General features: G+C 60.7%; 32 protein-coding genes (2 of these 32 cut by a window edge). 7 read left to right on the top strand and 25 right to left on the bottom strand.

Going from position 1 to position 57,671, the window contains the following annotated elements:
* From IEX75_RS17580 to glgA, 21 genes are all read right to left on the bottom strand, one after another.
* Nucleotides 1-1,162 carry the 5' portion of a right-handed parallel beta-helix repeat-containing protein gene (locus IEX75_RS17580; protein ID WP_188796157.1) on the bottom strand. The gene continues 56 nt to the left of window position 1, outside the view, so the window shows 1,162 of its 1,218 coding nt (coding positions 1-1,162); its start codon is at nucleotides 1,160-1,162; the stop codon falls past the left edge of the window.
* 1,077 nt (nucleotides 1,163-2,239) lie between these two features.
* Nucleotides 2,240-3,511 (bottom strand): right-handed parallel beta-helix repeat-containing protein, encoded by a 1,272-nt coding sequence (locus IEX75_RS17575; protein WP_188796155.1) that lies wholly within the window; start codon nucleotides 3,509-3,511, stop codon nucleotides 2,240-2,242.
* Nucleotides 3,462-5,030 carry an asparagine synthase-related protein gene (locus IEX75_RS17570; RefSeq protein ID WP_188796153.1) on the bottom strand — a complete coding sequence of 523 codons (1,569 nt, stop codon included), beginning with the start codon at nucleotides 5,028-5,030 and terminating at the stop codon, nucleotides 3,462-3,464. Before IEX75_RS17570 ends, IEX75_RS17575 begins: the two co-directional genes overlap by 50 nt.
* A gap of 298 nt (nucleotides 5,031-5,328) precedes the next feature.
* A complete protein-coding gene (locus IEX75_RS17565; protein ID WP_188796152.1) occupies nucleotides 5,329-6,501 on the bottom strand; it encodes a glycosyltransferase family 4 protein in 1,173 nt (390 codons plus the stop codon).
* A 63-nt stretch (nucleotides 6,502-6,564) separates the two neighbouring features.
* Complete coding sequence (gene galE, locus IEX75_RS17560; RefSeq protein WP_188796150.1) at nucleotides 6,565-7,539, bottom strand: UDP-glucose 4-epimerase GalE; 975 nt, start codon at nucleotides 7,537-7,539, stop codon at nucleotides 6,565-6,567.
* A gap of 518 nt (nucleotides 7,540-8,057) precedes the next feature.
* Nucleotides 8,058-9,227 carry a glycosyltransferase family 4 protein gene (locus IEX75_RS17555; protein ID WP_188796148.1) on the bottom strand — a complete coding sequence of 390 codons (1,170 nt, stop codon included), beginning with the start codon at nucleotides 9,225-9,227 and terminating at the stop codon, nucleotides 8,058-8,060.
* A 151-nt stretch (nucleotides 9,228-9,378) separates the two neighbouring features.
* Nucleotides 9,379-10,305: a glycosyltransferase family 2 protein gene (locus tag IEX75_RS17550; RefSeq protein ID WP_188796146.1), complete on the bottom strand. Its 927-nt coding sequence runs from the start codon at nucleotides 10,303-10,305 to the stop codon at nucleotides 9,379-9,381.
* 241 nt (nucleotides 10,306-10,546) lie between these two features.
* Nucleotides 10,547-11,686 (bottom strand): right-handed parallel beta-helix repeat-containing protein, encoded by a 1,140-nt coding sequence (locus tag IEX75_RS17545; protein ID WP_188796144.1) that lies wholly within the window; start codon nucleotides 11,684-11,686, stop codon nucleotides 10,547-10,549.
* Nucleotides 11,683-13,182, bottom strand: a complete 1,500-nt coding sequence (locus IEX75_RS17540; RefSeq protein ID WP_188796143.1) for an asparagine synthase-related protein — start codon at nucleotides 13,180-13,182, stop codon at nucleotides 11,683-11,685. The genes IEX75_RS17545 and IEX75_RS17540 overlap by 4 nt, the downstream gene beginning before the upstream one ends.
* 94 nt (nucleotides 13,183-13,276) lie before the next feature.
* On the bottom strand, nucleotides 13,277-14,770 hold the full coding sequence (locus IEX75_RS17535; protein WP_188796141.1) for an asparagine synthase-related protein: 1,494 nt from the start codon (nucleotides 14,768-14,770) through the stop codon (nucleotides 13,277-13,279).
* Nucleotides 14,767-15,828, bottom strand: coding sequence for an EpsG family protein (locus IEX75_RS17530; RefSeq protein WP_188796140.1), 1,062 nt, complete (start codon nucleotides 15,826-15,828; stop codon nucleotides 14,767-14,769). The genes IEX75_RS17535 and IEX75_RS17530 overlap by 4 nt, the downstream gene beginning before the upstream one ends.
* 12 nt (nucleotides 15,829-15,840) lie before the next feature.
* Nucleotides 15,841-16,776, bottom strand: coding sequence for a glycosyltransferase family 2 protein (locus IEX75_RS17525; protein WP_188796138.1), 936 nt, complete (start codon nucleotides 16,774-16,776; stop codon nucleotides 15,841-15,843).
* 48 nt (nucleotides 16,777-16,824) lie between these two features.
* Nucleotides 16,825-18,000: an undecaprenyl/decaprenyl-phosphate alpha-N-acetylglucosaminyl 1-phosphate transferase gene (locus tag IEX75_RS17520; protein ID WP_229720931.1), complete on the bottom strand. Its 1,176-nt coding sequence runs from the start codon at nucleotides 17,998-18,000 to the stop codon at nucleotides 16,825-16,827.
* A gap of 708 nt (nucleotides 18,001-18,708) precedes the next feature.
* Nucleotides 18,709-20,628 (bottom strand): hybrid sensor histidine kinase/response regulator, encoded by a 1,920-nt coding sequence (locus IEX75_RS17515; RefSeq protein ID WP_188796136.1) that lies wholly within the window; start codon nucleotides 20,626-20,628, stop codon nucleotides 18,709-18,711.
* Nucleotides 20,629-21,172: 544 nt separating this feature from the next.
* A complete protein-coding gene (gene glgX / locus IEX75_RS17510; RefSeq protein WP_188796134.1) occupies nucleotides 21,173-23,317 on the bottom strand; it encodes a glycogen debranching protein GlgX in 2,145 nt (714 codons plus the stop codon).
* 61 nt (nucleotides 23,318-23,378) lie between these two features.
* On the bottom strand, nucleotides 23,379-23,567 hold the full coding sequence (locus IEX75_RS17505; RefSeq protein ID WP_188796132.1) for a DUF2934 domain-containing protein: 189 nt from the start codon (nucleotides 23,565-23,567) through the stop codon (nucleotides 23,379-23,381).
* Nucleotides 23,568-23,576: 9 nt separating this feature from the next.
* Entirely contained in the window at nucleotides 23,577-26,270 is a 2,694-nt protein-coding gene (gene treY / locus IEX75_RS17500) for a malto-oligosyltrehalose synthase (protein WP_188796131.1), read from the bottom strand.
* The gene (gene malQ / locus IEX75_RS17495) at nucleotides 26,267-28,273 is read right to left on the bottom strand and encodes a 4-alpha-glucanotransferase (protein ID WP_188796129.1); all 2,007 of its coding nucleotides are present in this window, start codon (nucleotides 28,271-28,273) and stop codon (nucleotides 26,267-26,269) included. The genes treY and malQ overlap by 4 nt, the downstream gene beginning before the upstream one ends.
* A complete protein-coding gene (gene treZ, locus IEX75_RS17490) occupies nucleotides 28,254-30,065 on the bottom strand; it encodes a malto-oligosyltrehalose trehalohydrolase (protein WP_188796126.1) in 1,812 nt (603 codons plus the stop codon). The genes malQ and treZ overlap by 20 nt, the downstream gene beginning before the upstream one ends.
* A 1-nt stretch (nucleotide 30,066) precedes the next feature.
* Entirely contained in the window at nucleotides 30,067-32,274 is a 2,208-nt protein-coding gene (gene glgB / locus IEX75_RS17485) for a 1,4-alpha-glucan branching protein GlgB (protein ID WP_188796581.1), read from the bottom strand.
* A 120-nt stretch (nucleotides 32,275-32,394) separates the two neighbouring features.
* A complete protein-coding gene (glgA, locus tag IEX75_RS17480) occupies nucleotides 32,395-33,996 on the bottom strand; it encodes a glycogen synthase GlgA (protein WP_188796124.1) in 1,602 nt (533 codons plus the stop codon).
* 878 nt (nucleotides 33,997-34,874) lie between these two features.
* Here glgA and IEX75_RS17475 point away from each other — a divergent pair.
* Complete coding sequence (locus IEX75_RS17475) at nucleotides 34,875-35,735, top strand: alpha/beta fold hydrolase (RefSeq protein ID WP_229720930.1); 861 nt, start codon at nucleotides 34,875-34,877, stop codon at nucleotides 35,733-35,735.
* Nucleotides 35,736-35,791: 56 nt separating this feature from the next.
* Here IEX75_RS17475 and IEX75_RS17470 read toward each other — a convergent pair whose 3' ends face one another.
* Nucleotides 35,792-37,072, bottom strand: a complete 1,281-nt coding sequence (locus tag IEX75_RS17470) for an amino acid deaminase (protein ID WP_188796122.1) — start codon at nucleotides 37,070-37,072, stop codon at nucleotides 35,792-35,794.
* A gap of 129 nt (nucleotides 37,073-37,201) precedes the next feature.
* Here IEX75_RS17470 and IEX75_RS17465 point away from each other — a divergent pair, with 129 nt between their 5' ends.
* Together IEX75_RS17465 and IEX75_RS17460 are read left to right on the top strand one after the other, a co-directional pair.
* On the top strand, nucleotides 37,202-37,603 hold the full coding sequence (locus tag IEX75_RS17465; protein ID WP_188796121.1) for a RidA family protein: 402 nt from the start codon (nucleotides 37,202-37,204) through the stop codon (nucleotides 37,601-37,603).
* A gap of 33 nt (nucleotides 37,604-37,636) precedes the next feature.
* Entirely contained in the window at nucleotides 37,637-39,013 is a 1,377-nt protein-coding gene (locus IEX75_RS17460; RefSeq protein ID WP_229720929.1) for a GntT/GntP/DsdX family permease, read from the top strand.
* 264 nt (nucleotides 39,014-39,277) lie between these two features.
* Here the strand turns inward: IEX75_RS17460 and thiE are convergent, their stop codons facing one another.
* Both thiE and thiM read right to left on the bottom strand, forming a co-directional pair.
* Nucleotides 39,278-39,922: a thiamine phosphate synthase gene (thiE, locus tag IEX75_RS17455; protein ID WP_188796119.1), complete on the bottom strand. Its 645-nt coding sequence runs from the start codon at nucleotides 39,920-39,922 to the stop codon at nucleotides 39,278-39,280.
* Nucleotides 39,919-40,764 (bottom strand): hydroxyethylthiazole kinase, encoded by an 846-nt coding sequence (gene thiM / locus IEX75_RS17450; RefSeq protein ID WP_229720928.1) that lies wholly within the window; start codon nucleotides 40,762-40,764, stop codon nucleotides 39,919-39,921. The genes thiE and thiM overlap by 4 nt, the downstream gene beginning before the upstream one ends.
* Nucleotides 40,765-40,829: 65 nt before the next feature.
* On the opposite strand from thiM, the gene IEX75_RS17445 reads away from it, so the two are divergent.
* Nucleotides 40,830-41,423: a DNA-3-methyladenine glycosylase gene (locus IEX75_RS17445; RefSeq protein WP_188796574.1), complete on the top strand. Its 594-nt coding sequence runs from the start codon at nucleotides 40,830-40,832 to the stop codon at nucleotides 41,421-41,423.
* 177 nt (nucleotides 41,424-41,600) lie between these two features.
* On the opposite strand, the gene IEX75_RS17440 is transcribed toward IEX75_RS17445, so the two are convergent.
* A complete protein-coding gene (locus IEX75_RS17440; protein ID WP_188796117.1) occupies nucleotides 41,601-42,782 on the bottom strand; it encodes a right-handed parallel beta-helix repeat-containing protein in 1,182 nt (393 codons plus the stop codon).
* Between the two features lie 789 nt (nucleotides 42,783-43,571).
* Between IEX75_RS17440 and IEX75_RS17435 the strand changes: the two genes are divergently transcribed.
* The 3 genes from IEX75_RS17435 to IEX75_RS17425 all read left to right on the top strand — a co-directional run.
* Nucleotides 43,572-44,267, top strand: a complete 696-nt coding sequence (locus IEX75_RS17435; protein ID WP_188796115.1) for a response regulator transcription factor — start codon at nucleotides 43,572-43,574, stop codon at nucleotides 44,265-44,267.
* Between the two features lie 510 nt (nucleotides 44,268-44,777).
* Nucleotides 44,778-56,465 (top strand): YDG domain-containing protein, encoded by an 11,688-nt coding sequence (locus IEX75_RS17430; protein WP_188796113.1) that lies wholly within the window; start codon nucleotides 44,778-44,780, stop codon nucleotides 56,463-56,465.
* Nucleotides 56,462-57,671, top strand: the 5' portion of a protein-coding gene (locus tag IEX75_RS17425) for a ShlB/FhaC/HecB family hemolysin secretion/activation protein (protein WP_229720927.1). Its footprint extends 560 nt past the window's final position; the window shows 1,210 of its 1,770 coding nt (coding positions 1-1,210); its start codon is at nucleotides 56,462-56,464; the stop codon falls past the right edge of the window. The genes IEX75_RS17430 and IEX75_RS17425 overlap by 4 nt, the downstream gene beginning before the upstream one ends.

Below are 57,671 nucleotides of genomic sequence, written 5' to 3'. Positions count from 1 at the left end.
TAATGGCTGATGCCCCGCTGGAGATCGTGATGTCACGCGCTGCCCAGCCGAGCGTGTACGGCGATAATCCACGTGCAATGAACCAGGCGGCGCCGTTGTAGGTGATGGTGTTGCTGTACATCTGTACGTTGTTGGTGCCCCAATCGAGATCCACGCCGAACAGATAGTTCAGATTGAGCTGGTTGTTCGTGACGGTGAAATTGGTCGGGCCGAGCGCATAGATGCCGTAGCCCTGGTTGTTATCGGCGGTGTTGTTGTTGATGACCAGGCCGTACACATTGGTGTGCACCTCCACGCCATTGCCTATGTTGTTCGACATCACCGTGTTTTCCAGGCGCAGCTGCGTGGCGGTGCCGAGTGTCTGCGGCTCGATATCGACGCCTGCCTGAGGAGCCTCACCGTTGGAGCCGGTGAAACTGCTGTTCACCACGTACACTTGATTGGCCGCCGTAATGGTCAGGCCCTGGCGGCGGCTGTTGGTGATGGTGACGCGGTTCAATGTGACGCCGGTCGGCGGCGTGAACGTTCTGTAGCCGAAGGTGGTGCCCACCAATACGCCATCACCCCAGCTATCGGCAACGGTGATGTCGTGGACATAGACCGAGTTTGATTCCTGGATGCTGATGCCATAGCCCTCGCCATTGGAGCCCAGATGCTGGTTGCGCTCACCGAGGATGTGGCCGCCGAGGATTTCGACGTTGTTGGCATTCCATACCTTCACGACCGAAGCAAAGCTGGCGTTGTTAGGAATAGCCTTGAGGTATGCCGCACCGTACAAAGACAGGCGCGTGTTCGAACGCAGGTTGATGCCCTTGGTGGCGTCAATGAGATAAGTGCCGTCCGGCACGACGATCGTGCCGCCACTGGAGGGCAGGGCATTGATGGCGGCCTGAAAGGCGGCGGTGTCGTCGATCGCACCATTACCGTTGGCGCCGAAATTGATGACGTTGACCACAGCGGGTCCAACGCTGATGCTCGGTGTCTGATTCCACCAGTTGGCGGCGGATGCGGGAAGTGCGGCTGCCAGCAGCGACAACGATGTCGCGATGCCGATGATGCGTTTGTAGCGACGTGCAGAGAGAGAAGGATGGGAAGTGAATGAACCCTTGCGCGGGATGAGTTTTTCCTGTGTGTTGTTAAGAAAGCCTCTATTTTTCAACACGAAAACAGCCTCGTCTTTGCCAAAAGTCCGCGTAAGATCGATCATTCACGTACGACATGCAAATGTGAAAAGCTGCATTCGTTCACAGTATGGGTCATGGTCTTCTGCTTGACACATACATCAACGCGCGGTGTTGACATCACGATTGCTACTGCACGAGCCGTTATGTTCGCTTTGACGCGAGCAACAGAGGTCATGGAGACGTTTCATCATGACGCGCCATGACAACGTGTGCCATGACGTCGCGTGATCATGCGAATAGAAAGTGTTTGGTGCCTAGAGTGGTATGAAATGCCAGCATTTTTTGAGCTTTTTGATGCTGATATTTCATCTCGGCCCTGTGCGGCCGTCATGCCTGTTTCCGCTGAAATGGCGGCCATGATTGTTGTGCGGCTACCGATTCGTCATCCGAGCTTCCGCTTGGGATAACGCGTATTTAGCATTTCAATAGGCGAAATCTTTGCGTGATTTCATGATGCCGAGTGTTGCGAAACATTCATGATTGTGAGTGCGAGCGGCTTGCGAGAAAAATGCATGCGTGCAGGAGTGTTTGAATAGATCACGGTCTATCCCTGAGGTATCGCCACGCTTTTTGCCGTCGTTCCGGTAGGAAAATCGAAGTTCACGACAATGCTATTTCAGAGCGGATCGTCATTCCGGTGAAGGCCCACTGCTGTCCGGGGAAATTTTGCGAAAAAAGTAACGAGCACTTGAGGGACAACACGTTTGCATGATTCGCACAGCAAGCGACTTAAAAAGCTTGCTCAACGCGATATCCACGAGTGAACCGGAAACGGCCCCCTCCCCTGCGTGCAGGGGAGGGTTGGGGTGGGGTAAGGCGAGCGAAGCTCGCTCCCGCTACGCGGGAATGAGCGTGAGACATCAGCGGAACTTCTGGCGAGGTTGCTTCACCCCACCCCAACCCTCCCCTACTACACGTAGGGGAGGGGGCGATCCGGCAAGCTAAAAGTTTCCCGGACAGTAGTGGGCCTTCGCCGGAATGACGACTCGTTTCGAAATGGAATCGAAGTAACAACGGATTTCGATGAAATGGCGGGCAAAAAACGCGGGGAAATCTCAGGGTCTATCCCACTTATCAGGCCTGTCGCCAAACTCATCATCCGGATCGCTAGTACGCGTGTACGTGTTGCCTCTCAGCCTTACGTTGGTGGTGCTTCTTACAACGACCAGGTCTGGCTCGGTCGATTTTTCAGGGTCCACATCCCAGTTCATGGTTCCCATGCCGCTCTTGGTATCGGTGACGATGTCCTGCCCCGTTATCCACTCTCTGTCCCCATCGTAATCACCGTCCTGGTAGAGGAAGCCATTGTTGACGAAAGTGTTGTTGGCAAGCAGCAGGCAATCAGTCTCGCCGGTGAAAAGGGCGCCCACCAAGCCATTGCGGCTGACGGTGTTATTGGTGAAGGAGAGGCCCGTGAGCTCTTTCTCTTCCATGTCTTCTTCTTCATGGGTGATGATGCCGTAGCCGAAGTTGTCGCTGAACAGGCAATTGTCGATCGAAACACCGATCACGTTGCCATGAATCTCCATGCCGCAGCCGCGATTGCGCATGAAGATGCAATGGCTGATGGAAACATTTCGCAATAAGCCTTGGCGCTGCGGCTCCAGATCGATGCCTGCCATCGGCCTGGTGCCCTCGGTGGCGGTGGGGCCGGTAAAGCTGAAGGTGGAATTCATGATCGTCACGTTGTCCGCGGGTCCCACGGACAGGCCCTGGCGGCGGTTGTAGCTGCAGTGCACACGGTTGATCAACACGTTGGTCGATGGCCTGACATCGTCGAGTGGGCCACCCGTGCCATCGTCCCAGCCTGCATGGGCGCCGATCCAGATGCCGTCACCCCAGAAATCAGACACGTGCATGTCGCTGACAATGACATTGTGCGCATTCAGCATTTCGATGCCGAAGCCCTGCTCGTCGCCGCCTATCGGTGTGTTGCTTTCTGTGACGTGCAGGCGCCGTTCGCCCACCAGGCGGCCGCCGACGATGCGCACGTTGGAAATGTTCCATACCTTGATCACACGATATTTCGGCACCTTGTTGGGAATCGCCGCCAGCGTCGCGGCAGGATCCATCATCAGCAGCATGTTGGAATGCAGGACGATCGACTTGGTGGCGTCGATCCGATAGTCGCCTCTTGGCACGATGACGCTGCCGCCCGTTTCCGGAACCTCATCCACGGCGGCTTGGAATGCATCGGTATCGTCCGTCCTGCCGTCGCCCTTGGCACCCATGTCACGCACGTTGACGACGGGAGCAAGGATGCCGCCTCGTACATCGCTACCGAGGTCGGAGATCGGAATAGGGTTGAGCTGAGAATGACTGATCATGACACGCGCTCCTTCCTGAAGATGTATTCGGTGTATGGCCAGCCCATGGGTCGGCATGGGCATCGGTGTGACTCAACAACCACGGCAAAACAACGGCGAGTAGATAAAATTTCGAGGCGAAGTATTTGTTCTCCATCAGCTTGCGGTGTTTGCCCAGCCATCGTGACGCACCGGGCAGCAAGGCCTTCACCTCATCGGCATAGGCGTAGACCTGATCGAACCGCTGCCTGGCCAGTCCACACAGATCGAAGCGGAAGCTGCCCTTGGCTTTCAGATACGGCAGCTGTTCGAAGCACTCGGCAATGTACTGGCGCATCAGCACTTTGCTCACCCCGCCCGGGCCGATAAGCCGATCGTCCGGCACTTGGCGGAAGACCCAATCGCGAAACTGCGGATCGGCGTAGGGATATGCCAATCGCAGCGACATCGCACGCGCCGCATACATGCCTTTGCCGAGATGGGACGATTCCCCGATCACCAGGGCGAGCCGGCGCTGCGCTTCGGGCGTCGTGGCTTCGGCGAGATCGGCATGGAACAGCTGCATGCGCTGTCGGGACGATGCGGCGATGTTGCTGCCGAACAGGGCGTCGACTTCGGCATCGCTGAAGCGTGAACCAGGGAAGTAGCGCTCGAAGCGATCCATCTGCAGCGTGGATAGGGCCACGCAAAGCGGGAAGCTGTGGCTGACCGGGGTCGATGTGAACAAACTTTGCGGCAAGCGCAGGTCGCGTGCCAGCAGCTTCATGACATGGTCCTGGCGGCGCAATGGCACGCCGAAATACTGGTCGGCGCACTGCGCGTCGATCATGCCGTCGCCATGATGACGAGCCACTTCGGTGGCTAGGTCGGCATAGGAAAGGGCAGCAAAATCCGCGGAAAGCAGCGGCATGCGAGGCAGCATCGCCAGATAGCGGTCGTAGGCGCGGCCGGGATCACACTCCAGCACTTCATGTCGAAGGCCAAGGTGCTGCGCCACGAAGCGTGCCGAGGCGACTTCGTCTTCCTCTTTGCCGCCGAGGTAGGTGAGGCAGGTCGTATCGGGGCGTGCGTCCGCCAGCGCGATCGCCATGGAGGTGGAATCCTTCCCGCCGCTTTGCAGCAGCCAGGGCGCACGCATGTTGAGCGTGGCGCGCTTGATCGCCTGGCACAGCAGGCGATGGTAGCTGTCGATCAGCGCATCATCTTCCACGTCGTCCGCAAGGGGGCGCGATTCCGCCCTCACGGTATGGAACGCATAGTGAAAATGCGGACTGCCATACATGTCCTGCTCCGGATCGAAGCCGGTCGCGGCAATCTTCACATCCGCATAAATGGTGTGGGGCGGATAGACAAAGGCATTGCGCAAAATATCGGCGACCGATACCGGGTCGATTGCGGCGATGTTTCGCTCGTGCTTAGCCAATGGACCGAAATCGACTTCTCCCAGATTCGGAGAGGTATTGAGCTGGATTTTTCTTGGTGCAACGGGACGTGCGGCAGCAGCGTGCGTACCGCGATATTCCTTGCTAGGGGTATTCATACATGATCCTGGTCGGCAGTGTAGCGATGAAGCGCCTCGACACGATTCATCCCTTGCGCAGCCGGGCAGGGTGGCGACGGATGAGCCGATACCGTGGCAATTCCTTGGCAACCGTCATGGCTGACATCCGCCGTACGGACGTCAGTACGTGCCTGCAAAAAACCTTCAACCCCAACAACCACGTGGCCAGATGGCGGACTCATGCAGCACGCGATCGTGGCCGAAACATGTTAGTAAGGGAAACGTGTTTGCAGTGCCATGGAATAGTGCAGATAGTGTAGAGATGGCAGGAAAATCATCACGGTACCAGCCGTGCTTCTTCCACAGGGCTGCCATCAGGGCGAAGCAATTCGGCATAGACATCGAGTGTCTGTTGGATCACAAAACGCTCGTCGAACTTCTTCAATGCCTGTTCGCGTGCGCGGTCGCCAAGCTCTGAAAGCCATTCACGATCGTCGTCCAGTTGTGCAATGCACGCCGCAAGATCTTCAGCGTTGCGCGGTTCGACCCATAAACCATCCACGCCATGTTGCGTCACCACTTCGCGGCAGCCAGGCCGATTGGTGGTGATCAGCGCCAAGCCGGTGGCGGCGCCTTCGATCAATGATTTGGGCACCCCTTCACGGTAATAGCTGGGCAAGGCCAGCACGTGCACGCTGCCGAGCAATGCAGGCATATCGTGGACGTGCCCCAGGCAGTTCACCAGGCCGGCCTCCGTCCACCGCCGCAGTTCGGCGCGGGAGATCGAATGCGGATTGCCAGGATCTGGCGAACCAGCCAGTAGAAATTCGATATTGCGTTCCTGCTGGCGAAGTATCGCAGCCGCCTCGATGAATTCACGCACGCCCTTTTCCTCCAGCAAGCGTGCTGCAAGCAGTACTCGCAGGCGTTCATGGCGATGGGTGGTGCGATTGGAGGGATGAAAGCGGAAGGTATTGACACCCGAGCCGAGGATGACGCGGATTTTTTCCGGTGATATCAGGCCGGCCTTTGAAAATGCCATTGCATCGTCATGGTTCTGCAGTATCAGCAATGAACGTTCACCGTTCAAAGTGAGCCGCAGAAGGCCCTTGACGAGAGGGCGCAGCATGCGCGCCTTGAGTGCATCGCTGGTGAAGACGTAACCCATGCCGGATACCGCGCTGATCACACCCGGAACACGTGCAATGCGGGCGGCGATGGAACCATAAATCGCGCATTTCAACGTGAAACCGTGCACGATGTCGGGACGCTCCCGCCGGAACACGCCGACCAGGCGGGACAGGGTGGCCACTTCGCGCAATGGATTGAGGCTGGCGCGGTCCATGTTCAAAGGGATCCAGCGGCATCCGTGTTCAACGAGGCGCTTGCCGAATTTCCCCGACGGGGAAAGCATGACGACTTCGTGCCCGTCGGCGAGCAGACGCAAGGCGGTGGCGAGCCGGAAGTTGTAGAGATACCAGGTAGTGTTCGCGAAAAAGATAAATTTCATTGGATGGCGTCTGTTATGGATATTGTTTTCACCTTCCTGGCCGTATACCGCTTTAAAACGCGGTCAATAGCGCGCTTGGCTATGCCAAAGCCAGGCGCTTCTCACAATGTCGTCGATATTCGTGATGGCTGGCCTCCAGCCCAGTTGCACTCGAGCTTTGACGTTGGATGCCACAAGCACCGGCGGATCGCCCGCGCGGCGAGATGCGCGCTCGAAGCTGATATCCATGCCCGTGACACGTCTGGCAGCTTCAATGATCTCCAGCACGGTGAACCCGCTGCTGCTCCCCAGGTTGAAGCAATGCGCACCGTCATGCTGGTCCAGGAAGCGGATGGCGCGCAGGTGGGCTTCGGCCAAATCATTCACGTGGATGTAATCGCGCACGCAAGTACCGTCTTTCGTCGGATAATCGTCACCAAAAATCTTCAGCGCCGAGCCTTTTCCCAAGGCTGAGCGCAAGATGTTGGGAATCAAATGTGTCTCCGGGTGATGCGATTCGCCGATTTCACCGGATGGATCGGCGCCGGCGGCATTGAAGTAGCGCAGCGACACCGAACGTAAGCCGTACGCGGGTGCAGCGTCAGCCAATATGCGTTCCACCATCCATTTGCTGGCTCCGTAGGGATTGATCGGGCGAGCGGCATGTTCTTCATCAATAAGCGGGGCGAGCGGGTGGCCGAAGACAGCGGCCGTGGACGAGAAAACCAGCTTGGTGACATCGGCTTCGTGCATCGCTTCCAATAGGCACAGCGTTCCGAAAACGTTGTTCTGGTAGTACTCATACGGTTTGTTCATCGATTCGCCAACCAGCGAATGCGCGCAAAGATGGATCGCCGCATCGAAGCAATGTTGGTCAAAGACCGTGCGCAGCGTTTCAGAATCGCGAATGTCGCCGACAATCAGCGGTACGTCGGCAACCGCTTCGCGGTGCCCGGTCGACAAGTTGTCGTACACGACGGGTTCGTGATGATGGGCAAGCAAGCATCGCACCATGTGCGAACCGATGTAGCCAGCCCCGCCGCAAACGAGAACCTTCATCCGTTGATTCCTAGGTTGAAGCCAGAAAAAACGCCGCCCCGGATGCCTGCAGCGACGATGTGATTAACTGATCAACAGCATGTCCAGGTGACGCGAAATTCCGCTTCGTTCCCCGTTGCGCAGGGTAGTAAGCCAGAAGACAGCATTCATTAGGCCCGCCAGCTTGTCGTGTGGACGTAAACGATGCGTGCGCAAACAGCGCTTTTTTCGTCACGTGTGTATACGAAGCGTCTTGCGATGCCTGAGAAGCGAGCGTTGCGATGAACGCGCGCTTACGTTCGCGGCCATCATTCCCGCTTGGTTGCGAGCTATGGCTACGTTCGACTTTGAGCGTGGCGTTTGCCGCGAAGCCGGATGAGTGTTGGAGTGCAAACTCCGCCCTTACACGCACGTATACACTCCCGTGCCGGGGTTTATGCCCCAACAGTCAGCGCGCCGGGGTGACAGGCCCGGCGATGGAAAACGCATAAACGACCGGGTTGGTCATGCCGGTCGTTTATGTACCGCAAATATCGACATCACGACGTGCTGCGCGACGCCGAAGCGTCCGCATACGGGGCCGTCAGTTCTCCGTACACGTCGATGGTTTTTTGAATCACCGCGCGTTCGTCGAATTCCCTCAGTACTTTCTGCCGTGCACGCACGCTGAGTTGTTCGAGCAGTCCGCGGTCGCCATCCAACCGTGCGATGCACTTGGCCAGGGACAGCGCACTCTGCGCTTCCGCGTGCAAACCATCCACGCCGTCCTTGCTCACCACTTCGCGGCAGCCCGGCCGATCGGTGGTGATCAGTGCCAGCCCGCTTGCAGCGCCTTCGAGCAACGATTTCGGTACGCCCTCGCGGTAATAGCTCGGCAGCACCATCACATGCACGGTATTGAGCAAGCCGGGCATATCGTCGACGTGGCCCAGCCAGCGGATAAGGCCTTGATCGACCCATTGGCGAACCTGCTCTTGTGGTACGGAGTGCGGATTGCCAGGATCCGGCGAGCCGGCGAGCAGGCATTCCACATCGTGCCCCCACTGGCGCAATAGCGCCGCGGCGTCGGCAAACTCCTGGATACCTTTTTCCCACAGCAAGCGGGCTGCAAGCAGCACGCGCAGGCGGCCATCGCGGTGGAGCGGGGGTACGGCGGGCTGGAAAACCATGGTGTCGACCCCGGTGCCGCGAATGAGTCGAATCCGGTCCGGCAATATCAGGTCGGCATCGGTAAACGCCATGACATCGTCCGGATTTTGCAGAATGAGAAGCGAGCGATGATCGTTCAAGGTCATGCGCATCAGCGTCTTCACCAGCGGGCGCAACATGCGAGCTTTGAGTGCATCGCTGGTAAAGACATAGCCCATGCCAGCCACGGCATTGACGACAGCCGGAACGCGCGCAATGCGTGCGGTCAACGCGCCATAGACGACGCACTTCATCGTGTAGTTGTGCAGCAGGTCCGGCTGCTCTTTCCTCAGTATGGCGACCAGTCGGCTGAGTGTCGCCGCTTCACGCAGCGGGTTGAGGCTGGCGCGGTCCATCGACAGCTGTATCCAGCGGAATCCATGCGCAGCGAAACGGTCGCCGAACGGGCCGGGCGGAGAGAGCATGACGACCTCATGTCCGTCCTTGCGCAACCGCACCGCGGTGGAAACGCAGAAGTTATAGAGATACCAGTCGGTGTTGGCGAAGAAGATGAGTTTCATGGAGTGCATCCGTGATTAGTTCATTACGTGAGATGGTCATGGATGAAATAGGGCAAGGCCAGCTGTTCGCGGCGAAGCAAGCTGCAACGTGCGGGGGATATCGAATGCTGGAATGCCTTGCTATGCATGACGTGCGGGATGGCGGCATGGATCACGACGATGCTTCGTTGCTCTGCGCAAGCATCACGTCATCGCGACGACGCCTGAGGGTGATCGCCCAGCGGCGCAAGTAGCGCAGCAGGCCCACCGCATCGGCAAGCCGCCAAAGCCACCAGTTGAGCAGCCCCTGCTGGTGCAGTTCCCTGCGTACTTCCACGACCGCCTTGTTCATGGCGATCAGACTTCTGCTGAGTCCGCCTGCGCCATACGGTGCCTTGTGGTACGAAGCCAGTACCTGATTGAGTCGTATGCAGCGATGGCCGGACAGCAGGATCTGCGCCCACAAAAGAAGATCTTCCGCGAGCCGGCGTGTTTCGTCGAAGCGGAAGGGCAGGTCGCGGCGCAAGATGATCGAGGCCGTGGGAAATTGAGTACGCAACAGAAACAGGCGATAGGCAGTTACCTGCGTCGCCGACACGGGATAATTCAGCGGTGGCGGTGGCATGGTACGCGTCTGCTCATTCATGTCATGAGCGATCAGCACGGCCTGCGTATCCTCGGCCAATGCTTCCATCTGCAGTTTGAGTTTCTGCGGATGCCAGCTGTCGTCTGCATCCAGAAAGGCTACCCACGGTTGAACGGCATGCTGCCAACCGCGATTGCGCGCTGCCGATGGCCCACTGTTGCGCGGCATGGCCATCACTTTCACCCAACCGGGCGGATAGATGCCGGCGACGCGATGCAATTCTTCCAGCGTGCCATCGCCGCTGCCATCTTCCACCAGCAGCACCTCGGCGGGACGTACCGTCTGTGCAGCGACCGACGCTACGGCGTGTCCGATGGTGTGCACACAGCGGTAACACGGTATCACCACGCTCACCGGCGCTATGTCGCCCACCTGGACGGCATGGTTTTCGCGGCGACCGTCGGCAGTGGTTGCCGATGATGCCGAGGGTTGCGCATGGCTTGTTCGATGCATTGTCAACGGTGCTCCTGATGGCGTTGTCCGCGACCGGCTCGTCGATGCTGCATGGGTGCTGCTAGTGTGTTAAGCAGGCCTTGTTGTCCAGCATCAGGACGTTGTGACTTTCAAAAGAGTCTCGCGTATCGGTTGCACGCTTGACTCCGACGGTCAGCAAGATGTGAAACAAGAGTGCGTGTTGCGATGTGCATGGATCGTGCAGGTTTCGTTGTGCCGGCGCATGCGCATCGTGACGGGTTTATTGCGAATACGTATTGCCGGAAGTGGTGATTTCGCGGGTGGTTGTATCCACCTGCATTTGCCGGCTTTGCATGAAACTGCTGGACCTGGCGAGTGCGGAATTTTGCTGCAACGGATAGCGCGTGCTGTTGTTGCCCAACGTATTGTTGGTGGCCTGAACCTGGTTGCTGCGGCCTAAGATGGCGAGCCCAACCAGGCCGTTGTCGGTCATCGTGTTGTTGACGACGGTGACTTGTGTGGCGCCGTCCACGGTCAGCAAACCATAGCCGTTGTTGCCCGTGAAACTGGAGTTCTTCACCGTGACGTGGCTGACGTAGTCATGAATCTCCATGCCGGTGCCGTGGTTGCCGGTGACGGTGCAGTGATCGATGGTGATGTTGCTTGCAGGACCTTGCTCTTGAGGTTCGATGTCGATGCCTGCTTCCGGCTTGGTGCCATGGCTGTTGCTGAAGGTGGAGTTGGTGATGGTGACGCCGTCAACAGGACCGATGGAAAGTCCCTGACGCCGATTGCCGGTGGATACGATGTTGTCGACGACCACATCGGTCGAGGGTTTGGCGTGGCCATTGGGGCCGAGAGCGCCGATCCACATGCCATCGCCCCAGCAACCGGAGAGGTGCATGTTGGAGACACGAACGTGATGGGAGGACTCGATATTGATGCCATATCCCCATTCGCCGCCTATGCCCGTATGCCCCTCCCGTTCCCCGACGATACGTCCGCCGGTGATGGTCACATTGCTGACGTTCCACACCTTGATGACGTGCGAGCGCGGTGAGCTGTTGGCGATGGCAGTGAGCGTGGCATCCGGGGCCATCTGGAACACCATGTTGGAACGCAGGTTTATCGCGCGCATCGCATCGATCACATAGTTGCCTGATGGCACGGTGACGGTGCCACCGCTGGATGGCAGGTTGTCGATGGCTGACTGGAAGGCGGCGGTATCGTCGTGGACGCCATCGCCCTTGGCGCCTTTGTCGCGAACACTGATCACGGTGCTGCCGGTGTTCTGCTGTGTCTTGGCGTAGCCGAAAGGACTCCATGCGTACAGCGCGATAAGAGGCAATGCCAGCAGCGAAATGCGTAGGGGGCCGCGGCGTAGAGTACTGGTGCGTGGGAGAGCGATGTTATGCATCATGATGTCAGCGTTGTCTCGGTAGACACTTCACGGCCCCGGTTGGGCGTGTGAAGAGGCATCCGGCTGAGCAGCCACGGCAGCGTGACGGCGAGCAGATAGAACTTGGAAGCGAAATACTTGTTGTCGAGCCGATGCCGATGGGTTTCCAGCCAGCGCGGTACGCCGGGCAAGATCGCGCGCGTCTGCTGCGCGAAGGCGTAGACCTGGTTGAAGCGTTGTCTCGCCAGTCCGCGCAGATCGAAGCGAAACGAGCCCTTGGTCCTCACGTACGGCAGTTCGTTGAAGTGCTCGGCGATGTGCCGGCGTATCAGCACCTTGTTCACGCCGCCCGCGCCAACCACCTGATCGTCGGGTACCTGATGGAGAATCCAGTCGCGCAGCGGCGCATTGCAGTACGGATAGACCACCCGCAGTGACATCGCCTTGGCTACGTACATACCCTTGCCCATGGCGGGTGATTCGAGGATGGTGAAAGCAATGATGCGTTCGACGTCGGCCGAATCGGCGGCCGCGATCTCGGCGCGAAACGTTTCCATCCGCTGCCGGGATTTGGCCGAAATATTCCAGCCGTACAAGGCATCCACCTCCGCGTCGCTGAAGCGCGAGCCGGGAAAATAGCGCTCGAACTTGTTCATCTGCAGCGTGGCAAGCGCAAAGCAGAGTTTGAAGTTGTTCTTGATCAGAGGGAGGTGGAACACGCTGGAGGGAAGCCGCAGGCTGCGCGAAAGCATCGCCAGCATGTGGTCCTTGCTGTGCAGCGGTGAGCCGAAATAGTGATCCGAGCCCAGGGCATCGACCATGCCGTCACCGCCGTGCTGCTGTACCTCGGTCGCCAGGTCGGCATACGACAGGGTGGCGAAATCGGCAGTCAGCAGGGGCATGCGCGGCAGCATGGCCAGATAGCGATCGTAGGCACGGCCGGGATCGCACATCAGCACTTCATGCCGCAAGCCCAGTTTCTTGGCGATGGAACGTGCCGATTCCACTTCGTTTTCTTCCGTGCCGCCGAGATACGTAAGGCAGGTGGTATCGGGACGCGTTTCGGCGATGGCGATGGCCATCGAGGTGGAATCCTTGCCGCCGCTTTGCAGCAGCCACGGCGCGCGCATGTCGGAGAGGGAGCGTTTCACCGCATCGCATAGCAAGCGGTGATACGTTTGCGTCAGCGATGCACTATATGCGTCATTGGATGGCGCGTGCAACTTGGTGCGTGTGGAGCCGAATGGAAAATGGAAACTCGGATGATCGTGCAGGTCTTTCGATGGATCGAATCCTGAAAAGGCGACTTTCACATTCCGGTAGATAGAGTGGGGCGGGTACACGAAGCTGTTTCGCAACAGATCGGCGATCGACACCAGATCCAGCGATGCGTTGCCGTGTTCAAGCTCGTCAAGAGGTGAGAAATCCACCGCGCTCTGATAGGGCGAGGCATTGACCTGGATTCGCGCGCGGCTCGAAGCATGCGGCCGCTTTTGCGAAGTGATGCTGGAAGTCATGAGGTCACCGGAAACGTGATGTGCAGACGGATGTTTGCCCGGAACCCGCCAGCGTCCCAAGTGGCTTTGCCCAAAGGCTTGGCATGTTGCTGCCTCATGGCGCAAAGGCCTCTGCGCCATGGGGTGTATCGACGGCGGATGCGCGCCGCGTGCGGCTCTGCAGCCACGGCAGAAGCATGGCGAGCAGATAGAACTTGGATGCGAAGAACTTGTTGTCCAGGCGATCGCGATGGGTTTCCAGCCAACGCGGCACGCCGGGCAGAAGCGCCTGCATCTGCTGTGCGACATCGTAGATCTGTTCGAAGCGTTGCTGCGCCAGGCCGCGCAGATCGAAGCGGAAACAGCCTTTGGCCTTGACGTACGGCAAGTTGTGGAAATAGCGGTCGATGTACTGGCGCATCAGCACCTTGTTCACACCGCCCGGACCGATCAGCAGTTCATCGGGAACGTCCTTGAAAACCCAGTCGCGGAACTGCGGATCGGCATACGGATAAGCGAGCCGCAGCGACTTCGCCGTGGCCGAATACATGCCCTTTGCCAGGTGGGCGGATTCGCCGATGACCAGCGAAAGACGGCGCACGGCTTCGGCGGAACCCGCGGCATCGAGATCAGGCTGGAAGACTTCCACCCGCTGGCGAGACAGTGACGCAAGCGGCTGGCCCAGCAAGGCATCGACTTCCGTATCGCTGAAGCGCGAACCAGGGAAATAGCGTTCGAACTCATTCATCTCCAACGTGGCGAGGGCGACGCAGAGTTTGAAGTTTCGGCTGACCAGGCGCGACTGGAACACTTGCTGCGGTACGTGCAGGCTGCGGGCAAGCAGGGCAAGTATGCGGTCTTGTCGATGCAGCGGGACGCCAAAGTATTGGTCCGATCCCAAAGCGTCGATCATCCCGTCTCCCTGTTGGAGACTGATTTCGGTAGCCAGGTCCACGTACGACAAGGTTGCGAAATCCGCCGTGAGCAGAGGCATGCGCGGCAGCATGGCCAGGTAGCGATCGTAGGCGCGGCCCGGATCGCATACGAGGGCTTCATGGCGCAAACCCAGCTTGCGTGCGACGAAACGCGCCGAGGCCACCTCGTTCTCCTCCTTGCCACCCAGATACGTGATGCAGGTGGTGTCCGGGCGCACATCGGCCACCGCAATCGCCATCGAGGTGGAGTCCTTGCCGCCGCTTTGCAGCAGCCACGGCGCACGCATGCCTGCCGTAGTGCGCGTGACGGCATCGCATAGCAGGCTGTGGTAAGTCTCCAGCAACTTATCGCCATGAACCGCATCGACCGGTGGGCGCGCCGCTGCCAAAACGGGTTGGAAAAGGTAGTGGAAGCGCGGATTGTCGAACATGTCGTGTGACGGATCGAAACCGGTCGCGGCGATTTTTACGTCTTTATAGATGGTGTGCGGCTCGTACACGAAGCCATTGCGGAGAATGTCGGCGATCGACACCAGATCGATCGATGCAAGATCCCGGGCGTGGCCGGCAAGTGGCGAGAAGTCCCATACGGCATCGTTGGGCGACGTGTTGATCTGGATACCGCGGCCCATCGTGGGAGGTATGTCCGGATATTTTCGCAGCGATGCATTCATACGAGTACCTGATTGGATACGTAGTAATAGAAAACGGCGCAGGACACGATCAGTCCGACGCGTAGCAGAATAGGATTGCGAAGCATCGATAGACGGCTATGAAAGAAGATGGCGGCGACCATCAGTGATATCGCCATATAGGCAGAAAGCAGAAAGCGGTTGGAGAAATTGCCCCAGCCAATCAAGAAGAAGGGGAGCAGCATGACCAGATAGACGGCCGTGCTGTCCTTGATGCGCGTGCTGAAAGGCTTGCGCACCAGGCCTGACACCACGAACGGGAGTGCGTACCAGAAGATCGAAAACGCGGCGAAATCGAGGCGTACGCCCGATTTGTATTTGGCGCCAAGGCTGTAATCCATGACGGCATCGTAGATAAAGGGAGCGGCCGCGCGCACCACGATCATGGTGAGGCCGGTGCAGTACGCAATGAAGCCAAGCACGGCTGCGATCCGCAGGTACTTGAGGTTGATAAGCAGCAACGGTGCAAAAGCCAGATAAAGCAGCGACGAATAGTGGAAGCTGGTGGCGATGGCGCCATAAATAAAGAAGGCGCGCCATTGGCGCTGATGAAAACACAACAGGGCGGCGAACACCGGCAGCGACGCCAGGCCTTGTCGGACGGCATTGATGGAGGCATTCACGAACATCGGCGACAGGAACAGGAACATCAAGCCTGCGCAGAGATAAGTCATATAGCCGTGCGAGCCGCCCAGGTAGTCGAAATAGCGGCGTGATGCCAGCACCACCATCAGCAGCAGCAGGCCGAACAGCACACATTGATATACCTGCAAGCTCACGCCGAGCGCGCTTACCAGGTACGTGACCAGTTCAAAGCCAGGCTCGAAGCGCGTAACCGCCGAAGCGCTGCTGCCCAATTCGTGGAAGACCATCGCATAAACATAGGTGTCGGTGCCGACATCAATGCCGCGGATCCCCACCAGTACATCGGCAAATAGAAACACGGGTACCAGCAGCATCAAGGTCAACATCAGCCGCGCATTGGTGGAGATGTTGGATGAGCGGGAGTATCCGACGTAGGGTGCTGTAGAGGTTGTCATGGTTTTCAATGCTCAAGCGCCATGCTGGTTGGGTAGCGCGCCTTGCTGATGGCGGGTGGAGGTGAGTACGCGCCGCCGCAGGTGGCGCACCGACGCCATCGCTTCGAGCACTTGCCATTGCCACCAGCCCAGCAAACCCTGCTCGTACAAACTGCGGCGAACGTCGTTGGCGGCCGTGTACATCGCTTCCAGATCACCACTGAGTCCGCCGACGCCAAAGGGGCGCTTATGGTAGGAAGCCAGCACCTGGTTGATCGTCGCGCAGCGATAGCCGGACAACAGAATCTGTGCCCACAGCATGAAGTCTTCTGCGCGCATGCGCGTTTCGTCAAAGCGGAAGGGCAGGTCACGGCGCAGTACGATCGATGCGGTCGGAAACGGATGGCGCAGCATCAGAAGATGGCGTGCGAGCACCCGCACCCGCACGGGATGCCGCAATGCAGGTGCTTGCGCGGAACGAGACTGCACGTTCATGGCGTGCGCAATCAGCGCGATGGCCGGGTCTTTCTCCAGCGCGTTCATCTGCAGCTTCAGCTTTTCCGGATGCCAGGTGTCGTCGGCGTCGAGAAATGCGATCCATCGTTGCCGGGCACGGTCCCAGCCGTGATTGCGTGCGGCAGACGGGCCGGCATTGCGCGACAGCGCGATCACCTTGATCCAGCCGCAAGGGTAGCTCCGCGCAATCTCCTCCAGTTGCTGCAGCGTGCCGTCGCCGCTGCCATCGTCGACCAGCAATACTTCGGCAGGGCGTGTTACCTGCGCCGCGATCGAAGCTACCGCCTGGCCAATGGTGTGTGCACAGCGATAGCAAGGAATGATCGCGCTTACCGGAGCGGCATCGGGAATGACTGAGCTGTCCCCGATGCCATCAAAGCCTGCCACCTCGACGGCTGATAGCTGCGAAGTTCTGAGTGTCGTGCCTGCTCGATCCGTGGTAACCAGTTGCATGTTTTCCCATCGATGATGGCGGTGCGGGTGGTGGTTGCGACCATGGCTTCAAGCCTGCTGCTGCTCCGACGAGTCCACGTTTTCCTGATGGGTTTCGTTTTCATGCTCCTGATAAGGCCCCACGGTGGTGGGCTGGAGCGGCGTGGCGAGCGACAGCCTTTGTGTACCGATCGTCCGCGCGGCAGCGGTGGCGACCATGGCCTTGCTGGCCTGCTGTACACGGTAGATCCTGCCCAGCAAGACAACATAGATTGCCGCGACGGAAGTAAAGGCCAGCAGATTGCTGCCTGGTGTGAGATGGCGCGTCAGCGTACCCACGTACACCAGCGCCATCGCCAATCCCACCAGCAGCACCAGCGTGGTGTGTGCACTGAAACCGGCATTCATCATGACGTGGTGGATGTGGCCGCGGTCGGGCTTGAAGGGCGATTTGCCCTCGCGCATGCGCCGGAGCATGACTTGCAAGGTGTCAAGCACCGGCAGCGCGACGCACCACAGCACGTCGACGGTCGACAGGTGCGGCTGCGGCTGCTGGCTGAGCTGGATGAGCGTCCACGCCAGGAAATAGCCGATCATCATGCTGCCGGCGTCACCCAGAAATACCTTGCGTCCGATCAGGTCAAGATTGGCGGCCAGGTCGGGCAGCAACGCCGCTGCAAGCAACAGCAACAGGATGATGCTGTGCCATTGCGAAACGCCCTGGAATACGCTGATGGCGCCAATGCTGACCAGCGTCAACATACCGGCCAAGCCATCGATGCCATCCATCATGTTGAAAGCGTTGAGCAGGCCTATCACGGCGAGCAATGTCAGCGGAATGCCGAACTCACCGAGTTCCAGGTTGTAGCCAAACAGATGGCCAAGCGTGTGTATATAGGTGTGCGTGCAATACACCATCGTGATGACGGCCGCCGCCTGCACCAGTAAGCGGCTGCGCACACTCAGGTCGAAACGGTCGTCCAGTGCACCGGTCAGCGCAAGTACAGCGCCAGTGCCAAGCAGCGCGTTGGTAAATAACAGGGACTCACCTTCGAAACACATGCCGGCGATGACGCCGAACAGTGCGGAGAGACCGCCTATAAGGGGAATGTTGCCCACGTGTTTCTTCCGGTCGCTCGGTTTGTCTACCAATCCGATCGATTCGGCGCGGTGGTAGAGGAAGATCAAGGCGACTGCAGAAGAAAGCATGGCGATGACGCATGAAATAAGCGCGCGGTAACTCATCGGTTCTCCCAACTACAGATTATTTCCAAATGTGGCGCGAAGCCCCTTGAATTCTTCGCGATGAGCCAGTTGAAGCGCGGTGACTTATGAGTTTATGGATGGATGCAACGTTGAGGTGAACTCTTCAGGGCGAATGATTTTTGCGATTTTTGCGGAGCGAGATGGCGATGAGAGCCAGTCGCTGGATAGAGCGTCATGGATTGATGGCGTTTCCCGTTTCCATAACAAAATAGGCGTGCTTGAATACATAAAAGGACGTGCTCACTTCGATTCGTCGGCGTGATTGTCGCTATGGCCACGTGTGCGTTGTGTGTGTAATGCGACATGGAATGTATTGGATTCATGCACATTCATGAATGACGATAAGCGTGATGGTCGTGTCGTCGTTCGATCTCGGTGGGTGTCAAATATCGGTCATGTTTTTTCGTGTTTTGCAGCAAAAATGCAGCGTTTTATAGCGTTATCGATTTGCTGGCATGTGCAGCGTTTTGCGCGTTCCAACTCATCCTTGCCGCAGGATGTTTTGTGAAGAACTCGGAGAAGTTCGTGAAGGAATCGGCGCCTCGACGGCGAGCGACAAGCCAGTCGCGTTACTTTAGGAGCAAGACACCTGACTCTTTCATTTACGGGAATGGCAACGCAATCGTTCCATTTTTTAAGCACCCCGATTTCACAAACCCTATGGAGGAGGGATGGCACTGGTATGGTTCAGTCCGCCGGCTGCAGCAGCGATTGCGCCTTCGTCAGAAGGTCTCCCATGTCGAACGGCTTGATCAAGGCTTCCGTTGCATCGCCCAGGGCGTTGTCTTCCAGCCATTCCGAATCTGCATAACCGGTCATCAATATCACGCGGAGCTCGGGCAACTGTTTTCGTGCCTGGCAGCACAACTCATGGCCATCGATGGCCGGCAGATCGATGTCCGACAGAAGAAGATCCCACGAGGCGCCACCGGCAAGCAGTGACAGTGCCTCATGGCCGGAGGCTGCCTCCACGACTTCGTTGCCTAGCTGGCGCAAGCGTGTCGCGATGGAGTGGCGAATGGTTTCGTTGTCTTCCGCTACCAGAATGTGAAAGCCATGCAGATCAGGGGCCGGGCTGGCGTTTTTCAGCGGCATGGTTTCCGTGCTTGCCGCGCTATCGCAAGGCAAGTAGAGCAAGACGCAGGTGCCAGCGCCGGGACTGCTTCGGATATCCACCGCGCCGTTGTATTGCGCAACGAAATCGTAAACCATCGAAAGGCCGAGACCCGTGCCATATCCTTCCGGTTTCGTGGTGAAGAAGGGCTCGAAAGCACGTTGAAGGACGTCTTCGCTCATGCCTGGACCATCGTCGGCCACGGCGATCTCGATATACGTGCTATGGGCGGGGCCAAACGCTACGCGAACGTCACTGTCGTCCTGCGTGCATGGGCGGCAGGTTATGCGCATATGCCCGTGGCCGCCCATCGCATCCCGCGAGTTGACGGCGAGATTGACCAGGGCGCTTTCCAATTGATCGCTGTCACACACCAGCAGAGGGAGCTCATCCGAATGCGAAACGTCAAGTGTGATGTCGTCACCCAGGGTGCGGCCGAGCAGCTCGCGCATCGATTGCAGCACTTTACTGACGCTGATGAGATGGCTGGGCGAGTTGTGCCGGCGTAACAACGAGAGCAGCCGCTGGGTAAGCCGGCCAGCGTGCATGGCGGTATGCAGGGACGCCATCATGTGGTGCCTGGCCTGTACGATGCCACCCTGGTCAAGGCTGAGCGATCCCAGCTCCAGCGAGCTGATGATGCCTTGCAAGGCATTGTTGAAATCGTGCGTGATACCACCGGTAAGGCGGCCGATGGCCTCTATTTTCTGGGCGTGTACGAGCTGGCTGCGGGCTTCTTGAAGACGGTGCTCCATGAGTTTCTGCTGGGTGCAGTCGTGGATGAGTACTGCGAATCCGATCAGGGAGCCATCGCCTTCATGAACCGGCTGCATCTCCACTTCCGCTGGAAAACGCAAGCCGCTTGCATGCATCAGTTCGCACTCGGCCTTGATGTGACTGCCGGAAGCTGCCGATCGCAGTAATTGCGTGGAAAGCGCTGCTTCCGGGAAGAAGGCCGAGAACGGGTGACCCACGATACCCTCAGCCGAAAAACCCGTGATGCGCCGCATGCCTAGATTCCAGTCGATCACGCTGCCATGCGGATCCAGCATGCAGATCGCGTGCTCGGGCGCGCCCTGCATGAACAGGCGAAGGCGGCGCTCGGATTCGCGCAGGCGATCGTGGGTGAGCCGATTCAAGTGCATGTCGCGCAAAATCATGGCGTAGCCATGTGCATGCTCATCATGCTTCTTCAGTACATGCACGGATATTTCCAGACGAATGCGGCGGTTGTGTTTGCCGAGCATCCAGGATTCAAACCGGGCCTGTTCGCCGGAAAGATCCGCTTTGAGTGCCAGATCCAGTACGTTGGCGCTGTCTGGGGCCGGATAGATGCTGGTGTAGTGCTTGCCTAGCAGTTCACGCGTCTGCTGCTCACCAAACAGCAGATGCCCATGATGGCAGGCAATGATATGGCCGTGAATATCCAGAATAAGAAGCGTGAGATCGGTTTGGGCAAGACGAGACAGCGCGCGGTGCGAGGCAGTTTCCATGATTTGGCTTTAGACACGTGACGCTGAATGGGTAATGCAGCGTCAGCCGTTTCACCAGACACTGCGCCTATGCTTTGCGTCAGCGAATGACACCATGCTCATACATGACCGGCAGCCGATTTATTCCTGCCCTTCAACCACACATGACGTCCGGTTGGTGTAATAAACACACCGTGTCAACGCGTCAGCTTCCAAGCGCAACGGTCTTGCTCCTGCCTTGCCGTAGAAACTACGCCATGACAACGGCAACATCCTTGCTGCCACAAGCCCCTCACCGTTGGGTCCGTTTAAGATGATCGGAATACTGTGATGGGGTTGTGAACCCTTTGCATTCGCGTGCGATAAAATAATGAGATTTATACATATTGCGGAATATGGCTATGTATATATCTTTACGTCGCTGTCGCGAGTCTGTCGTCTCGATGTGAAAGCACCATGAGAGCGATGGCACATCGGCACTCCCATCACATGACTGATCGAATGATGGATCGATAGGATGAAAGCGCCTAAGGGAGCAACGCGGCGGTGATCTGTATGCCGGCCTTTATCGCGTCTTTGCTGCTCTAGCCCGATACAAGGCCAGTGACCTTGCTGGCACGGTTGCATGCTCTGCATGGATGACCGGCGGATCGCCCGCCGTGTTGATCAACAAGCGCCATTCCTGCTTGCCGGCATCGTTGGGCAGCACGAAATCCACATCTTCGAAGTGACCGTTGATCAATAGCAACAGCGTGGTGTCGGCGCCCGGCCGCTTGATGCCCGTGGGCTTGGCGCGTCCGTCGAGCAACATGGCCAGGCAACGCTCGTCGGGGTTGTGCCACTGTGCTTCGGTGAATTCACGTCCATGCTGCGTCAGCCACGTGACGTCGCGAATGCCGAATTCCTCATCGACCAGACCTTGTAGAAAGCGGCTGCGCCGCAGCAGGGGATAGTCGCGGCGCAAGCGGGTGAGCCGACGCACGAAATCGGTAAGCGCACGTTGCTCGCCAGCTGCGGGCCAGTCGAGCCACGTGACGTTGTTGTCCTGGCAATAGGCATTGTTGTTGCCGCCTTGGGTACGCGCGAATTCGTCACCTGCCAGGAGCATCGGGGTACCCTGCGAAAGCAGCAGGGTTGCAAGCATGTTGCGCATCTGGCGTTGACGCAGGGCGCGAATATCAGGGTTGTCGGTATAACCTTCTTCGCCGTGGTTCCAGCTCAGGTTGTTGTCGGTGCCATCGCGGTTGTTTTCACGATTGGCTTCGTTGTGCTTGGTGTTGTAGCTGACCAGGTCGTTGAGCGTGAAGCCATCGTGTGCGGTGACGAAGTTGATCGACGCGTTGGGCCGGCGTCCACGCTGGTCGAACAGATCGGCCGAGCCGGTGAGACGTGTGGCGAAATCGGGCAGCCATCCTTCGTCACCGCGCCAGAACGCGCGTGTGGCGTCACGGAATCGGTCGTTCCATTCGGCCCAGCCAGGCAGGAACTTGCCAGCCTGGTAACCGCCGGGGCCAATATCCCAGGGCTCGGCGATGAGTTTGACGCGGCCCAGGATGGGATCTTGCCGGCAGGCGTCGAGAAAGCCGCCACCCTGGTCGAAGCCATGCGATTCGCGGCCGAGAATGGTGGCCAGATCGAAGCGGAAACCATCCACGCGCATGTCGGTGGCCCAGTAGCGCAAGGAGTCCATCACCATTTGCAGTACGCGCGGATGGCTGAGATTGAGCGTGTTGCCGGTGCCGGTGTCGTTGATGTAGTAGCGGCGTTCGTCGGCAAGGCGGTAATAGGTGGCATTGTCGATGCCGCGCAGCGATAGCGTGGGACCCAGGTGATTGCCTTCGGCAGTGTGGTTGTAAACCACGTCAAGGATCACCTCCAGCCCGGCATCGTGCAGATGCGCCACCATTTCCTTGAACTCCGCTATGGCAGAGGTGGCCATGTAACGCGGATGCGGCGCGAAGAAACCGATGGTGTTGTAGCCCCAGTAATTGCGCAGGCCTACTTCAAGCAAATGCTTGTCGTCGATGAAGGCATGTATCGGCATCAGCTCCACCGAGGTCACGCCGAGCGAGCGAATGTAATCGACCACCGGTTGATGCGCGAAGCCGGCGAACGTGCCGCGCAGCGGCTCCGGTACTTGCGGGTGCAGCATGGTGTAGCCGCGCAGGTGCGCTTCATAGATGATCGCGCGATCCCATGGCACGCCGGGCCAGTAGTGGTTGCCCCAGGTAAAGGCCGGATCGATCACGCGCGACTTGGGCATGTAAGGTGCACTGTCGCGTCCGTCGAAACTGAGATCGCCGTCGGGATGGCCGATGGTGTAGCCGAACAACGCATCGTGCCAGGTCAGTTCGCCGATGATCTGCTTGGCGTACGGATCGAGCAGCAGCTTGTTCGGATTGAAGCGGTGGCCGGCTTCGGGTTCGTAAGGGCCATGCACGCGATAGCCATAAAGCTGTCCCGGACGCGCATCCGGCAGATAGCCATGCCAGATTTCGTCGGTGTATTCGGGCAGCGTAACGCGCTCGGTTTCATTGCCTTCGTCGTCGAACAGGCACAGCTCCACCTTGGTGGCGTGCGCGGAGAACAGCGCAAAGTTCACGCCGAGCCCATCCCACGTGGCGCCAAGCGGAAAAGGCAATCCTTCGCGCAGGCTATTGCTGTGGGATGTCGTCCCCGTGATGCGGCGTGGAGGCGCGGATTTGCTCATGACGTCCATCTGCTTGATGGTCTATGACCAGCCTGTGCGTTTCGTCGCAGCCTTCTCACGCTCATTTTTTCTCCTTTTTCTTTTCATCTCCTCGCTGCGATGCATGGCGTTCCTCCGCCAGCACCAGCTTCTCGGCCATCAGCCAATGGCGGGTTTCCTGGCCCACGGGGCGTCCTTCCGATTCCCAGATGCTGTGAGCGATCTCGCTGATGCGAGCATGCCGTTCGGCGAGCGAGCGTCGGGTTTTCATGAATGTGACTCAAGAGAGCAGCACGGCAACAGGCCATTCGGAAAACAGCATAGGTACGGACAACCCCTGGGAGCCGTCCTGGTGTGTTCGATGCGTAAATAAATCAGTGAAGGTGCAGGCGCCGTCATCGGCGGGACAGATCACGGCGGTATCGCTCCAGAAATCCTTGTCTACCATGGGGCGATCGTCATTCACCATGTTTTCGGCGCATAGCCTCGGCACGGCCACTAGCAAGCGATGGTTTTCATGGCGACGAAGAAACGCGACGATGTGGTCGCGTCGCCAGCCGGTCACTTGCAGCGGCTCATAGCCGCCGCGCAGGAACAATTCCGGCCAGCGGTGGCGGGCGCGCAACAGGCGATGAATCAACTGCTGTTTGATCAAGCCATTGCGATATTCTGCCAGCAATGGATCAGGCAGCAGATTGCCGTCGAGACTGGTTTTGCGCGAATCGTAATCGACGTGGCGACGATTGTCCGGATCCACCAGCGACTGGTCCCAATACTCGGTGCCCTGGTACAGATCGGGAACGCCAGGCACGGTCAGCCGCAATGCAACCGCGGCGAGACCATTCAGCGCGCCTGGTGCATCAAGGCTGTGCGCGGCAGCGTGAATGCTGTCACGCAGGTGCGCGTAACGTGGCGAAACAAGAATATCCCGCACCGTCGCCTTGCAGGCTTCTTCGTAGATGGGGTTGAGCGTGGTCCATCGGGTATCCAGCTTGGCTTCGCGCTCGGCTTTCAGAAACCATGCCTCGACGCGCTCTGCGAAGGCCTTCAATCCGTTTTCGTCGTTGGGTTGCAGATCCAACGGCCATGCGCCCAGCAGGGTTTGCAGCAACATCCATAGTGCGCCATGGGAAGGGCGGTTGGGACCTTCCAGTTCCGTCATCCAGCGGCTCGCCTGGTCGGCGAACCAGCGTGCGCGTTCGCTGAGCACGGCGAGTCTGGCGCGCACGTCTTCGCCGCGCTTGTGATCGTGCGTGGCGGTAGCAAGCAGCGAGCGGGGCCACGCATGGGCGCGCTGCTGCATGAGGACGTGGAAGCGGTACGGATCGATCGCCATGATGCGCGGATCGCTGCCGACCTCGTTGCGTGATAGCAGCACGCCATAACGATAGAACGCCGTGTCCTCCACTGCCTTCGCATTCAAGGTTGCGGACAGTTGCTCGAACAGGCGCCGCGCCATCTGCAGATGGCGCCGCTCGGAAAGCGTGTTCAACCAGCGCGCCTTGGTTTCCAGCAGATATTGCCGCAAGTACGCGCGGTGTGCGGTGAGATCGGGGGCGCCATCTTTCGTTGCGCGCTCGAACACGTGCTCCAAGGTATGGCGGTCTTCATCGCTGGCGGTGCCGGTGCCCAGGTAGGTGCGGTACACGGGCATCTGTTCCAGCACTTCGCTCACGACACATTGCAGGGCCCAGGGCGTGACATCGCCGGACTCGGGCGTATCCGCCACAAAACGGCTGAGCGCACGTGCGCAGCGGGCGAGGTCGGTGGCAAGCGGGGCGTCCAACATATCGCGGCGGGCCCTGCGTTCTTCGTTGCCGAAGTGCTGTGAGCGTCCCGTCAGCGCTTCCCACGCCGGGGCAAGTTCCGCACGGCCGTGGTTGTCGTGCAGCAATGCGCTTACCTGGTTCATGAAATCGTAGCCGGTGGTGCCGTCGACCGGCCATTCGTCGCGCAGCGTTTCGTCGTGCGCCAGGATTTTCTCCACATGCAACGTGATGCGGCGCGCTGGCTGGCGCGGATCGATACGCGCGGCGCGATCCACTCGCAAGCGCAATTTGCGCAGGTAATCGCGCGGCTGGGTCAGCCCGTCGACATGGTCGATGCGCAGGCCGTCGATCATGCCTTCGCGGATCAGGCGCAAGGGCAGGGCGTGCACGGCGTCGAACACGTCGTCGCGTTCCGTAGCCAGTGCCACCAGCGAATCGATGTCGAAAAAACGCCGGTAATTGATCACCTGGCTAGCGCTGCGCCACCATGCGAGCCGGTAATGCTGCAAGTCGAGGAAACGGCGCATCAACGCCTTGTCGGCATGCAGCTGGGCGATGGCATGATCGATATGCGCATACAGGCTCTTGTCCTGCATGGCCAGCCGCACAGCATCGATGGCGTCGCTGGCGTTTTTGAAGCGCGGCAATCCCTGATCGGCCAAATCGAACAGCAGCCGCAGGCTCTGCTCGGAAATCGGCAGCTTGGTGCCTGGTACGCTGAGCGCAATTGTCGTGCCGCCCACGTGCCGCTCCACCTGCAGATCGCCGCGTGCCAGCGTCTGCTCCAAGGGCACGGCAAGGATGGGCAACCATAATTTGCCGCTCGTATGCGGTGCGTGCCAGTCGATGTCGAAGTAATGCGCATAGCGGCTGGCACGCCCCATCGCCAACACATCGTTCCACCACGGATTGGCGACATCGGCCGCCATGTGGTTGGGCACGATATCCAGAATCGCGCTCATGCCATGGGTGTGCAGGGTCTGGATAAACCTGGCGAGCGCCGGTTCGCCGCCCAGTTCCGGGTTCACGATCATCGGATTGATCACATCGTAGCCGTGCATGGAGCCGGGCCGCGACATCGCGATGGGTGAGAGATACACGTGGCTGAGGCCAAGCGCGGCGAAATAAGGCACATGCTCGGCCGCGGCGAGAAAATCGAACTCGTGGTTGAGCTGCAGGCGGATCGTGGCGAGCAACTCGTTCATGCGGGCATTGCCTGCTTCAGGCTGTTGTCGATGGATAGCAACACGGGTTGCAGTGTTTCGACGGCGTTTTCCGGCAAACGGTGCTGCCAGTTGGGATGGCTGTCGATAGTGCCGGGGAGATTGGGTTGTTCCTTGCGGGCGAGGGCGTCTTCGAGGGGAATGAGCAGCAAGGGCGACGGTGTTTGGGCGAGATAGTCGACATAGCGCGTATGCCACGCCCCTCCCATGGCAACATCCAAGCGTGCGATATCTTGTTCACGCATCTGCATGCGTTGACGAAGTTCATCGCCGCCCCACCGATGCACCTTCGCAAGCTCCGTAATGTCCACACCTTCCCGCCACCCTGCCAGCGGCGGCAAATCATGTGTCGTCGTCATCGCCACCGCATTCTTGCGCCATGACTTCGGCGACAGGAAATCCCCATTTTCGTCACGCGTGAACAACAGCACATCCATGCCCAACACCCCGCGGGCCGCGAGCACATCGCGCAAACCTTCGGGCACCGTGCCCAGATCTTCGCCGATCACGATGCAGCGGTGCCGCCAGGATTCCAGTGCCGTCATGCGCAGCAGATCCTGCAGCGGCTGGCGGATATAGCCGCCTTCGGTAGCGGACCCGCCTTCCGGCAACACCCATAGATGCTGGAAGCCGATGATGTGATCCATGCGGATGCCGCCGCCGCGTGCCATGTTTGCGCGCAGCAGTTCGATGAAGGGGCGGAAGCCGCTGGTTTTCAATCCCCATGGCGAATAAGAGGTAACGCCCCAGCGCTGCCCATCGGGATTGAACGCATCGGGCGGCGCGCCCAGTTCCAGCCCGTCCAGCACGTGTTCGCGCCATGCCCATGCTTCACTGCCGCCGGCTTCGAAACCGACGGCAAGATCCCAGATCAAGCCGATGCGCTGCCCGGCGGTGTATGCCAGCGCACAGGTCTTGTCCCAGCTGCGCGCAGCAAGCCATTGCAAAAAGATCTCGAAATCCACGCCAGCTGCATGCGTTTGCGCAAAGTGGCGCGTAACGGCTTCATCGCGCCAATCCTCTTTCCATTGCTTCCATGCGGTGGATTCACTTCGCGATGCCGCCTCGGCTTGCCGTGCTGCGAGCAGCGCGTGCTGGCGCAGCATATCGCCACCTTGTGCCGTGAAACGTGCCAGATCATCGCGCAGGCTCTGTGGCGCGCGAGGGAGCTGCCTATGCAGCAAGCCAAAGACATGCCGACGCAAGGCGTATGCTTGTGGCCAGTCGACCCGTGTGTTTTGTTGCGCCTGTTGCCACATCGATGCGATATCGCTTTGCCGGATGGCATCTTGCAGGGCCGATGCACCCAGCACCTGCGTGGCGTCGGCATGTAGCCAGTTGAGAAAGCCGCGATGCGATGGCGAATACGGGCTGCTGTGTGTGCGGATGGGACTCATCGCATGCACGGGACTGAGCGCCAACGCATCGCCACCGGCATGGCCGATGGTGTCGGCCAGTTGCGCCACGGCAAGGCTGTCGCCCACACCGCCGTCGGCGGAATGACGCAACGAATAAACCTGCGCGCCAAGACCCCAGGCTCGATGTTTTTGCATGCCCAATGCATCGCCGATGCCGAAGCAACGCCGCGGCGCTACCGCCAACACCAGCTGATTCGGTCCGATGCCGAGCTGGTAATAGCCATGGCGTGCGGGCGCGCGGCATTTGCCATCGCCAAGCATCACCAGCGCGTGCTCCTCGCCCGCTTCGTCGCAAGCGGTGATGGAGGCCGCATGGCGTACCGCTTGCGGCAAGTCGAACACCTCATCCACGTCGGCGGTGATAAGTGCAGGTACGCTGTTGGCGCGTTCCTCGATCAACTTTCGGCTCGTTTCACGGCTTGCCGCATCGTGGGAAGGCCATTGCATCGCATCGAGCAGGCCATGCAGGGTGTCGTTCGACAGGGATCGAGCCTGCCCGTAGGCATCCGTCCAACGAGTGCCGATGCCGGCGGCATGCGCCAGGGTTTCAAGCGATGAATCGCTCACCTTCAAGCTCCCTCACCATGACGACCGCGCTATGCGCGGCGAGTGTGCCGTGGTCGAGCGCATCCATCGCGCCCTGTGGCTCGATCCACAACACCTTGGTAGCCGAGTCGCGCGGCAGCGAGACATCGCGATTCGACAGATTCAAGGCGATTTCCCAATGGTGGCCGTCGCTCAGCCGCCAGCGCGCATAGAGCGCTTTTTCACCCAGCACGTCGCAACCGAGCGCGCAACGCGCGGCCAGGCGATCGGCCAGATAGCGCTTGCGCAATTGCAGGAGGCCGGCGAACCAGCGCTTCCACGCCAGTGCCAGCATGCTGTCTTCCACGCGCGGTATGGACGCGGCGTAGGTGTCGAGTGCATTGGGGTCGGGAATGCGTTCGCACCGTTCCGGATCGGTGAAGCCTGAGAAATGCGCGAACTCCTCGCGCCGGCCTTCGCGCACTTTCTGCGCGAGTTCACCTTCGTAATCGGTGAAGTAATAGAACGGCGTGCGGCAACCCCATTCCTCGCCCATGAAAAACAGCGGGATCATCGGGCTGAGCGCCACCAGCACCATGGCCGCGCGCAGATCCGCGTCATTCGCCAGGCAAGTCAGCCGTTCGCCCAGCGGGCGGTTGCCGATCTGGTCATGGTTCTGCAAGAACAGCGCGAACGAGGTGGGCGGCAGATCCTGGCTGGGTTCGCCGCGCGCGATGCCACGGCGATCGAGCTGGCCCTGGAACACGAAGCCTTCCGACAAGACCTTGGCCAAATCATGGGTGGGATGCTTGGCGAAGTCGGCGTAATAACCTTCGTGCTCGCCGGTGAGCAGCACATGCAGCGCGTTGTGCGCGTCGTCGTTCCACTGTGCGTTGTAGTCGCCGCGCAACAAGCTTGCGGCATTGTGTTCGTTTTCCAGAATCAGCCACACCTCCCGTCCGTGCGGCAAGCAGGCGCGACGGACGGCGGCGCCCAGTTCTTCCAGAAAGGTTTGGGGCTGGATGGCGTGCACGGCATCCAGGCGCAGGCCATCGAAGCGGTATTCGTTGATCCACATCAGCGCGTTGTCGATGAAGTAGCGCGCCACTTGCGGCTGGCGGAAATCGATGGCTGCACCCCATGGCGTGTGCACGTCGTCGCGGAAGAATTCCGGCGCGTAGCTCGGCAGCTCGTTGCCGACCGGGCCGAAATGGTTGTAGACCACGTCGAGGATCACGGCCACGCCCAGCCGATGCGCTTCATCGATCATCGCCTTGAGCGAGGCGATTGTGCCGTAGGATGCATCCGGCGCGTACGGCAACACACCGTCATAGCCCCAGTTGCGATCGCCCTGGAACGAAGCGATCGGCATCAACTCGATGGCCGTGTAGCCGCAGCCCGCCAAGCGGGACAACGCCTGGCACACACCATCGAAACCACCCATCACGCCCACGTGCAGTTCGCAGATGGCTGCGTGATGCCACGGTATGCCGTTCCAGTCATTGCACTTCCAGACGTAGTCATACGGGTCGACCACCATGCTTGCACCGAGCACGCCGCCAGGCTGGGCGCGGGATGCAGGGTCTGGCACCTGGCGATCGCCGATGCGGAAGAGATAGCGCGTATCCGGATCGACTTCGATCAACAGCGAGTGGTTGCCCTCGGCATCGCGTTCCATCGGAACGTTGAGATCGTCAATGACCAGGTCGACACGTTCGGCGCGGGGCGCCCATACACGAAAGCGCGTGGTGCCGTCGTTGAGTGTCTGCGCACCGTAGGTGCAGTCATGGCAGGCGGTGGCGGGCGATTTACGGGTGACGGGGTTGAACTGCACCTCAGCTCCTCTCCGGCCGCAAAATCAGTGTCGCCAGCGGCGGCAACACCAGATTCAACGAACACGGCATGCCACGGCAGCCTTGCGAATCGGCATGAATCAGCCCGCCGTTGCCTACGTTCGAGCCGCCGTAATGGTTGCTATCGGTATTGCACAGCTCGCGCCACATGCCGCCTTCGGGCACGCCGATGCGGTAATTCCGGCGCACTTCCGGCGTGAAGTTGCACACCGCCAGAATGGGCGGAACACCTTCGCCGCCGAAACGCAGATACGCATAGACCGAGGCATGCGTATCGTCGCCGATCACCCATTGGAAGCCTTCCGGCTCGTGATCGCAGCGATGCAGGGCTGGCTCATGCACGAGCAGGCTGTTGAGATCGGCCACCAGCTGCTGCACACCGCGATGCAGCGGATCATCCAGCAGATGCCAGTCCAGCGGACGGTCGTGATGCCATTCGCGGTCTTGTGCGAATTCGCCGCCCATGAACAAGAGCTTCTTGCCTGGATGCGTCCACATGAAGCCGAAATACGCACGCAGATTGGCAAACCGGCGCCAGCGATCGCCCGGCATGCGTGCGATCAGCGAACCCTTGCCATGCACCACTTCGTCGTGCGAGAGCGGCAGCAGGAACTTCTCCGACCAGGCGTAGACCAGGCTGAAGGTAAGATCGTGATGGTGATAGCGGCGATACAGCGGATCACGCTTCATGTACTCCAGGCTGTCGTGCATCCAGCCCATGTTCCACTTGTAGCTGAACCCCAGGCCGCCTTCATGGACATGGCGCGTGACGCCGGGCCATGCCGTGGATTCTTCTGCAATCACCAGTACGCCGCTCTGTTCGCGCGCGACGGTTTCGTTGAGTGCCTGCAGGAATGCAATGGCTTCCAGGTTCTCGCGCCCACCATGTTTGTTGGGGATCCATTCGCCTTCCGGGCGGCTGTAGTCGCGGTACAGCATGCTGGCCACGGCATCCACGCGCAGGCCATCCATGTGGTAGTGGCGCATCCAGTGCAAGGCACTGCCGAGCAGGTACTGGTGCACTTCGTGACGGCCGTAGTTATAGATCAGCGTGTCCCAGTCCTGGTGTACGCCTTCGCGCGGATCGCGATGCTCGTACAGCTTGGTGCCGTCGAAGTCGCGCAAGCCATGTTCATCGGAAGGAAAGTGCGCGCTCACCCAGTCGACGATCACGCCAATACCGGCGACGTGGCAGGAATCCACGAAGCGGGCGAACGCATCCGGGCTACCCAGGCGCGCCGTGGGCGCATACATGGCGATGGGTTGGTAGCCCCACGAGCCACCGAACGGATATTCGGTAACCGGCATCAGTTCGATATGCGTAAAGCCCTGCGCCTGCACGTAGGGAATCAACTGCGTCGCAAGGGCGTGCCAGTCAAGCGGCTGGCCTGATTTGTCCCATTGCCATGAGGTGGCGTGTACTTCGTAGATGGAGATCGGCGTGCGCTCGTGATCCACCGAGGCGCGATGCGCCATCCATGAGGCATCGTGCCAGGTGATCGACAAGGGCGCGGCCACCATGGAAGCCGTGGCGGGCGGCAGCTCGGTCTGCCGCGCAAACGGATCGGCTTTCAGAGGCAGCAGGTGCTGGTTGTGGTCGAGCAGTTCGAACTTGTAGAGCGCGCCGGCTTTCACGCCGGGAATGAAAATCTCCCACAGTCCTTCGTGATCGTGCCGGCGCATCACATGGCGGCGGCCATCCCATTGATTGAAGTCGCCCACCACCGACACACGCTGCGCATTGGGTGCCCACACTGAGAAATGCACGCCGCTCACATCGTTGATGTGCACGACGTGTGCCCCGAGAAGGTCGCCCGGATGGCGCAATTCGCCGGTACAGAACGCGCGCAGCGTGCCTTCGGTCAGCAAGGGAGCGAAAGCGTAGGGATCGCCGATCACTTCCTTGCCGGCCGGCCGCTGGATGCGTAGCCGATAGTTTTCCGGTTTGTGCGGAAGCGTGGCGATGAATACACCTTCGGCGAAACGCTGCGCCGGCCAGGTTTCGCCATCGCGTAGCAGCACGAGTTCCACCGCGGCAGCGCCGTGCGCCACCGTGGCGACGTACCAATCATCGCCATGCCGGTGCGGACCGAGCCATTCGAACGGTGTGCCGCAACGTCCTTCATCCAAGGCGTGCAGCACCTCGGTGGGAATGCATGCGGCAACGCTTGTCGCCGGCGCCACGGCCATACCGGTCTCGGCCCTCACGCTGTGGCCTTCGGAGAGTCCGCCTGGCATCGGTGCATCATCGACTCGAACGCAGCCGGAAAGGAGAGTTCTGCCAAAGCGCTGATCGTTGTGCTTGCTTGATTAAAGATGGGCATACACATCCTTTTCCCGCACAGGTGGTGCGGATTGCGCGGAGGGGTCGGACGGGCGTTTGAGCAAGATGCGGCTGTACAGCGTCGCGTATTGCCGGCCCGGAACATCCCAGCCGTGTTTTTCGAGCATGGCGGCGCCGCGCATGGCGTTGAGCAGCAGCGGCTCAGCGAAGACACGGAACGCACGCTGCAGGCAACGGCGAAGTTCCGACACGGTGGCATCGCGAAACAACAAACCGGTGATGCCATCTTCGATGGTATCGATGAGGCCGCCCGTTGCATGCGCAACAGGCAGGCAGCCGTATGCCTGCGCGTACATCTGGCTCAGGCCGCAAGGCTCGTAACGCGACGGCATCAGCAGGAAATCCGCGCCGGCGAACATGCGCCGCGCCAGTCCTTCCTCAAAACCGATATGCGCCACGACGCGGCCTGGAAAACGGCGTGGCAAGCGCGCGATGCTGTGTTCGATGGCCGGGTCGCCACGGCCGATCAGCGCGAGCTGGCCGCCGGCGGCAATGATTTGCGGTGCCGCCTCGTAGATCAGGTCCACGCCTTTTTGCTGCACCATGCGCGAGATCACCGCGAACAGCGGGCCGTCCTGCTGCCGCAGGCCAAGCTCGTCGCGCAACTGTTGCGTATTCTCGTGCCGCTTGTCCCACTCGCCGATGGCGAAGGGTATGCGCAGCGCCGGATCATGTTGCGGATCCCAACTGTGGTCGATGCCGTTGACGATGCCGGTCAGTCGGCCTTCCGACGCGCGTTTGCGCAGCAACACATCCAGCCCGCAACCGCAGGGTGGCTCGGTGATCTGCTTGGCGTAGCACTCGCTGACGGTGGAGAGATAAGTGGCCTTCGCGATGCCTTCATGCAGAAACGAGATGCGCCCGTGGCGATCGTGGTCGATGCGGCGGCGTGCCGACAAGCCGATGTGCGCTGCGGCGGATGCGGGAAACACACCCTGATAGGCCAGGTTGTGAATGGTCAAAACGGTCGGCACGGCCTCGCTTTCGCCATCCAGATAATGGGTGGCCAGCGCGCACGGCCAGTCGTTCAGATGCAGCAGATCCGGCTGCCAGCTCATATGCGCGTGCTTCAGCGCGATCTCGGCGGCGGCATAGGAAAGCGTGGCGAAGCGAATATCGTTGTCCGCCCATCCATGACCGCTCGCGTCGGCATAGGGAGAACCTTCACGCTCATACAAATCCGCGTTGCACAGCACGAGCACGCCCAGCCCGTCGCTCAACGTCGCCTCGGCGATCTGGCAAGCCGGCAGCTTGTGGTAGCCGCGGGTCTTGCCGACCATGCGCATGGATTTGCCGACCACAGCAAGCACGTTCGGATAGCCCGGTATCAGCACACGCACATCGTGATGCCTAGCCACGGCGCGGGGCAGGGCGGCGGAAACGTCGCCGAGGCCGCCGGCCTTCACAAAATCCGTCATCTCGGTGGTGACGAACAGCACGCGGCCGCCGTTGTGATCGGTGCGTGCTTCGGTGGCAGGTAATTCGGATCTGCGCCGGTACGTGCCGGCTTCGCGTTGCTGGTGGCGGTGTAGGTGGGAAGTCCTGTGTACGGGTTTGGGAATAGTCATCCAATCGATCTCATAAAAAGTCTGCAAGGCGACGATTCGCCGATGATTGCCGTGCTTATGCTTGAGGTTAGGGCGCGAGGGATCAAACTTCCGTACAGCTAACGATGTGGCAAAGTGAAGACGGTGAGACGAACCGTCGCGGATGTGCAGGCAAAAAATCCACTGTCGCGCGCGGTATGAATGCTTGAACAACTTTTCATGCACGCGACGTTTACGGTGCGCAGTGCACGGTTGAGTGATGTTCATGACGGCTTGGAGGTATTGCCACGTTGGGTGCTGCTTATCCCGCGCGTCATTCCGGTATAGGCGGAAATCCATTGCAAACGCGTCGCACGAAGCACACAACATAAAACATAAAACATGCCGTGTCCTTCGTAGGCAAATTTGGACTGGAATTCGGCCCACGCGGAATTGACTGCGCCGAGGGGCAGAGCACATGTGGCGATACGCATGCATCGCAGTGAATGAAGCGCGCTTTCTCGTTCCAAGGAATTGCAGGAAAGCCCACCAGACATTTTTATCAGTCTGCTTGCCTGTATGTGCATGGCAGGCACTGCTCTCGTGCAGTGTGTGGGGTGCCGATGCGCCGGCTGCTGCATCAAGCAATGCCAATGATGCGACCTGGCCTGCTGGTCGGTGTAGTGCAGGTCGTGGGGCTTACCGCGTTGAACGAAATTGGCATCCATACGACGCGGCTGCTGGCTAGCGCGAGCATTGTTGGTATGGCCTTGGGGTTCGTTCGCAAAAGCTGGTGCAAGACTTGATCACCGGTTTTTTCTGCTGATGGAAAACGCCGTGCAGGTAGGTGACTGGGTGGCTTGCGGCGACGACTTCTTCATGGTCGAAACGTTAATTTCATCGGAAGGCAGGAGAAACCCATGAGCATGTTGCAGGTCGAAATGGATAGTCTGGGGCGCCCGATCGAGTTGTATTACGAAGACATCGGCTACGGCCCGCCCGTCGTGCTTCTGCATGGATACCCCTTCGATCATGCGATGTGGGAAGAGCAGGCGTTTGCACTGGCCAGCGGCGGCTGCCGCGTGATTACCTATGATCGTCGCGGCTTCGGCAAATCGTCCAAGCCCGCCGACGGCTACAACTTCAACCGCTTCGCCGACGATCTCAAGGCACTGCTGGAAACCCTCGACTTGCACGATGTAACCCTGGTGGGGTTTGCGATGGGCGCCGCCGAAGTTGTGCGCTATATGAGCCGCCACCTGGGCCAGCGTGTGACGCGTTTCGCCCTGGTCAGCGCGGTGACGCCCGGCATGGCCAAGAGCAAGGACAATCCCGACGGCGCCGACGAAGCCAAGTTCGACGATATTTGCACGCGCATCCGTGCCGACCGCTTTAGCTACATCGATCAGTTCGTCGATCAGCTGTTCGACGACAGCGGCGCAAGCCGTGCTGTGGTGGATTGGGTCAAGTCACTTGCCGAACCTGCTTCGCGCATCGCCATGATTGGCTGCGTGCGCGCCTTTGCCGATACGGATTTCACCGGTGACATGGGCGCGGCGATCAATCTGCCGTCGCTGGTGATCCATGGTACCCATGACCGCATTGCGCCGTTTGCGTCGCACGGAAGGCGCACGGCGGATTTGTTGCCGGGGAGTGTTTTACGGACTTATGAAGGGGCGGGGCACGGTTTGTTTGTGACGCACGGGGCGATGTTGAGCGAGGATTTGCTGGGCCTGGTGCGGACACCGCCGTCGCAGACGTTGCCGCCGCCGGTGTTTTGAATTCTCCTGCAGGTTGGGGAGAGCGCAACGCGAACCCCAGCCTGCGTGGCGAACCATCAGAAAAACGTCTGCACCACATCGACGACGTTGTACGCCTCGTCGATCACCGGAATCTGCCGCCACTTGTCGAAGGTAAGGCAGGGATGCGAGATGTCGAAGGCGATCATGTCGCCGATCCGGATATCGTCGCCTGCCGCGATGTTCATATAGGCATGCTGGTCCATCATGCCGGTAACTTCCCAATGCGCCGGTGCAGGAGAAGGCGCAGCCTGGCCTGGGCGAAAGTGCGCTGCCGGGGAAGGCAAGCCTGCATCGAAAGCGGCATCGCGCTTGCCCAATGTCACGATGGCGCGCTCCGGCTCGGGCAGGGATTGCACGTAAGCCCACAGCTGCAAGGCCGGCAGCAGGCTCGTGCGCATTCGATGCGCCACCGGATTGCGCGTTTCGATTTGCGCTTGCGCGGTGCGATAAATACCGACGTCGTGCGTGAGATAGCAACCGGGACGCAGCACCACGTCCAGCGGCGCACCGATGTCTGCCTTGGAAAATTCTTCGGCCACCACGTCATACCAGGCCGATCCGGCGCCGCTGAGCACGGCGGGCGAGCGCTCGATGCGGCCGGTGTGGGCCAGCGTATGCAATGCTTTCACCGCGCGTTGCAGCAAATCGCGAATCGCAGCTTCTTCCTTCAATACGCCTTCGTAGACTTCCACACCGGCTAGCTTGACGGCGGATTTGGCTTTGTCGACCGCATCGAGCACGGCTTGCCATTGCACTTCGTTGCGCACGCCGGTACGTCCACCGTCGACACCCAGTTCGATCAGCACCTGGATCGAGCGGCCCACCGCGCCGAAGTGTGCCGCAAGTTGTTCGACCTGATCGGGCGAATCGACCAGACAGAAAAATTCGAACGAGGGATCGGCCAGCAAATCGGCAACGATCGCCATATTGCGGCGGCCTATCAGTTGATTGGCCATCAGCACCCGTCGAACACCGTGCACATAGGCAGCACGGGTTTGGTGCGCGGTAGCCAGCGTGATGCCCCAGGCCCCAGCGGCGAGCTGGCGCGCGAACAGGCGCGGCGCCATGGTGGTCTTGCCGTGCGGCGCGAGCTTGGCGCCGTATTCGTCGGCGAAGCGCTGCATCCATGCGAGATTGTGCTCCAGCCGCGATTGCGACAGCACGGCGGTGGGCAGGCTGAGATCTTCCTGCAGCAGGTTCCAGCCGTGCGCGGCAATCGCCTCCGGCGGACACGGCGTTTCCAGTGCACCCAGTCCTTTGTCGAGTGGATCAACGACAGATGCGCGTGCGCTGGCTTGGTAGTTTTTGTCGTGCATGGGAATCGTCTTGAATTCCGTTGGCCAATGCGTGGATGTTTGACCGGATATTAGCCAGGAATCTACGCTCGGAACATGTCGCCATCATCAACCGCTTCTCCTGCTTTCATTCCAACCTGAGGACTTTCCATGAGCGATTCCATTGTGCGATTCGGCGTTGAAGGCGGTGCCGGCACCGGCGGCCAGCATCTTCCCTTTGCCCGTGCGGTTGGCGCCGACGGCTGGCTGTTCGTCTCGGGCCAGACCCCGATGGTGAACGGCGAGGTGATTCACGGCGGCATCGTCGAACAATCGCATCAAGCCATCCGCAACGTGATCGCCATTCTGCAGGAGGCTGGCTACGGCACCGAGCACGTCGTGCGTTGCGGCGTGTGGCTGGACGATCCGCGCGACTTCCCATCGTTCAATCGCGTGTTCAAGGAGTACTTCGGCGCGCACCCGCCGGCACGCGCCTGCGTGGTGTCGAGCATGGTGGTGGATTGCAAAGTGGAGGTGGACTGCGTGGCGTACAAAAAGCCTGTGCAAGTCTGAGAGCCTGTTGACGATTTCTTCGCAAGGAAGAACATGATGAGTCCACCGCAAACCACCGGCTTGCTGCACGGTAACGGGCTACTGTTGGCGGCGGCCGCCGCCGTGCTGTTGCTGATCTATCTGATCGCGGTACGCAAGCTCAACCCATTCGTGGCGCTGATGGTGATCTCACTGGGCTTGGGCGCAGCGGTGGGCATGCCGCTGAAAAGCCTGGTGAAGGCGTTTGAAGCCGGTGTTGGCGGCACGCTGGGCCATATCGCGTTGCTTCTTGCACTGGGCACCATGCTCGGCAAGATGATGGCCGAATCGGGCGGTGCCGAGCGCATTGCGCGTACGCTTGTCGCCACCTTCGGCGAGCGGCGTGCGCATTGGGCGATGATGTTGATCGCCTTCATCGTCGGCTTGCCGGTGTTTTTCGAAGTCGGCTTCGTGCTGCTGATTCCTCTTGCTTTCAATATCGCCAGGCGCACCGGCACGCCCATTCTGCTGCTCGGCCTGCCGATGGCGGCCGGCTTGTCTGTCGTGCACGGCCTGGTGCCGCCGCATCCCGCCGCATTGCTGGCCGTGACGGCCTATCACGCGGATATTGGTAGAACCATCGTCTATGCCTTGTTGGTCGGACTGCCCACGGCAGCCATCGCCGGCCCCGTGTTCGCCAAGCTGATCACCCGCTACGTCTGCGCCGATCTTGACCATCCCATCGCCAAACAATTTCTCGAGGCCGACGATCCATCGCGCGAATTGCCTGGCTTCGGCATCACGGTGTTTACCATCCTGCTGCCGGTGCTGCTGATGTTGCTCGGCAGTTGGGCTGATGTGCTCGCCACGCCGGGGAGCTTGGCCAACGACGTGTTCGTGCTATTCGGCAACTCGGTGATGGCCTTGCTGGTTGCAACCTTGCTGAGCTTTTACACGTTCGGCAAGCGGCGCGGTTTCAGCCGTGACACCGTGCTGGCTTTCAGCAACGATTGCCTCGCGCCGATCGCCACGGTGCTGCTGGTGATCGGCGCAGGTGGCGGCTTCGGCAGGATACTGATCGATTCGGGCATATCCGACGCCACCATCGCCGCCACGCAATCAGCGCATCTGTCGCCGTTGCTGTTCGGCTGGCTGGTGGCTTCGCTGCTGCGCATTGCGACCGGTTCGGCCACGGTCGCCATGAGCACCGCCTGCAGCATCGTCGCACCGATCGCCGCAGCCGCAGGGAACACGGTGCATCCCGAGTTGATGGTGCTCGCCACCGGCGCCGGCTCGTTGATCCTTTCCCACGTGAACGATGGCGGTTTCTGGATGGTGAAGGAATTCTTCAACATGTCGGTGACACAGACATTGAAAACCTGGACTGTGCTGGAAACGCTGATTTCGGTGGTGGCGCTGCTATTGACCTTGGGGCTCTCGGCGGTGGTGTGATCGGCGAGCCTGGGATACAGGTTACGCGATGCAACCATCGCTACAGGTAATTGGCGATGACTAAAGCGGCGGTCATGGATGGGGAGTCGCAAATCAGAACCCCAAAATAAAAACAGGCCGCCTCGTCGGCGGCCCGGTCGGGCATCGGTCATCCATGTTGAGGAGGGGCCCCTCCTCGGCGCCTGACTTCCCGGCGCGCCATTTATCGCATATTGCCGTGTCAAAGTCAGGTATTACGCAGCATTTTGGCCCTTCACGATCGTTTCACAAGCCGCTATGTGCTTGTCCAATAGCGGCCCACAATTTGGCTGCGGATTGTCGCGGGTCCGGTGTTCCGCAGATCGCCGAAACCACGGCCAGGCCATGCGCGCCTGCTGCGAATACGTCGCTAACATGCTGTCTTTTAAGGCCGCCAATGGCCACGGTAGGAACGGGGCAGACAGCCACGATGCGGGCCAGGCCGTCGAAGCCGATCGGCTGCTCGTGGTCGGGCTTGGTGGGGGTGGCGAACACGGGGCCGATACCTGCGTAATCGACCACCCTCGGGTCGACTGCCTGCGCCGCACTTTCCACATTGACGGACAAGCCAAGCAGCATGTCCGGCCCGATGCGCTCACGTGCCAGGGCAGGGGGCATGTCGCGCTGGCCGATATGGACGGCATCGACCTCGGCAGCGATGGCCGCGTCGATGTCGTCATTCATGACTACCAATGCCGATGTATCGCGCAAGGCGTCTTTTACGCTGCGTGCAAGCGCAATGCGTTCGGCGGTCGATGCGTGCTTGTGCCGTACCTGCACGACGGTAACGCCGCCGGCAACGGCTTCGCGTGCGGTTTCCACCATCGAATGCCGTTGGCAGAGATCCGGATCCAGCACCAGGTAAAGCGAAAGGTCGAACGGTTTTTTCATGCCGGCGTTATCTGTGCTTGCGCTTGCAGGGTGTGGCTATCCAGCGCGGCCAGCGCATCGATAAAACGCCATGCAAACGAACCCGGGCCGGATGCCTGCTGCGCCGCCTGCGCACCTGCCACGCTGAAACACGCCAGCGCGCCGATCGTGGCTTCCCACGGCGATGCCGGCGCTACGGCTGCGAACGCGCCTACCAGGCAAGTCAGTGCACAGCCCATGGCCGTTACCTTCGGCATCAGCGCGGAGCCGCCGGCCACGCGCACGGACTGGTGTCCGTCGGTCACGAAATCGATCGCGCCCGTCACAGCCACCACGGCGCTCGTTCTCCGGGCCAATACCAGCGCCGATACTTCCGCGCGTTCCACGCTGTCCCCGCTATCCACACCGCGGCCAGAACTTGCATCGCCCGCCAAGGCCATGATTTCCGATGCATTGCCACGAATCACGGTGGGCTTGAACGCCAACAGCTCCGTTACCGCCTTGCGACGGAACGCCGTGGCGAAATGCGCCACCGGATCGAGCACCCACGGTTTGCCGTTTTCATTCGCGGCCTTGGCCGCTGCATGCATACCCTCAAGCCAAGGCGATGAGAGCGTGCCGATATTGATGGTGACAGCCCCGGCCAAGCCGGCGAATTCACCCGCTTCTTCCGGCGCGTGCACCATCGCGGGCGATGCGCCGGCCGCCAGCAGCACATTCGCGGCGTAGTTCATCGCCACGTAATTGGTGATGCATTGGACGAGGGGGGATTGGTGGCGCATGCGGTCGAACAGCTCACCGCAGGAAGAAACGACAGGAGAAGTCATGGTGTGGCTTTGGGTTTCCAGATGGGCGCCGTACATGCCCCTCCCCGATTGCAGGGGGAGGGTAGGTACCTGCCGGCCCGGACATTTTACTATTGCTCGCTATGGCCGCGATCAAGAAACACAAAAAGCTCCCACGCTCCTTCTACAATCGCGATCCATTGATCGTCGCCCCCGAGTTGTTGAACAAGGTGCTGCGCTGCCATGACGGCCGTGCCGGCCGTATCGTGGAGGTGGAAGCCTATCGCGGCGCCGATGATCCCGCTGCTCACTCGTACCGGGGCAAGACACCGCGTACCGAAGTGATGTTCGGCCGGCCGGGTCACATGTATGTGTATTTCACCTACGGCATGCATTGGTGCGCCAACACAGTGTGTGGGCCGCAAGGTGCGGGCAACGCCGTGCTGATCCGTGCACTGCAGCCTATTGCCGGTCTCGATCTGATGTATGCCGCGCGTCCACTGGCCAGGAATGATCGCCAGCTATGCAACGGTCCCGCCTGTCTCACGCAAGCCATGAGCATCAGCAAGCTGCAGAACGGCCTTGATCTGGTGCTTGGTGATACCTGCACGCTTGTGGATGATGGCGTGCCGCCGCCGGAACAGCCCGTGCGGACCACGCGCATCGGCCTCACCAAGGCGGCGGATTATCCGTGGCGCTGGTATGTGGATGAAAGTGCGTATGTCTCAAAGAAGTGAGGCGATGATGTGGCACAAAGCAATGCGGCTCGGCGATAGATGCCGAGCCGGAGCTAAAGTCCTTGCATGCTTTGCGTACCCGAGGGCCGTCATGCCCGCGCACAACACTAAAAAACCAATCAATACGTGCTCAGATGCCTGTGTGTGCGGACGTGGCGGCCGGAAGAGAACCCGTGATCACGGCAGCGGCGAAATCGTATTGTTGGACTGCGTGACGTTCACCGCCGTGCTGTCGATGGTGATGTCGCGCGGCGTCCAGCTGGGTGTCAGCGGCGATTCGTTGTGCGCGACGAACCAGGCGGCACCGTTGTAGGTGATGGTGTTGTTGGTCAGTTGCACGGTGTTGGTGTTGGCGTCGATGTCCACGCCGAACAGGTAGTTCTGGGACAGTGTGTCGTTGGTGATGGTCACGTTGTCCGTGCCGAGCGTGAACACACCGTAGCCCTGGTTGTTCTCGGCGGCATCGCTGGTCACCACCACGTCGGACACGTTGTCGTGCACTTCCAGGCCATTGCCCACGTTGTTCGACATCACGGAATTTTCAATGCGTACCTGCGAGGTCGGGCCAAGCGTCTGCGGCTCGATATCGATGCCTGCCTGCGGGGCGGTGCCGTTGGAACCGGTGAAGCTGCTGTTCACCACATACACCTGGTTGGCTGCCGTGATCGACAGGCCCTGGCGGCGATTGTTGTTGGCGATGACGCGGGTCAAGGTGACGCCGGACGGTGGGGTGAACGTTCTCCAGCCGAAGGTGGTGCCGACCAGCACGCCATCACCCCAGTTATTGGAAAGGGTCATGTCGTGCACATAGACCTGGTTCGCTTCCTGGATGCTGATGCCATAACCCATGCCGTTGGTGCCGAGATGCTGGCTGCGCTCGCCGACGATGTAGCCGCCGAGAATTTCAACGTTATTGACATTCCATGCCTTCACCACCGCAGCAAAGTCGGCGTTGTTCGGAATGGCCTGGAGATAAGCGTCGCCCCACAGCGAAAGGCGAGTGTTCGAACGCATATTGATGCTCTTGGTCGCGTCGATCATGTACGTGCCGGTCGGCACGACGACGGTACCGCCGCTGGCCGGCAGAGCATCGATGGCAGCCTGGATGGCGGCGGTATCGTCCGTTACGCCATTGCCCATCGCACCGAAATCGCGAACGTTGACCCAGCCGCTACCGATCGTGATGGTGGGAGATGGATTCCACCAGTTGGTTGCGGAGGCAGGCAGTGACAGAGTGGCGAGCGCCAAAGACGCGGCGATGGCTGTCAAGATCTTGGCGCGCGACGTGAAAAAGCGCGGACTACGTGCGTTTTTGACAAAACGCTCTTGTGCGCCCTGCGGCGCCGATTTGCTTTTCATGGATTCGAAACCCCTGTTTTGGATAGCAACAACGAATTTTTTTGCAGCATGTTTGCTGCACAGTTTTTGTTTACTGCGGGGTTAAGATGCGGCATCGTCACGTGACGGTGCAAATGTGAAATGCCGCTTTTGCTCACACTGTTCGCACAGAAGGCTTGCTTTTTCGATTGCGCAAGCAAACCCGTGAACTTGATCGCAAATTGCGTTGCGGTTTAACGAATGGCGCACATATATGCGTTTGACCTTGACGGGCAAACATCAACCATCAACGCCACTTTCGGCCCAAAAATGCCTACTTCCGCATGGCACTACGGGTGACGTTGAGCGCGGGCGGCTTGAAATACCGTGTGATCCACATGCATCGGCAAGCGATGTCACGGCAGCCCCGATGGATTTTTCCTTTTTTCGCGCACGTTATCGCGTTGGGTTGTGTGCCTGATCCTTCCATCGACATTTCAGTGGGATGTTTTGGACGCAATCGATTCATTCGCAAGCAGCATGGAAACAGCCATGCATGGCGTGACCGAAGAGGCCCATGGCATGTCTGGAATCGTATATGGCTGCCGGTATCTCCACTCCGCGGCGAAAGCTCGTGCGGACGAGCAAGGTATATGTCGCCGCATTGCCGTGATTACAAAGCTTTATCCAGCTCCTGTGCATGTCTGCACATAGACTTTTGCAACTTCATAAGCGTACGCTCGGGTATTAGTCATACAAGCGGACGTGGCAGCGGGAAGCGATATCCGCTGCCGCACCGGCGCCGGCAGGCGCCTGGAGCAGGGGATAGGCATGGTTGAAAGCGCAAAGGGCAACGTGCTCGTTGTGGAAGACGACGCGCAGTTGCGAGACCACATTCTGGTGCCAGGGTTAAAGGCTTTTGGTTTCAATGCGGTAGGCGTCGGCACGGCGGCGGAGCTCTACCGCTCGATCGTGGTTGAACGCTACCGCTTGCTGGTGCTGGATATTGCACTGCCTAACGAAGACGGGTTCAAGATTGTGAGCCAGCTGCGCGCGCTGTCGGATATCGGCATCGTGGTGCTGTCCGCGCTGGATTCCACCGCGCATCGCGTGCGGGGTTTGATCGAAGGCGCCGACGTCTATCTCAGCAAGCCGGTCGATGTGGAAGTGCTGGCCGCTTCGCTGCACAGCCTGAGTCGCCGCGTGGGCAATGCGGCGTCGTATGAACTCGCCGCCACGGGCTGGCATCTGGAATCGGGCGGATGGCGGCTGGTGGCACCCAATGGCGTGATCATCGCGCTATCGATGCCGGAGCGTCTGCTGCTCAACCGTTTGGCGGCTTCAACGCCAGAACCGACGCCGCGCGCCGAATTGATCGATGAACTGGCGACGATCATTCCCGGGTTCGACCCGGCGCGGCTGGAAATGCTGATCCATCGGCTACGGCAGAAAGTGACGAAAAAATCCGGCGAAACATTGCCGCTGCTTGCCGTACGAGGAGTGGGTTACACCTTGGCCTTGAATTGAGAGGGCCAACGTTTCAAGCGCTTTAACAGCCGCAAGAAAATGCAAGAAATGGTCAGGATTTGAGATTGTGGGAAGGGCGCCGAGTACTTACAGTTCGCTCGCTGCGAAGTGGCGCAAAAAACAGGGAAGTAGACGAGTGCAATCGTCGCAAAAAATCACCTGAGGAAATGGGTACGCCGTCGCGTTTCAAGCAGCAAATCATCACTTTCGTGAAAAGCAGAGGGAACAGGGGGAGATCTCATTCGTACGTTGTGACTCGTGGACGGGTCATGAGTTGTACGTGAGGTCTGGGCGAGCCAAACAGGGGTCGCCTGTCGAAACACCACGCGTCATGTGACTGGCTTTGAGTCAGCGCTCGTTTGCGGCCGATTTTTGTCGGCTGCGACGGGAGCCGGATTCAGGCCGGATCGCTGTGTTGCGCGTGTCATTTGAAGCGTGCGCGAGCAAGCAACCCCCCGCGTCACGTGTGACAAGGCTGCCAATCCCTAAACTTAAATCAGGTGTAGTGCCATGAGTTCTAGCCGTCGTCTGTACCGGAATCGCTTCGGTGCGAGGGATGTTGTCGTGCTTGATGCCCGCACTTCCATCGTTCCTGACATCGCTTCACGCACGCACGTCATAGGCCGCAGGCTTGCCGCGCTTTCGCTGCTGGCAACCGCGCTGGGCATGACCGGGCTGGCCCAGGCCAGCGGCGGCCCGATCGGCGGCCAGATCATTGGCGGCTCGGGACAGATCCAGCAGGTGGGCAACACCACCACGATCCGGCAGAACAGCCAGACCTTGTCACTGAACTGGCAAAGCTTCGACATCGCGCCGGACCAGACGGTGAACTTCCTGCAGCCGGGCAGCGGTGCGATCGCGATCAATCGCATTTTCAGCAGCACGCCCAGCGAAATCTTCGGCCACCTCAATGCCAACGGCCAGGTCTGGCTGATCAACCCGAACGGCATCTTGTTCGGGCAGAGTGCGCAGGTGAACGTCGGTGGCCTGGTGGCCTCCACGCTGGATTTCGACGACAGCACGCTCGATTCCAGCGATCGCCGTTTCAGCGGCAATGGCAAGGGCAGCATCATCAATCGCGGCAGCCTGACGGCGAACAACGGCGGTTACATCGCCTTGCTCGGCAACCAGGTTTCGAACCAGGGCGTGGTCACCGCGCAGCTGGGCACGGTGGCGATGGGCGGCGGCAGCGCCGTCACGCTGACGTTCTCCGGCAACCAGGTCGTGCACCTGCAGGTCGATCAGAGCACGCTGAACAACCTGGTGGAGAATCGCCAGCTGGTCGTCGCCGACGGTGGCCGCGTGATCATGACCGCGGGCGCCAAAGACAGCCTGCTTGCCAGCGTGGTGAATAACAGCGGTCGCGTGCAGGCGCAGACCGTGCAGAACCACAACGGCGAAATCACGTTGCTGGGCGGCATGACGGCAGGGCAGGTGAATGTCGGCGGGACGCTTGATGCGAGTGCGCCGAAGGGTGGCAATGGCGGTGCCATCGAAACCAGTGGCGCGCAGGCGCACATCGCCGATGGCGCCGTCATCACCACCAAGGCAGCCGGTGGCAAGGATGGCACGTGGCTGGTTGATCCCACTGATTTCACCATCGCCGCCAGCGGCGGCGATATCACCGCCACCAATCTTGAAACCCAGCTCGCCAACGGCAACGTCGCGTTCACCAGCGCTAACGGTGCCAGCGGTACCTCCGGCAATGTCAACGTCAATCAAGCGGTGACGTGGAGTGCCAACACGACGCTCACGCTGACCGCAAGCAACAACGTCAACCTCAACGCCGCCATCACCAATACCGGCGCCAGCGGCAAGACGGTATTGAACGCGGGCAATGCCTTCGTCAACAACGCCGGCGCGTCGGGTTTGGGCGGCAACTGGGCGATCTACAGCGCCAGCCCCACGGCCACCGGCGAGAAACTGGGCGGCCTCGCGCCCAACTTCATTCAGTACAACGCGCCGATCGGCACGGCGGCGGCCGCCACAGGCAACGGTGTGTTCTACAGTTTGGCGCCCACGCTGTCGGTCTCGGGCGTCACCGGCACCGTGTCGAAAACCTATGACGGCACCACCAGCGCATCGCTTGCGGCGTCCAATCTCAGCACCAGTGGTTTGATCAACGGCGACACCATTGCGTCGGCCGCCGGTACGTACAGCCAGTCCGACGTGGGCACCGGCCTTACGGTGACCTCGCCGTCGTCCATCGCCGGCTTCAACATCGTCAACGGCAGCACGCCGGTTTACGGCTACACCCTGTCTGGCGCGTCCAGGACGGCGAACATCGGCCAGATCGTCGCGGCGCAGTTGTACGCCACCATCATCGGCGACCCCACCAAGGTGTACGACGGCACCACCACGGCCACGCTGACTTCGGCCAACTACTACATCACCGGCCTTGCCGCGGGGCAGAGCATCACGGTGAACCAGCCCAGTTCGGTGGGCTACGCCAGCGCCGACGTCAACACCAACGGCGGCACTACGCCGGGCGGTGGCCAGGTGGCGGTCAACGCCAGCTTCACCAGCACCAACTTCGTCGTTGGCTCAGGTACCAAGCTCTCCAACTACATCCTGCCCACGGCCACCTCCATCACCAGCGCCGCGCTAGCCCAGGACGCGACGGCCGGCTACGGCGTCATCACACCGGCGCCGGTACAGCTGAGTGGCGTACTGGCCACCAACAAGACCTACGACCAGACCACCAGCGACACGCTGGACACCAGCAACGCCAACATCTACGGCGTGCTCAGCACCGATCACGTCACGCTCGACAAGAGCAACGCCGTCGGCATCTTCGCCAGCGCCAATGCTGGCAACAACATCGCCGTCGCGCTCAGCGGCTTCGCCCTGGTGGATACGACGGATTCCGCCGGTGTCGCCGCCACCAAGGTCGCGGACTATCAACTGATCGCACCCACGAACCTGACCGCCGACATTGCCCGCTACGCGCTCACCGTCAGCGGCATCACCGCGAACAACAAGACCTACGACGGCACCACCGCGGACACCCTGAACACCAGCGGCGCCCAGCTCAGCCCTGCGTTGAACGGCGACAGCGTGCATTTGACGGGGTCGGCCACGGGGACTTTCAGCCAGTCGGATGCCGGCACCGGCCTGGCAGTCGCGGTCAACGGCCTGTCCGTCGACAACAGCAACTACACCGTCAACGCGCCGACCGGCCTCACTGCGAACATCACGCCGCGGGTGTTGGACATCGAGTTCAGCGGCAGCGCCGACAAGATCTACGACGGCACCAATTACGCCACGCTGTCCACGGGCAACTTCACGGTCGCCAACGTCGTGTCGGGCCAGACCGTTTCGGTGAACCAGGCGCCTGCGGTCTACTCCGGCGCCAGTGCGCCCAACGTCGGCACCGACACGGTGACGGCCACGCTGCAATCGTCGGATCTCAACTTCGCCAACGGCGCCAAGGCCGGCAACTACACGTTCAACACCAGCGTCGTCGGCAGCGGCCACATCACGCCCGCGCCGCTGACGGTGACCATCAACGGCAATCCCACGCGCACCTATGACGGCGCCAGCGACACGTCGGCCCCGCTGTCCAGCGGCAACTACACGCTGTCGGGCGTGATTCCGGGCGAAAGCATCACGCTGAACGGCCCGGCCATGGGCAACTACTACGACACCGCCAACGGCGCTGCCCCGGGTCCAGGCAGCTACGAGGGCAATGCCGGTACGTGGGGCGTTGTCGCGGCGCTGTCCAGCGGCAACTACACGGCCAACGGCAACACCTTGCTGTCGAACTACTCGTTGCCGACCCAGGCGCTGGGCTACGGCACCATCACGCCCGCAGGATTGACGGGCATACTCGTCACGGGAGCCAGCGGCAGCAAGGTCTACGACGGCACCAACACGATCGCCATCACCGGATCGAGCACCACCAACCCCGGTTCGGTTCCGCTGGGAAGTGCGGTTCTCGTACTCGGCGGCGCGCAGGCCGGCGACAGCGGCATCGCGCTGTCTGCAAGTGCGAATCTCACCGGCTTTTTCGCCAGCGCCAACGTCGGCTCGCAGCCGCTCAGCGTCAGCAATCTGACGTTGGCGGATTTCACCTGCACCGGTTGCTCCGCCAACTGGCAGACCAACTACACCTTCCCTGAGAGCGTCACCGGTACTGGCAGCATCGTCGCCAAGACTCTGTACATCACGCTCAACGGCGTCATCAAGCAGTACGACGGCAACACGACGGTGCTGCCGCTCTCCAACGGCAACTTCACCGTTTACGGCTACGTTGACAACAACACCAGCGGCACGAAGGACAGCGGTTGGGTCAGTGGCGAGGGCGCCACCATCACGCCCACGGCATCGTTCACCTATGCGTCGCCGAACGTGGTTCGCGACGTCAACGGCAACGTGCTCAGCAATCAGATCGGCGTCACCGGCACGCTCACGCAGAACAACTACGCTGCCAACGGCGGCACACTGCTGACCAACTACAACCTGGTCTACAACGTGAGCGGCATGGGCACCATCACGCCGGCGCCGTTGTACGTCACCGGCGTCTATGCGCAGAACAAGGTCTACGACACGACCAACAACGCCACCGTCAACATCGTCAACGGCCAGTTGGCCGGCCTTGCCGACGTGGACAAGAACAACAGCGCCATCACGCTGACCATCGGCACCACCACCACCGGCAGCATCGCCGGCAATGGCGCCGTCACCGGTTCGACCGTGGCCGGCACGTTCGCGTCGGCGGACGCGGGCAACGGCCAGACGGTGTCTACCCTCTTCAGCCTCGGCGGCACCTCGGCCGGCAATTACAACCTGGTGCAGCCGGCCCTCGCCGCCAACATCACGCAGGCGCCGTTGACCATCAGCGGCATCGTCGCCAACGGCAAGGTATACGACGGCACCACCACCGCCACGTTCGGTGCCAACAACAGCTTCACGTTCGATACCCAGAACGCCACGCTCAGCGGCTTCGTGGGTGCGGACAACGCAAACGACGTCACCTTGTCGGCCACGGGTACCACCGGCACGTTCAGCACGGCCAACGTCGGCAACAACCTCAGCGTCACCGGCGTCAACGGCTTTTCGCTGAGTGCCGGCACGGCCGGCGACAAGTCCAATGACTACTATGTGGTGAATCCCACCGGACTGACCGCCAGCATCACGCCGCGGCCGCTCAGCGTCACCATCACCGGCAACCCCACCAAGGTTTACGACGGCAGCACCTCCGCGACGCTCACTGCAGGCGACTACACCATCGGCGCCGTCGCAGGGAATTCCAACAGTGGCTGGGTGAGCGGGCAGGGCGCCACGCTGCCGCAGTCGGCGACGGCGAGTTATGCGTCACCCAATGTCAATGGCGTCAATGGCAGCGTGGTCAATTCGACCCTGGTGTCGTCCGACTGGAAGGTCGACAACGCCAGCACCTTGCTGTCGAACTACATCCTGCCAACGACGGCGACGGGTACTGGCACCATCACGCCTTATGTGCTGAACCTCAGCGCCACGCGCGTGTACGACACCACCACCAACATCTATTCCAGCCTTTCCGGCAACGTCACCAATGCCGACAACGCCAACACGTTCGGCACCTTGACCGGCCTCAACGGCGACCAGTTCACCGTGACTGGCACGGGCGCGACGACGAGCAAGAATGTCGGCACCTACACTTCCGGCGCCGGCTCGTTCACCCTTGGTTCGCTGGCGCTGGCCAACGCCGGCAGCAACGCTGGCACGGAGTTGGCCAGCAACTACACCCTGGTCGGCGGCACGGACAGCTACACCATCACCAAGGCCCCGTTGAACATCACCGGCGCATCGGTGACCACGAAGGTTTACGACGGCACCACCAGCGCGACGGTGACCGGCGCGACGCTCACATCAGGCAATGTGTCGGGCGACGTCCTGACCGGCGACAACGTCCAGGTGAGCAGCGGCAACATCGCCGGCACGTTCAACAACAAGAACGCCGGCTCGGGCAAAGCGGTCACCATCAGCAGTGGGGACATCACCGGCAACGATGCCGGCAACTACGCCATCGTGCAGCCGTCGGGCCTGACCGGCACCATCAACCAGCGCCCGGTCACCCTCAGCGGCGTGCGCTCGTACGACGGCACTACCACGGTGACCGGCAACAGCGGCGCCATCACCTGGGCGGCACCTGGTGCCGTGGCCGGCAATGCGAATTCCGGCGTGGTGTCCGGCGACTCGGTCACGGTGAACGGCGGCAGCGGCTCGGTGTCGCTCGCGAACGTGGGAACGTACAACTCCGACGGTTCGGGCAGCGGTACGTTCACCGCTACCGGCTTGACCTTGAGCAATTCCAACTACGCGATTGCATCGACGGGCAACCAGTTCCAGATCACGCCCTACGTGATCAACTTCACCGGTTCGAGCACCTACACCGGCAACACCACGGTCAGCATCAGCAACGGCAACTTCTCCAATGGCAGCCATGCCGTTTCCTCCACCGATGGCAGCTTCGCCACGGGCATCGGTACCGAAACGCTGACCCTCGATGGCCCCTACACGCTGGCTAACAGCGGCAATGCCAGCACCAACACCACGACGGTGAATGCTGTCAGCGGCGACGGCCTGACCCTTGTCACCGGCAGCGGCACCGCCAGCAACTATGAAATCGGTAAAGTCACGTACACGGTCAATCCCTACGTGCTCAGCTTCAGCGGCTCGCGCGCCTACGACGGCACTACGAACGTCAACGGCAGTGATCTTCTTGATGCAACGACTGGCAGCGGCACGCTCGGCACCACCACCTTCACCGGCCTCAACGGCGACACGTTCACCGTCAGCGGCACGGGATCGCTGAGCAGCGCGAACAAGGGCAACTACGGTGGCAACGCCAGCGGCACCAGCGGCACGCCAAGCGGCACCACGCAGATCGGCGTCAGCGGACTGACGCTGACTGGCACCGGTGCCAACGCAGGCACCGAACTGGCCAGCAACTACACCTTCGTGGGCGGCAACGACACGTATGACGTCAACGCGAAGCTGGTCACCATCGCTGGCACGCGCGTGTACGACGGCAACACCGATGCCAACGGCCAAGCGGGCACCACCTGGCAGGTCGTCGGCGTGACCAGCGGCGATGTGTCGAACGTGATCGTGAGCGGCACCGGCTCGGTGTCGAGCGCGAACATCGGTACCTACGACAACGCGGGAACCGGCGGCAAACAGTTCACTTCATCCGGCCTGAGCCTTTCCGGCAGCGCCTCCGGCAACTACACGCTGGAGACCACGGGCAACACGTTCACCATCAACCCGTTTGTGCTCAACCTGACTGGTACGCGCACGTACGACGGCACGAAGAACATCTATAGCGACGGCACCAGCGGCAGCAGCTTCGTCGCCATCACCGGTTTGAACGGCGACACGTTCACGCTGAGTGGTGAAGGTTCGATATCGGCCAAGGACGTGAACGGCGGGACGGCGTACACGGGCAGCGGCTTCAACTTGGGCACGCTCGCGCTGGTCGGCGCCAACGCCGGCAACTACACCCTGGTGGGTGGCACGGACAAGTACACGCTCACGCCGCTGGCCATCACCGTGGGCGCGACGGCGGCGAACAAGGTTTACAGCGGTACGAACACCGCAACGGTGACCTCGCTCACCAGTGGCGGCGTGTTGGCTGGCGACACGGTGAACTTCACCGACACCGGTGCGAGTTTCGCCAGCGCGAACGTAGCCCACGATACCAACGGCAACGTGATTGCGCAGACAGTGACGGTGAGCGGCATCGCCGCGAGCGGCGCGAATGCGGGCGACTACACCGTCAACACCACGGCGACCACCACGGCCACCATCTCGCCGTACGTGTTGAGCTTGAGCGGGACGCGTCAATACGACGGCACGGCGAACGTCAATGGTGGCGATCTGGGTACGTTGAGTGGCGTCAATGGCGACCAGTTCACGGTGAGCGGGCAAGGTACGTCGTACAGCGCGAACGCAGGTACCTATAGCGCCACCATCTTGTCGGGCGCACCCACGAGCACGCAGCAGATTGGCGTGAGTGGGCTGACGCTGAACAGCGCAGGCGCCAACTCGGGCACGGAACTGACCGGCAACTACACGCTGGCCGGCACGCCGACAAATGGCCAGACGGACACGTACACGATCAGTCCGAAGGTGTTGAACCTCACCGGCTCCCGCACTTATGACGGCACGAAGAACATCTATAGCGATGGCACCAGCGGCAGCAGCTTCGACGCCATCACGGGTATCGGTACCGACACGTTTACGCTGAGCGGTGAAGGTTCGATATCGAGCAAGGACGTGAACGGTGGGGTGGCGTACACGGGCAGCGGCTTCAACTTGGGCACGCTGGCGCTGGTCGGCGCCAACGCCAGCAACTACACACTGGTGGGTGGCACGGACAAGTACACACTCACGCCGCTGGCGATCACCGTGGGTGCGACGGCGGCGAACAAGGTGTACGACGGCACGGGCATCGCAACGGTGACCTCGCTCACCAGCGGCGGCGTATTGGCTGGCGACACGGTGAACTTCACCGACACCGGTGCGAGCTTCGCCAGCGCGAACGTAGCCCACGATACCAACGGCAACGTGATTGCGCAGACGGTGACGGTGAGCGGCATCGCCGCGAGCGGCGCGAATGCGGGCGACTACACCGTTAACAACACCACGGCCACTACCACGGCCAGCATCACGCCGCTGGCGTTGAACCTGACGGGTTCGCGCACGTACGACGGCACGACGAACATCTACAGCGACGGCACCAGCGGCAGCAGCTTCGCCGCCATCACCGGTTTGAACGGCGACACGTTCACGCTGAGCGGTGAAGGTTCGACGTCGGGCAAGGACGTGAACGGTGGCACGGCATACACGGGCACCGGTTCGACGACGAGCACGACGCAGGGCTTCAACCTGGGCACGCTGGGGCTGGTTGCCGTTGGCAGCGCCAACGTCGGCAACTACACACTGGTGGGCGGCACGGACTCGTACACGCTCACGCCGCTGGCGATCACCGTGGGGGCGACGGCGGCGAACAAGGTGTACGACGGCACGGGCACCGCAACGGTGACCTCGCTCACCAGCGGCGGTGTATTGGCTGGCGACACGGTGAACTTCACCGATACCGGCGCGAGCTTTGCCAGCGCGAACGTAGCCCACGATACCAATGGCAACGTAATTGCGCAGACGGTGACGGTGAGCGGCATCGCCGCGAGCGGCGCGAATGCGGGCGACTACACCGTCAACAACACAGCCACTACCACGGCCAGCATCACGCCGCTGGCATTGAACCTGACGGGTTCGCGCACCTACGACGGCACGACGAACATCTACAGCAACGGCACTAGCGGTAGCAGCTTCGCCGCCATCACCGGTTTGAACGGCGACACGTTCACGCTGAGCGGTGAAGGTTCGACGTCAGGCAAGGACGTGAATGGCGGCACGGCGTACACGGGCACCGGTTCGACGACGAGCGCGACGCAGGGCTTCAACCTGGGCACGCTGGGGCTGGTTGGCGTCGGCAGCGCCATCGCCGGCAACTACACACTGGTGGGCGGCACGGACTCGTACACGCTCACGCCGCTGGCCATCACCGTGGGCGCGACGGCGGCGAACAAGGTGTACGACGGCACGGGCACCGCGACGGTGACCTCGCTCACCAGCGGCGGCGTATTGGCTGGCGACACGGTGAACTTCACCGACACCGGTGCGAGTTTCGCCAGCCCGAACGTGGCCCACGATACCAACGGCAACGTGATTGCGCAGACGGTGACGGTGAGCGGCGTCGCCGCGAGCGGCGCGAATGCGGGCGACTACACCATCAACACCACCGCAACCACCACGGCCACGATCTCGCCGTACGTGCTGGGCTTCAGCGGCACGCGTCAGTACGACGGCACGGCGAACGTCAATGGCGGCGATCTGGGTACGTTGAGTGGCGTCAATGGCGACCAGTTCACGGTGAGCGGCCAAGGCACGTCGTACAGCGCGAACGCAGGTACCTATAGCGCCACCATCTTGTCGGGCGCGCCCACCAGCACGCAGCAGATTGGCGTGAACGGGCTGACGCTGAACAACGCGGGCGCCAACTCAGGCACGGAACTGGCCGGCAACTACACGCTGGCCGGCACGCCGACGAATGGCCAGACGGACAGGTACACCATCAACCCGTTTGTGCTCAACCTGACCGGTACGCGCACGTACGACGGCACGACGAACATCTACAGCGACGGCACCAGCGGCAGCAGCTTCGCTCCCATCACCGGTTTGAACGGCGACACGTTCACGCTGAGCGGTAAAGGTTCGACGTCAGGCAAGGACGTGAACGGCGGCACGGCGTACACGGGCAGCGGCTTCAACCTGGGCACGCTGGGGCTGGTTGGCGTCGGCAGCGCCAACGCCAGCAACTACACACTGGTAGGCGGCACCGACTCGTACACGCTGACGCCGGCCATGTTGACGGTAGTCGGTACCACCGTCGACACCAAGACCTACGACAGCACCACCGCGGCGACCCTGAGCAATGCGACCTTGAGCGGCGTGCTGGGCAACGACCAGGTAACGCTGGGCAACGCCACCAGCGGCACGTTCGCCACACCGAATGCGGGCACGAACATCGGCGTGACGGCGAGCACCATGACGATCGGCGGCAGCGACGCGGGCGACTACACATTGGTGCAGCCCACGGGTCTCACCGGCACGATCACACCGGTCGTGCTCAACCTGATCGGCACGCGCGTATACGACGGCATGACGGACGCCAACGCCGACTTGTTCGGCAGCAACGGCGTGCTCACCGGCGTGAACGGCGAAACCGTCGACGTCAGCGGTACCGGCGTCCTCGCCAGCAAGCACGTAGGCACGCAGCCGTTCGCCAACCTCGGCACGTTGCTGTTGAGCAATGGCACCGGTCTGGCCAGCAACTACACGCTGGTGGGCGGCACCGACCAGGTGACCGTCACGCCGCTGGCCATCACAGTGAGCGCCACCGGCCAGAGCAAGACCTACGACGCCAACACCACCGCCGGCGTCACGCTTGCCAGCAACGGTGTGTTTGCGGGCGACACGGTGAACTTCCACGACGGCGCGGCCACCTTCAACTCGCCGAACGCGGGCAACAACGTCGCGATTGCCGTTACCGGCATCACCGCCACGGGTGCCGATGCCGGCGACTACAGCTTCAACAACACGGCAAGCACCAGCGCCACCATCAACCCGTACGTGCTCAGCCTCACCAGCACGCGCGTGTATGACGGCACCACGGGCGCCGACGCCAGCCTGTTCGGCAGCAACGGCGTGATCAGCACCGGCGTGAATGGCGAAACCGTGGACCTCAGCGGTTCGGGCGTGCTCACCAGCAAGAACGTGGGTTCGCAACGTCCCTTCGCCAATCTCGGTTCGCTGGTGCTCGGCAACGGCACAGGCCTGGCCAGCAACTACACGCTGGCGGGCGGTACCGACTGGGTCAGCATTACACCCGCCACGCTCACTGTGATCGGCACCACGACCACTAATCGCGTCTACGACGGCACCACCATCGATGCCTTGAACGGCGCGACGCTGAGCGGTGTGTTCGGCAACGACGACGTGGCGCTCGGCAACGACAGCACCGGTCTGTTCGGTGACAAGAACGTCGGCAATGGCAAGGCGGTCAGCACGGCCATGACGATCAGCGGCAGCGATGCCAGCAACTACATCCTGTTGCAGCCGATCGGTTTGACGGCCAACGTCACGCCACTGTCGATCACGGTCACCGCCACCGGTAGCAATCGCCAGTACAACGGCAAGACCAGCGACGTGGTCTCGCTCAGCAGCAACGGTGTGCTGCCGGGCGACCAGATAAGCGTGGCCGACAGTTCGGCTAATTTTGCCGATCCCTACGTGGGCAACGGCAAGACGGTGACCGTCAGCGGTATTACGGCGTCGGGCGTGGACGCAGGTAATTACGTCATCGCCGATCCGGTCACCACCACGACGGCCAACATCACCAGTGCAGGCTTCGACGGTACCGGTGTGCAGGGCAGCTGGATCGCCCAACTGCAAGGTGGCCTGCAGCCGGCCGCGATCGCCACACCTTACGGGTCCAGTGATGACGATGCGGTAGGCGTGTTTACCGGCAACCAGAAAATGAAACACAAGCCGGTGGAACGCAACCGCGCGCGCTCGGATTTCCGTAGCGGCCTTTCGCTGCAACTCCAGAACGGCGGCGTGCGTCTGCCCTCGGATGCCTCGCCATGATGATGAACAACCATTCCAAGAGCAGCCATTCCAAGCGGTCCTACTTCCCCGGTGAATCCATGAACAATGTGCCGCATTCGGCGACACCTCGCCTTACTTTGATTGGCCTTTCGCTCGCGGCGGCGCTTTGCGCGCCGTCCGTGCACGCACAACACGTCACCACGCCACAGACGAACAGCGGCCAGCTGCTGCAGCAGATGCAACCGCCGCAGCAGGAAACGCCTTCGTCCAACCTGGATCTCAACGTCCAGAAACAAAAGGCTGCGCGTTCGGAAGACAACACCAAGTTCCATGTGCGCTCGATCGAGATCACCGGCAATACACTGATCAAGACCGATGCCTTGCATCCATTGGTGGCTTCCGGCGAAGGGCAGGAGTTGAGCCTCAACGATCTGAATGATCTTGCCGGCAAGGTGAGCGACTACTACCACGATCACGGCTATCCGCTGGCAACCGCCTACGTGCCGGCACAGACGCTGCATGATGGCGTGGTGCGCATCGCCGTGTTGGAAGCACGCTACGGCAAGGTGGAGCTGCAGAACCAGAGCTCGGTCGGCCACTATCCGCTCAGCGCCACCTTGTCACCGTTGCAACCGGGCCAGCCGGTGAGCGAGTACGGCCTGGAACGCAGCTTGCTGTTGTTGTCGGACGTGCCTGGTGCCATCGTCAATTCAGTGATGCGGCCGGGCGAAGCGGACGGCACCTCGGACCTGATCGTCAACGTGACCAATGCGCCGCGCTACACCGGCACATTGAGCATGGATGATTACGGCAATGCCTACACCGATCGCGTGCGCCTCAACGGTACGTTCGATGTCAACGGCCTGTTTCACCAGGGCGACGTGCTGGATTTCAGCGGTGTCAGTTCCGGCAGCGGCATGAGCTATGGGCACGTCGGTTATCGCTATCTGCTGACCGGGCAGGGCACTACGATCGGTCTTGCTGCATCGGGATTGGAATACAAACTGGGCAATGGTCTATCAGACCTGCACGCGCACGGCACGGCCACCACGCAAAGCGTGAATCTGTCGCAGCCGATCATCCGCAACACCGCCGGTAACCTCTACGTGCAGGTCGAATACGACCACAAGCGTCTCTACGACGATATCGACGTCGCCGACATCGAAACGCATCGCCACTCCAATAGCTGGGTGTTGACCGTGGCGGGTGACCAGCGCGACAGCTCCGGCATCACCAACTTCAACA

The sequence above is a fragment of the Dyella nitratireducens genome, from assembly GCF_014642835.1.
Lineage (GTDB): Bacteria > Pseudomonadota > Gammaproteobacteria > Xanthomonadales > Rhodanobacteraceae > Dyella_B > Dyella_B nitratireducens.
Note: the sequence above shows the minus strand (reverse complement) of the source record. Positions and strands in the feature narration are given on the sequence as shown.

What these genes read in the sequence shown, in the direction of transcription:
- glgB (WP_188796581.1), bottom strand. Translation starts at nt 32,274, where the DNA reads ATGGCCGTGGCGCCGGCGACAAGCGTTGCCGCATGCATTCCCACCGAG.
- IEX75_RS17535 (WP_188796141.1), bottom strand. Translation starts at nt 14,770, where the DNA reads ATGAATGCATCGCTGCGAAAATATCCGGACATACCTCCCACGATGGGC.
- IEX75_RS17550 (WP_188796146.1), bottom strand. Translation starts at nt 10,305, where the DNA reads ATGCATCGAACAAGCCATGCGCAACCCTCGGCATCATCGGCAACCACT.
- IEX75_RS17505 (WP_188796132.1), bottom strand. Translation starts at nt 23,567, where the DNA reads ATGAAAACCCGACGCTCGCTCGCCGAACGGCATGCTCGCATCAGCGAG.
- IEX75_RS17520 (WP_229720931.1), bottom strand. Translation starts at nt 18,000, where the DNA reads ATGAGTTACCGCGCGCTTATTTCATGCGTCATCGCCATGCTTTCTTCT.
- thiE (WP_188796119.1), bottom strand. Translation starts at nt 39,922, where the DNA reads ATGAAAAAACCGTTCGACCTTTCGCTTTACCTGGTGCTGGATCCGGAT.
- IEX75_RS17570 (WP_188796153.1), bottom strand. Translation starts at nt 5,030, where the DNA reads ATGAATACCCCTAGCAAGGAATATCGCGGTACGCACGCTGCTGCCGCA.
- IEX75_RS17465 (WP_188796121.1), top strand. Translation starts at nt 37,202, where the DNA reads ATGAGCGATTCCATTGTGCGATTCGGCGTTGAAGGCGGTGCCGGCACC.
- treY (WP_188796131.1), bottom strand. Translation starts at nt 26,270, where the DNA reads ATGAACGAGTTGCTCGCCACGATCCGCCTGCAGCTCAACCACGAGTTC.
- IEX75_RS17445 (WP_188796574.1), top strand. Translation starts at nt 40,830, where the DNA reads ATGGCCGCGATCAAGAAACACAAAAAGCTCCCACGCTCCTTCTACAAT.
- IEX75_RS17545 (WP_188796144.1), bottom strand. Translation starts at nt 11,686, where the DNA reads ATGATGCATAACATCGCTCTCCCACGCACCAGTACTCTACGCCGCGGC.
- IEX75_RS17515 (WP_188796136.1), bottom strand. Translation starts at nt 20,628, where the DNA reads ATGGAAACTGCCTCGCACCGCGCGCTGTCTCGTCTTGCCCAAACCGAT.
- IEX75_RS17435 (WP_188796115.1), top strand. Translation starts at nt 43,572, where the DNA reads ATGGTTGAAAGCGCAAAGGGCAACGTGCTCGTTGTGGAAGACGACGCG.
- thiM (WP_229720928.1), bottom strand. Translation starts at nt 40,764, where the DNA reads ATGTACGGCGCCCATCTGGAAACCCAAAGCCACACCATGACTTCTCCT.
- IEX75_RS17575 (WP_188796155.1), bottom strand. Translation starts at nt 3,511, where the DNA reads ATGATCAGTCATTCTCAGCTCAACCCTATTCCGATCTCCGACCTCGGT.
- IEX75_RS17565 (WP_188796152.1), bottom strand. Translation starts at nt 6,501, where the DNA reads ATGAAATTTATCTTTTTCGCGAACACTACCTGGTATCTCTACAACTTC.
- IEX75_RS17540 (WP_188796143.1), bottom strand. Translation starts at nt 13,182, where the DNA reads ATGACTTCCAGCATCACTTCGCAAAAGCGGCCGCATGCTTCGAGCCGC.
- glgA (WP_188796124.1), bottom strand. Translation starts at nt 33,996, where the DNA reads ATGACTATTCCCAAACCCGTACACAGGACTTCCCACCTACACCGCCAC.
- IEX75_RS17530 (WP_188796140.1), bottom strand. Translation starts at nt 15,828, where the DNA reads ATGACAACCTCTACAGCACCCTACGTCGGATACTCCCGCTCATCCAAC.
- glgX (WP_188796134.1), bottom strand. Translation starts at nt 23,317, where the DNA reads ATGAGCAAATCCGCGCCTCCACGCCGCATCACGGGGACGACATCCCAC.
- IEX75_RS17475 (WP_229720930.1), top strand. Translation starts at nt 34,875, where the DNA reads ATGAGCATGTTGCAGGTCGAAATGGATAGTCTGGGGCGCCCGATCGAG.
- galE (WP_188796150.1), bottom strand. Translation starts at nt 7,539, where the DNA reads ATGAAGGTTCTCGTTTGCGGCGGGGCTGGCTACATCGGTTCGCACATG.
- IEX75_RS17525 (WP_188796138.1), bottom strand. Translation starts at nt 16,776, where the DNA reads ATGCAACTGGTTACCACGGATCGAGCAGGCACGACACTCAGAACTTCG.
- IEX75_RS17555 (WP_188796148.1), bottom strand. Translation starts at nt 9,227, where the DNA reads ATGAAACTCATCTTCTTCGCCAACACCGACTGGTATCTCTATAACTTC.
- IEX75_RS17430 (WP_188796113.1), top strand. Translation starts at nt 44,778, where the DNA reads ATGAGTTCTAGCCGTCGTCTGTACCGGAATCGCTTCGGTGCGAGGGAT.
- IEX75_RS17440 (WP_188796117.1), bottom strand. Translation starts at nt 42,782, where the DNA reads ATGAAAAGCAAATCGGCGCCGCAGGGCGCACAAGAGCGTTTTGTCAAA.
- IEX75_RS17470 (WP_188796122.1), bottom strand. Translation starts at nt 37,072, where the DNA reads ATGCACGACAAAAACTACCAAGCCAGCGCACGCGCATCTGTCGTTGAT.
- IEX75_RS17460 (WP_229720929.1), top strand. Translation starts at nt 37,637, where the DNA reads ATGATGAGTCCACCGCAAACCACCGGCTTGCTGCACGGTAACGGGCTA.